The 56,170-nt window shown below is 66.7% G+C and carries 51 protein-coding genes, 1 tRNA gene, 1 pseudogene and 2 riboswitches (2 of these 55 cut by a window edge); of the genes and pseudogenes, 27 read left to right on the forward strand and 26 right to left on the reverse strand.

What is annotated here, in order from left to right; all coding sequences use genetic code 11:
• Nucleotides 1-216, reverse strand: the 5' end (the start) of a protein-coding gene (gene cbiE / locus LDL32_RS12945; protein ID WP_233067557.1) for a precorrin-6y C5,15-methyltransferase (decarboxylating) subunit CbiE. Its footprint begins 1,032 nt before the window's first position; the window shows 216 of its 1,248 coding nt (coding positions 1-216); the start codon lies at nt 214-216; its stop codon lies beyond the left edge, outside the window.
• 32 nt (nt 217-248) lie between these two features.
• On the opposite strand from cbiE, the gene LDL32_RS12950 reads away from it, so the two are divergent.
• Nucleotides 249-1,019 (forward strand): cobalt-precorrin-6A reductase, encoded by a 771-nt coding sequence (locus LDL32_RS12950; protein ID WP_233067560.1) that lies wholly within the window; start codon nt 249-251, stop codon nt 1,017-1,019.
• Here the strand turns inward: LDL32_RS12950 and cobJ are convergent.
• The 9 genes from cobJ to LDL32_RS12995 all read right to left on the reverse strand — a co-directional run bounded on the left by cobJ (nt 983) and on the right by LDL32_RS12995 (nt 10,269).
• The gene (cobJ, locus tag LDL32_RS12955) at nt 983-1,756 is read right to left on the reverse strand and encodes a precorrin-3B C(17)-methyltransferase (protein ID WP_233067564.1); all 774 of its coding nucleotides are present in this window, start codon (nt 1,754-1,756) and stop codon (nt 983-985) included. The genes LDL32_RS12950 and cobJ overlap by 37 nt on opposite strands.
• On the reverse strand, nt 1,753-2,490 hold the full coding sequence (locus tag LDL32_RS12960) for a precorrin-2 C(20)-methyltransferase (RefSeq protein WP_233067566.1): 738 nt from the start codon (nt 2,488-2,490) through the stop codon (nt 1,753-1,755). The genes cobJ and LDL32_RS12960 overlap by 4 nt, the downstream gene beginning before the upstream one ends.
• A complete protein-coding gene (locus tag LDL32_RS12965) occupies nt 2,487-3,128 on the reverse strand; it encodes a precorrin-8X methylmutase (RefSeq protein WP_233067568.1) in 642 nt (213 codons plus the stop codon). The genes LDL32_RS12960 and LDL32_RS12965 overlap by 4 nt, the downstream gene beginning before the upstream one ends.
• Nucleotides 3,125-4,360 (reverse strand): precorrin-3B synthase, encoded by a 1,236-nt coding sequence (cobG, locus tag LDL32_RS12970; protein ID WP_233067571.1) that lies wholly within the window; start codon nt 4,358-4,360, stop codon nt 3,125-3,127. Before cobG ends, LDL32_RS12965 begins: the two co-directional genes overlap by 4 nt.
• Nucleotides 4,357-7,728 carry a cobaltochelatase subunit CobN gene (gene cobN, locus LDL32_RS12975; protein ID WP_233067574.1) on the reverse strand — a complete coding sequence of 1,124 codons (3,372 nt, stop codon included), beginning with the start codon at nt 7,726-7,728 and terminating at the stop codon, nt 4,357-4,359. The genes cobG and cobN overlap by 4 nt, the downstream gene beginning before the upstream one ends.
• A gap of 108 nt (nt 7,729-7,836) precedes the next feature.
• Nucleotides 7,837-8,883, reverse strand: coding sequence for a cobalamin biosynthesis protein CobW (cobW, locus tag LDL32_RS12980; protein ID WP_233067577.1), 1,047 nt, complete (start codon nt 8,881-8,883; stop codon nt 7,837-7,839).
• 5 nt (nt 8,884-8,888) lie between these two features.
• Nucleotides 8,889-9,287: a DUF1636 domain-containing protein gene (locus LDL32_RS12985; protein WP_233067579.1), complete on the reverse strand. Its 399-nt coding sequence runs from the start codon at nt 9,285-9,287 to the stop codon at nt 8,889-8,891.
• Complete coding sequence (locus tag LDL32_RS12990) at nt 9,265-9,432, reverse strand: hypothetical protein (protein WP_233067580.1); 168 nt, start codon at nt 9,430-9,432, stop codon at nt 9,265-9,267. The genes LDL32_RS12985 and LDL32_RS12990 overlap by 23 nt, the downstream gene beginning before the upstream one ends.
• A gap of 15 nt (nt 9,433-9,447) precedes the next feature.
• Nucleotides 9,448-9,681, reverse strand: a riboswitch (cobalamin riboswitch).
• Between the two features lie 54 nt (nt 9,682-9,735).
• Nucleotides 9,736-10,269 carry a histidine phosphatase family protein gene (locus LDL32_RS12995; protein WP_233067582.1) on the reverse strand — a complete coding sequence of 178 codons (534 nt, stop codon included), beginning with the start codon at nt 10,267-10,269 and terminating at the stop codon, nt 9,736-9,738.
• A 167-nt stretch (nt 10,270-10,436) separates the two neighbouring features.
• Here LDL32_RS12995 and LDL32_RS13000 point away from each other — a divergent pair, with 167 nt between their 5' ends.
• Nucleotides 10,437-10,661: a CbtB domain-containing protein gene (locus LDL32_RS13000; RefSeq protein WP_233067584.1), complete on the forward strand. Its 225-nt coding sequence runs from the start codon at nt 10,437-10,439 to the stop codon at nt 10,659-10,661.
• A 79-nt stretch (nt 10,662-10,740) separates the two neighbouring features.
• Here LDL32_RS13000 and LDL32_RS13005 read toward each other — a convergent pair whose 3' ends face one another.
• Nucleotides 10,741-11,721 carry an MDR family oxidoreductase gene (locus tag LDL32_RS13005; RefSeq protein ID WP_233067586.1) on the reverse strand — a complete coding sequence of 327 codons (981 nt, stop codon included), beginning with the start codon at nt 11,719-11,721 and terminating at the stop codon, nt 10,741-10,743.
• Nucleotides 11,722-12,047: 326 nt separating this feature from the next.
• On the opposite strand from LDL32_RS13005, the gene LDL32_RS13010 reads away from it, so the two are divergent.
• Both LDL32_RS13010 and LDL32_RS13015 read left to right on the forward strand, forming a co-directional pair.
• Nucleotides 12,048-12,908 (forward strand): nitroreductase family protein, encoded by an 861-nt coding sequence (locus tag LDL32_RS13010; RefSeq protein ID WP_233067587.1) that lies wholly within the window; start codon nt 12,048-12,050, stop codon nt 12,906-12,908.
• A gap of 140 nt (nt 12,909-13,048) precedes the next feature.
• Nucleotides 13,049-14,140: a branched-chain amino acid aminotransferase gene (locus LDL32_RS13015; protein ID WP_233067589.1), complete on the forward strand. Its 1,092-nt coding sequence runs from the start codon at nt 13,049-13,051 to the stop codon at nt 14,138-14,140.
• Between the two features lie 151 nt (nt 14,141-14,291).
• On the opposite strand, the gene LDL32_RS13020 is transcribed toward LDL32_RS13015, so the two are convergent.
• Both LDL32_RS13020 and thiC read right to left on the reverse strand, forming a co-directional pair.
• Entirely contained in the window at nt 14,292-14,555 is a 264-nt protein-coding gene (locus tag LDL32_RS13020; protein WP_233067592.1) for a DksA/TraR family C4-type zinc finger protein, read from the reverse strand.
• Between the two features lie 218 nt (nt 14,556-14,773).
• On the reverse strand, nt 14,774-16,615 hold the full coding sequence (thiC, locus tag LDL32_RS13025; RefSeq protein WP_305069321.1) for a phosphomethylpyrimidine synthase ThiC: 1,842 nt from the start codon (nt 16,613-16,615) through the stop codon (nt 14,774-14,776).
• A gap of 101 nt (nt 16,616-16,716) precedes the next feature.
• A riboswitch (TPP riboswitch) is annotated at nt 16,717-16,863 on the reverse strand.
• Between the two features lie 188 nt (nt 16,864-17,051).
• Between thiC and LDL32_RS13030 the strand changes: the two are divergent.
• The 4 genes and pseudogenes from LDL32_RS13030 to LDL32_RS13045 all read left to right on the forward strand — a co-directional run.
• Nucleotides 17,052-17,282 (forward strand): annotated as a pseudogene (locus LDL32_RS13030) (adenine deaminase C-terminal domain-containing protein); the annotation flags it as partial.
• A gap of 23 nt (nt 17,283-17,305) precedes the next feature.
• Nucleotides 17,306-18,181: a site-specific integrase gene (locus LDL32_RS13035; protein ID WP_233067594.1), complete on the forward strand. Its 876-nt coding sequence runs from the start codon at nt 17,306-17,308 to the stop codon at nt 18,179-18,181.
• Entirely contained in the window at nt 18,174-18,875 is a 702-nt protein-coding gene (locus LDL32_RS13040) for a hypothetical protein (protein WP_233068899.1), read from the forward strand. The genes LDL32_RS13035 and LDL32_RS13040 overlap by 8 nt, the downstream gene beginning before the upstream one ends.
• Nucleotides 18,872-19,717 carry a hypothetical protein gene (locus tag LDL32_RS13045; RefSeq protein WP_233067596.1) on the forward strand — a complete coding sequence of 282 codons (846 nt, stop codon included), beginning with the start codon at nt 18,872-18,874 and terminating at the stop codon, nt 19,715-19,717. The genes LDL32_RS13040 and LDL32_RS13045 overlap by 4 nt, the downstream gene beginning before the upstream one ends.
• Here LDL32_RS13045 and LDL32_RS13050 read toward each other — a convergent pair.
• The gene (locus LDL32_RS13050) at nt 19,707-19,931 is read right to left on the reverse strand and encodes a hypothetical protein (RefSeq protein WP_233067598.1); all 225 of its coding nucleotides are present in this window, start codon (nt 19,929-19,931) and stop codon (nt 19,707-19,709) included. The two genes, LDL32_RS13045 and LDL32_RS13050, sit on opposite strands and share 11 nt — an antisense overlap.
• Before the next feature lie 388 nt (nt 19,932-20,319).
• Here LDL32_RS13050 and LDL32_RS13055 point away from each other — a divergent pair, with 388 nt between their 5' ends.
• The 5 genes from LDL32_RS13055 (at nt 20,320) to LDL32_RS13075 (ending at nt 24,755) form a co-directional block, all read left to right on the forward strand.
• Complete coding sequence (locus LDL32_RS13055; RefSeq protein ID WP_370636701.1) at nt 20,320-20,988, forward strand: TonB family protein; 669 nt, start codon at nt 20,320-20,322, stop codon at nt 20,986-20,988.
• Nucleotides 20,989-21,075: 87 nt separating this feature from the next.
• A complete protein-coding gene (locus tag LDL32_RS13060; RefSeq protein WP_233067601.1) occupies nt 21,076-22,104 on the forward strand; it encodes a MotA/TolQ/ExbB proton channel family protein in 1,029 nt (342 codons plus the stop codon).
• A gap of 2 nt (nt 22,105-22,106) precedes the next feature.
• A complete protein-coding gene (locus LDL32_RS13065) occupies nt 22,107-22,529 on the forward strand; it encodes a biopolymer transporter ExbD (protein ID WP_233067603.1) in 423 nt (140 codons plus the stop codon).
• Nucleotides 22,530-22,583: 54 nt separating this feature from the next.
• On the forward strand, nt 22,584-23,021 hold the full coding sequence (locus LDL32_RS13070; protein WP_233067605.1) for a biopolymer transporter ExbD: 438 nt from the start codon (nt 22,584-22,586) through the stop codon (nt 23,019-23,021).
• Nucleotides 23,022-23,426: 405 nt separating this feature from the next.
• Entirely contained in the window at nt 23,427-24,755 is a 1,329-nt protein-coding gene (locus LDL32_RS13075) for a nucleobase:cation symporter-2 family protein (protein WP_370636770.1), read from the forward strand.
• A 130-nt stretch (nt 24,756-24,885) separates the two neighbouring features.
• Here LDL32_RS13075 and LDL32_RS13080 read toward each other — a convergent pair whose 3' ends face one another.
• Together LDL32_RS13080 and purD are read right to left on the reverse strand one after the other, a co-directional pair.
• The gene (locus LDL32_RS13080; RefSeq protein WP_233067609.1) at nt 24,886-26,274 is read right to left on the reverse strand and encodes an MFS transporter; all 1,389 of its coding nucleotides are present in this window, start codon (nt 26,272-26,274) and stop codon (nt 24,886-24,888) included.
• A gap of 96 nt (nt 26,275-26,370) precedes the next feature.
• Complete coding sequence (gene purD / locus LDL32_RS13085; RefSeq protein ID WP_233067611.1) at nt 26,371-27,651, reverse strand: phosphoribosylamine--glycine ligase; 1,281 nt, start codon at nt 27,649-27,651, stop codon at nt 26,371-26,373.
• A gap of 67 nt (nt 27,652-27,718) precedes the next feature.
• On the opposite strand from purD, the gene xseA reads away from it, so the two are divergent.
• The 4 genes from xseA to LDL32_RS13105 all read left to right on the forward strand — a co-directional run bounded on the left by xseA (nt 27,719) and on the right by LDL32_RS13105 (nt 30,991).
• Nucleotides 27,719-29,179, forward strand: a complete 1,461-nt coding sequence (xseA, locus tag LDL32_RS13090) for an exodeoxyribonuclease VII large subunit (protein ID WP_233067613.1) — start codon at nt 27,719-27,721, stop codon at nt 29,177-29,179.
• A 20-nt stretch (nt 29,180-29,199) separates the two neighbouring features.
• Nucleotides 29,200-29,577: a hypothetical protein gene (locus LDL32_RS13095; protein WP_233067615.1), complete on the forward strand. Its 378-nt coding sequence runs from the start codon at nt 29,200-29,202 to the stop codon at nt 29,575-29,577.
• 151 nt (nt 29,578-29,728) lie between these two features.
• Nucleotides 29,729-30,136 (forward strand): DNA-binding protein, encoded by a 408-nt coding sequence (locus tag LDL32_RS13100; protein WP_370636771.1) that lies wholly within the window; start codon nt 29,729-29,731, stop codon nt 30,134-30,136.
• A 126-nt stretch (nt 30,137-30,262) separates the two neighbouring features.
• Complete coding sequence (locus tag LDL32_RS13105) at nt 30,263-30,991, forward strand: OmpH family outer membrane protein (protein WP_370636772.1); 729 nt, start codon at nt 30,263-30,265, stop codon at nt 30,989-30,991.
• Nucleotides 30,992-31,043: 52 nt separating this feature from the next.
• Here LDL32_RS13105 and ybaK read toward each other — a convergent pair whose 3' ends face one another.
• The 6 genes from ybaK to metH form a co-directional block, all read right to left on the reverse strand.
• On the reverse strand, nt 31,044-31,517 hold the full coding sequence (gene ybaK, locus LDL32_RS13110) for a Cys-tRNA(Pro) deacylase (protein WP_233067621.1): 474 nt from the start codon (nt 31,515-31,517) through the stop codon (nt 31,044-31,046).
• Complete coding sequence (locus LDL32_RS13115; protein WP_233067624.1) at nt 31,514-32,269, reverse strand: SDR family NAD(P)-dependent oxidoreductase; 756 nt, start codon at nt 32,267-32,269, stop codon at nt 31,514-31,516. The genes ybaK and LDL32_RS13115 overlap by 4 nt, the downstream gene beginning before the upstream one ends.
• Nucleotides 32,266-33,780 carry an amidophosphoribosyltransferase gene (gene purF, locus LDL32_RS13120; protein WP_233067627.1) on the reverse strand — a complete coding sequence of 505 codons (1,515 nt, stop codon included), beginning with the start codon at nt 33,778-33,780 and terminating at the stop codon, nt 32,266-32,268. Before purF ends, LDL32_RS13115 begins: the two co-directional genes overlap by 4 nt.
• A 52-nt stretch (nt 33,781-33,832) precedes the next feature.
• Nucleotides 33,833-34,399 carry a CvpA family protein gene (locus LDL32_RS13125; RefSeq protein ID WP_233067630.1) on the reverse strand — a complete coding sequence of 189 codons (567 nt, stop codon included), beginning with the start codon at nt 34,397-34,399 and terminating at the stop codon, nt 33,833-33,835.
• 157 nt (nt 34,400-34,556) lie between these two features.
• Entirely contained in the window at nt 34,557-34,961 is a 405-nt protein-coding gene (locus LDL32_RS13130; RefSeq protein ID WP_233067632.1) for a phosphoribosyl-ATP pyrophosphatase, read from the reverse strand.
• Nucleotides 34,962-35,027: 66 nt separating this feature from the next.
• Nucleotides 35,028-38,537 (reverse strand): methionine synthase, encoded by a 3,510-nt coding sequence (gene metH / locus LDL32_RS13135; RefSeq protein WP_233067635.1) that lies wholly within the window; start codon nt 38,535-38,537, stop codon nt 35,028-35,030.
• A gap of 210 nt (nt 38,538-38,747) precedes the next feature.
• On the opposite strand from metH, the gene LDL32_RS13140 reads away from it, so the two are divergent.
• The 7 genes from LDL32_RS13140 (at nt 38,748) to LDL32_RS13170 (ending at nt 50,218) form a co-directional block, all read left to right on the forward strand.
• On the forward strand, nt 38,748-39,116 hold the full coding sequence (locus LDL32_RS13140; protein WP_233067638.1) for a hypothetical protein: 369 nt from the start codon (nt 38,748-38,750) through the stop codon (nt 39,114-39,116).
• A gap of 101 nt (nt 39,117-39,217) precedes the next feature.
• Nucleotides 39,218-41,464 (forward strand): peptidase domain-containing ABC transporter, encoded by a 2,247-nt coding sequence (locus LDL32_RS13145; protein ID WP_233067640.1) that lies wholly within the window; start codon nt 39,218-39,220, stop codon nt 41,462-41,464.
• The gene (locus LDL32_RS13150; protein WP_233067643.1) at nt 41,461-42,915 is read left to right on the forward strand and encodes an HlyD family type I secretion periplasmic adaptor subunit; all 1,455 of its coding nucleotides are present in this window, start codon (nt 41,461-41,463) and stop codon (nt 42,913-42,915) included. The genes LDL32_RS13145 and LDL32_RS13150 overlap by 4 nt, the downstream gene beginning before the upstream one ends.
• Before the next feature lie 11 nt (nt 42,916-42,926).
• Nucleotides 42,927-44,708, forward strand: a complete 1,782-nt coding sequence (locus tag LDL32_RS13155; RefSeq protein WP_233067645.1) for a tetratricopeptide repeat protein — start codon at nt 42,927-42,929, stop codon at nt 44,706-44,708.
• Nucleotides 44,695-47,607, forward strand: coding sequence for a glycosyltransferase (locus LDL32_RS13160; protein WP_233067647.1), 2,913 nt, complete (start codon nt 44,695-44,697; stop codon nt 47,605-47,607). Before LDL32_RS13155 ends, LDL32_RS13160 begins: the two co-directional genes overlap by 14 nt.
• A gap of 134 nt (nt 47,608-47,741) precedes the next feature.
• Nucleotides 47,742-48,935 carry a hypothetical protein gene (locus tag LDL32_RS13165; RefSeq protein ID WP_233067649.1) on the forward strand — a complete coding sequence of 398 codons (1,194 nt, stop codon included), beginning with the start codon at nt 47,742-47,744 and terminating at the stop codon, nt 48,933-48,935.
• A 29-nt stretch (nt 48,936-48,964) separates the two neighbouring features.
• Nucleotides 48,965-50,218, forward strand: coding sequence for a glycosyltransferase (locus tag LDL32_RS13170; RefSeq protein WP_233068900.1), 1,254 nt, complete (start codon nt 48,965-48,967; stop codon nt 50,216-50,218).
• 144 nt (nt 50,219-50,362) lie between these two features.
• On the opposite strand, the gene ppa is transcribed toward LDL32_RS13170, so the two are convergent.
• A complete protein-coding gene (gene ppa / locus LDL32_RS13175; RefSeq protein ID WP_233067651.1) occupies nt 50,363-50,890 on the reverse strand; it encodes an inorganic diphosphatase in 528 nt (175 codons plus the stop codon).
• Between the two features lie 262 nt (nt 50,891-51,152).
• Between ppa and LDL32_RS13180 the strand changes: the two genes are divergently transcribed.
• The 3 genes from LDL32_RS13180 to LDL32_RS13190 all read left to right on the forward strand — a co-directional run bounded on the left by LDL32_RS13180 (nt 51,153) and on the right by LDL32_RS13190 (nt 53,610).
• A tRNA-Ile gene (locus LDL32_RS13180) sits at nt 51,153-51,226 on the forward strand.
• Between the two features lie 90 nt (nt 51,227-51,316).
• Complete coding sequence (gene ettA / locus LDL32_RS13185; RefSeq protein ID WP_233067653.1) at nt 51,317-52,996, forward strand: energy-dependent translational throttle protein EttA; 1,680 nt, start codon at nt 51,317-51,319, stop codon at nt 52,994-52,996.
• 74 nt (nt 52,997-53,070) lie between these two features.
• Nucleotides 53,071-53,610 carry a GNAT family N-acetyltransferase gene (locus LDL32_RS13190; RefSeq protein ID WP_233067654.1) on the forward strand — a complete coding sequence of 180 codons (540 nt, stop codon included), beginning with the start codon at nt 53,071-53,073 and terminating at the stop codon, nt 53,608-53,610.
• Between the two features lie 124 nt (nt 53,611-53,734).
• On the opposite strand, the gene LDL32_RS13195 is transcribed toward LDL32_RS13190, so the two are convergent.
• The 3 genes from LDL32_RS13195 to thyX form a co-directional block, all read right to left on the reverse strand.
• Nucleotides 53,735-54,352 (reverse strand): phospholipid-binding protein MlaC, encoded by a 618-nt coding sequence (locus LDL32_RS13195; RefSeq protein ID WP_233067658.1) that lies wholly within the window; start codon nt 54,350-54,352, stop codon nt 53,735-53,737.
• Nucleotides 54,353-54,370: 18 nt separating this feature from the next.
• Entirely contained in the window at nt 54,371-55,108 is a 738-nt protein-coding gene (locus LDL32_RS13200) for a VacJ family lipoprotein (RefSeq protein ID WP_233068903.1), read from the reverse strand.
• Between the two features lie 417 nt (nt 55,109-55,525).
• Nucleotides 55,526-56,170, reverse strand: the 3' portion of a protein-coding gene (thyX, locus tag LDL32_RS13205; protein WP_233067661.1) for an FAD-dependent thymidylate synthase. It continues 306 nt past the right edge of the window; 645 of the gene's 951 nt are visible here — the last part of the coding sequence; its start codon lies off the right edge, out of view; the stop codon is at nt 55,526-55,528.

Raw genomic sequence — 56,170 nt, forward strand, 5'->3', positions numbered from 1 at the left:
CGGCCTGCCCCGCCAGCCCAGCAGTCCGGCAATGCCATCCGCCAGCGGGTGCGGCCATGCCAGCGTGCGCCCCGTGACCAACGGGGCGGCAAGCGCGAGGTGCCGCGTGCCACCGACCACCAGTTCCGCCCCCGCGATCAGCGCCCGATGGGTTGCGGGCAGGGCCTCGACACCGTCTTCCCCAATGCCGATAACATGCAGCCACGGGGTGCTCATGCGGCCCCCCTGTTCCATGGTAGAGAGAAAACATGCGGGTTCTGGTTCTGGGCGGCACAACGGAGGCAAGGCAGCTTTACGGGCTGCTGGAACGCCACGCCACGCGTTTTTACACCACTGTTTCGCTGGCCGGTGTCACGCGTGCGCCCGTGCTCCCGGCGCTGGAAGTCCGCATTGGCGGCTTTGGCGGGGCGGAAGGGCTGCGTGACTGGCTGCTGGCGCACCACATCGGGGCAGTGGTGGACGCCACTCACCCTTTTGCCACGCAAATCAGCGGCAATGCGGTACACGCCTGTGCGGCAGCGCATGTGCCGCTGCTGCGCGTGGAGCGGCCCGGCTGGATCCCTGCGCCAGATGACCACTGGACCATCGTGCCCGACATGCAGGCCGCCGCCCGCGCGCTGGGTACCAGACCCCGGCGCGTCCTGCTGACGGTCGGCCGCAAGGACCTGCTGCCTTTTGCCGGTGCCGGTCTGCATGACTGGTTGCTTCGCAGTGTCGATCGTCCCGATGACAGCCTGCTGCCACCGGGCTGCCGGGTGCTGCTGGCACGTGGCCCCTTTGATGAAGCGGGTGAGGAAGCCCTGCTGCGCCAGGAGCGGATCGGGGTGATCGTGACCAAGAACTCCGGCGGCAGCGCCACATATGCCAAGCTGGCGGCGGCGCGCAGGCTGGGGGTGGCGGTGATCATGGTGGCCCGTCCCCCCGTGGCTGCCGCCCGTACCGTGGCGGATGCTGCTGGCGCCATGGCATGGCTGGACGGGCTTCACGCGCACGGGGCCGCCACGCTGCGGGCGGTATAGAGCCATTTTTCCCCGTTTGTGCGGGTAATGACATGGGTCAGCGGGCAGCCGACCAGCACCAGCGTGCTCATGTCCACCTGCCCGGCGTCGGCATGGGCGATGTCGGTCAGGATCACGCGTTCATCCGCACGGCCGATGGCGCGCGCGAAGGCGACCGGCACCGTGCCGGGCAGGATGGTGCGCAGCAGGGCAAAGGCCTCGCCCAACTGGTCCGGCCGTGCCCTTGAGCGCGGATTGTACAACGCGATGACCAGCCCCGCCCCGGCCGCGGCCGCCAGCCTGCGGTGGACGACCTCACGCGGCTTGAGGTTGTCGGACAGCGAAATGACACAGAAATCCCCCCCCAGCGGGGCCCCCAGCCGGGCTGCCGCCGCCAGCACGGCAGACAGGCCGGGAATGACCGTAACCTCCACCCCGCGCCATGCGGCGGGGCCGTGGTCAATGGCCTCGAACACCGCACTGGCCATGCCAAAAACGCCTGCATCCCCACCCGATACGACGGCCACGGTCCGGCCCGCCAGCGCCAGTTCCACCGCATGGCGCGCGCGGTCCAGTTCCACGCGGTTGTCGCTGGCGTGGCGCACCACGTCCGGCCCGGCTTCAACGCGGGCCACATAGGGGGCGTAGCCGATCAGGTCGGTGGCCTGCGCCAGGGCCGCATCGGCCTCGGGCGTGCGCTGGGCTGTATTGCCCGGGCCCAGCCCCACGACAAAAATCCGGCCCGTGCTGTCCGTCATCGCGCGCCCTCCCGCCCGGGGACGAGGATGATGGAGAAATAGGGTGCCGGCCCTGTCATGTCGGCAAGCTTCATGCTGCGCTGCTGCGGCTGGGTCGCGCGCTCGACGTAGATCGCACGTGCCTCCCGCCCCGTGGCGCGCAGTGCGCGGCGCACCTTTTCCAGGTTGCGGCCCAGCTTCATGATCACGGCGGCACTGGCATGTTCCAGCCACTGCGTCAGGGCCGCTTCATCCAGCGTGCCGGGTATGACGCACAGCACGTCATCGCCATGCACCATGGGGCGCTGTGCCGCCGACCAGCAGCCGCTCATGGCGGTAATGCCGGGCACGATGGTGCACTCAAAGCGCTCATGCAGCCGGTCGAACACGTACATGGCCGAACCGAACAGGAAGGGATCGCCCTCGCACAGCAGCGCCACGTCCGTGCCCGCCAGCAGGTGATCGGCCACCTGCCGGGCGCAGTCATCATAAAAGGCGGCCATGCGCACCAGATAGGCCGGGTCGCTGACCGCGATCTCGGTGGTGAAGGGATAGGCAAAGCGCAGGGTGGTGGCGCTGGCGGGCAGGCTGTCACCCGCAATCTCGCGTGCATGGCCGGGACGGTCATGGCGGCAGAACCAGGCAATGACCGGGCTTTCGCGCAGCAGGCGCGCGGCCTTTACGGTCATGAGTTCCGGATCACCCGGCCCCATGCCGAGTATGGACAGGCGGCCTGCCTGTTTACCCTGCGTCATTCCGCTTCACTCGCCAGCGCGTTGACGGTGGCCGCCGCCATGGCGCTGCCGCCCAGCCGCCCGCGCACGATGATGAAGGGCAGGTCGCCAAACTCCGCCAGCGCTTCCTTGGATTCGGCAGCACCGACAAAGCCCACCGGCATGCCGATCACGGCGGCGGGGCGGGGTGCGCCAGCCCGGATCATTTCCAGCAGGTGGAACAGTGCCGTCGGCGCGTTGCCGATGGCCACCACGCTGTCCTTCAGGTCACTGCCCCAAAGGTCCATCGCGGCAGCCGAGCGGGTATTGCCGATTTCTTTTGCAATGGCGGGCGTGCGCGGGTCGCGCAGGGTGCAGATGACCGGATTGTCGGCAGGCAGGCGTGCGCGGGTCACGCCGTGCGCCACCATGTTCGCGTCACACAGCACGGGCCGGCCCGCCAGCAATGCTGCGCGCGCACGGGTCACGAAATCGGGCGACATGCGGATGGATTGCGCCACATCCACCATGCCGCAGGCGTGGATGATGCGCACGACCACGCGGGCCTCGGCCTCGCTCAGGCCGCTCAGGTCGGCCTCGGCGCGGATGATGGCGAAGGACCGGGCATAGATGGCCGCGCCATCGTGGATGTAGTCGTACGGTTCCGTCTGCGGGGTCATGCCGGTCGTGTTCTCCCGTTGGGTTGGGTGGCGTCCTGTTGGGTGCGGGGCCAGCCCCGCATGATCCGCTGTATCTGTGCCAGCGAAAGCCCGCTGTCTACAGGTGTCTCGTCCGCCCGGCCATGCGGGCACAGGCTGTAGCCGTCCGTGCCCGCCACCAGTGTCAGGTCGGCAGGCGCGGGATGGGCGCATCCCTTGGTGCAGCCCGAGACATGCAGGCGCAGGTCTGGTGGCAGGTCGGGGGCAAGGTAGAGCGCATCGGCAATCACGTCGCGTGGGGCGCAGGCGCAGCCACGTGCGCCGATGCACGCCCATATCCGCAGGCGCGGATCGGCCGGGTCGGTTATCAGGCCGGGCAGGGGCGGCGGGGCGGCGCACTGTTCCATGACAAACGCGCGCCAGGGGGCAACGCGCATGTGGCCATTGCCCCTGTCCGCGCACCACCGGGCCACGCCGTCCAGCAGGTCGGCATCGATCGGGCCGGGGGGCAGGACGGCACCCATGGCGTGGCCGGGCAGGGGGCCTGCCAGCGGAGGGGGCACATGGCGGCCCTGTGGTGCGGGCCGTGTGGCATCCAGCACGCCAGCGGCTGCAAGGGCGGCATCGGCCTGTGCCGGATTGCGCAGCGGGCGGGCGGGTGCATCCAGCGCCGCCAGCGCATGGGTGAGTGCCACGACCATCTCCACGCCAGCCGCCCCGGTGCACGGCCAGCCCCGCGTCCCGCACACCACAAGCCAGCCCGCCCTGCCTGCACGCAGCACGATATCCGCCCGCAGGGTGCCGGTGGGCACGTAGCCCCCGCATTCCACCGCAATGGCGAATTTGGCGGGAAGCCCACGCAGGCTGGTGGCACCGGCAAGGGCGGCATCGAGCGCGCGGATGACATCGGGCGCATCGGGTGCGGCGTGCGGGTCGATTCCAGCCAGGGGGGAGAGCAGCAGGCTGCGCCGGGCCTCGGTCGCGGCGTCCGCGCTGGCAAGGCCCGCCTCATGCATGTCACGGGCAAAACCGTGCGCGCTGTCCGGTGTCAGGCCGCGCAGCTGCAGGTTGCCCCGGCTGGTCAGTTCGATCAGTCCGTTGCCATGGGTGCGGGCCGCGCGGGCAATGGCATGGGCCTGCCGGTCCGACAGGCGGCCAAGCGGTGGCCGCACGCGCACCAGCCAGCCATCGGCGGCTTCCATGGGGGTATGCAGGCCGGGACACCAGCCGCGCACGCTGGGGGAAGTGGTCATGGCGCGGGATCAAGCAGCATGGCAGCGCTGTTGGCGCGCGGGCGCCACAGGTCGCGCTTCAGGGCATCGGCCAGCAGGCGGCGGATGGCCGCATGGGCATCGGGGTTGGCGTCCAGCAGGAAGGCATCCATTTCCGGGTCATCCAGCACGGCGGCGAATGTCAGGTCGAACTGGCGGTCAAGGCGCGTGGGCAGGGTGGCGGCAAAGCCATGCAGGGCCTGCGTGGTACGGGCGATCTCGGCCGCACCCCGGTAGCCATGGCGGCGCATGCCCGCAAGCCATGCCGGGTTGGCCAGCCGCCCGCGCACCACGCGCGCTACTTCCTGCGCTGTGGCACGCAGGCGGGGGGCATCAGGGCGGGAGGTGTCGCCATGCACAAGGCGGGGCGCATTGCCCAGCATGGCGGCGGCGGCGGCCATGCCGCCTTCATGGGTGGCGGCCTCCACGCTTTCCAGAATGTCGGTTTCCGCATTGTCCTGCATGTGCAGCACGATGGCGGCCTGCGTCATGCGGGCGGCCAGCATGTCGGGTGCCTGCGTGCCCTCGCGCGCACCGCCATAGGTCCAGGCGGAACCGTTCAGCCATGCCGTGCCCAACTCGTCACGTGCCTGCCATGCGCCACTGGCCAGCATGTCCTCCACCCCGGTGCCATAGGTGCCGGGTGCTGCGCCAAACATGCGTGCCGTGGCGGCATGCAGCGCATCCCCTTCCAGCCCCGCCGTGCTGGCGGCCAGCGGGTTGAGGTCGGGGGATTCGGCGGTGCGCGCCGCAATGGCCTGCACCGCCTGCTCGAACAGCGCGATCTGGCCGGGAAAGGCATCACGGAACAGGCCCGACAGGCGCAGCGTCACATCCACGCGCGGGCGGTCGAGTACCGCCATGGGAATGATCTCGATGCCCGTGACCCGGCCCGATGCACCATCCCATACCGGCTTCACCCCCATCAGCAGCAGGGCCAGGGCCAGGTCCTCGCCGCCGGTGCGCAGGCTGGCCGAGCCCCACAGGTCGATCACCAGGCTGCGCAGCGGCTCACCCTGCTCCTGCAGGTGTTCCTCCAGCAGCAGGTCCGCGCTGCGCTGCGCCAGCACCAGTGCCGAGCGGGTGGGAATGGCGCGCGGGTCCATGGCATACAGGTTGCGCCCCGTGGGCAGCACGTCCGCCCGCCCGCGCGTGGGCGCACCGGCGGGCCCCGGGGGCACGAACCGTGCATCGAGTGCCGCCAGCAGCGCCTGGCCTTCCGCCTGCCCGCAGGCATGCAGCCGGGCCGGGATGTCTGCCGGGGCCTGCGCACCGCAGGAGCGGGCGATGGCATGGGCCAGTTCCGCCATGCGTGGCGGGGGACAGCCAAAGACATGCAGCCCATCGCGGATCTGCAGGTCTTTCACATCACACAGATAGGCATCGAGGCGGGCAAGGGCCTCGTCCTCGTCCGTGCCGCGGTCCACGCCGCTTTCGCCCAGCAGGCCGAGGCTGTCGGCGCGTTGCAGGATCTCGCCACGCAGGATCGCGCCGCGCCTGCGGTCCAGCCCGTCGGCTGCGGCATATTCATCAATCAGGCGTTCCAGTTCGCCCGTATCATTGCCGGTGTACCCTGCCGCCATGATGGGCGGGGTCAGGTGCCCGATGGTCACGGCCCCCAGCCTGCGGCGTGCGGCGGCTGCCTCACCGGGGTTGTTGACGATGAAGGGGTAGATGACCGGCATGCCGCCCACCAGCACCGACGGCCAGCAGGTGACTGATGGGGCAGCCGCCTTGCCCGGCAGCCATTCCAGCGTGCCATGCGTACCCAGATGCACCATGGCATCCAGTTTCAGCCCGTGCTGCAACCACAGGTAGAAGGCCACATAGGCATGGCGGGGTGGCGTGTCGGGGTCATGATAGCCGCCATGGCGGTCGGTGGTGGTGCCACGGTCGGGTTGCAGGGCCAGCAGGATGTGACCCAGCTGCACATGACGCAGGAGGAACTGGCCATCGGTGCAGGCCGGGTCATTTTCCGGTGCGCCCCAGCAGGTTTCAAGCGCGTCCTGTAATGTGGGCGGCAGGTCCGCCAGCCAGCCCCGGTATGTGGCAACGGATACGAAGGGCCGCGCCGGGGCGCGCGCCAGCGCGTGGGCCAGTTCGTCCGCCGTGGGCAGGGGCGTCCTGCCCGTATCGTAGCCCGCACCGTCCAGCAGGCGCACGATGTGCTCCAGGCTTGCAAAACTGTCCAGCCCCACCGCATGCGCCGCCTGCCCGGTGGGGGCGCCCTGTGCGCCGGGATAGTCGGACAGCACGATACCGACCCGCCGCGTGGGTGCCGGTTCATGCCCCAGCCGCGCCCAGCCCGCCGCACGCAGGCAGGTAAGGTCGATGCCCGGCGGGTAGGGCACATGGCGGGCGGGCAGGCCGGGTGTGATTTCTTCCTTGAAGGAAATGGGGAAGGCGGGAATCCGCCCGTCCAGCTCCGGCAGCACGACCTGCATGGCAAGGTCTGCCTGTGACAGGCCACGCAGGCTGTCATGCCACAGGGCATGGGCAATGCCGGGCTGCTGCACCTGTAGTACCGGCACCCCGGCAAGATCAAGCGGGGAGGCGTTATCCACCCCCGTGCGGGCGGAAAAGAAGGTGGCGTTGATGATGACATCCGGCGGCGCCGCGGCAAGGCGGTCGGCCACGATGCGCACGGACGCCGCATCCTTGAGCGAGGTGACATAAACAAGGTCCGCCCCCATGCCATGGCGGCCCAGTTTGGCCGCCAGCGCCATGATGGGGTCGATATCCGCCGCCAGCAGGTGCGCGCGGTAGAACACCACCATGGCACGCAGTGGCATGGCCGGGTCGGCTGCCTGCAGCAGTCCGGCGGCGGGCAGGGGTTCGGGGGGCGTGTTCTCGTCCGGCCCGCGTCCGGCCAGATGCGCCATCAGCCGCAGGGCGGTGGCGGTATTGGTCGCCCCGCCCGCGCGCAGCTGGGCATCGAGGCGCGCGCGCAGGGGTTCCGCCACGGTGGAAAGTTGGGCAAGGCGCGCGTCATCGCGCCCGTCGCCCGCCACAAAGGCCAGCGGAATGCGGGCATGCCGACAGGCACGGGCCAGTTCCTCCGCCCCGTAGCGCCAGTATTCCAGCCCCCCCAGCAGCCGTACCACCACGCAGCGCGACTCCATGATGGTATCGGCCACATACAGGTCGACGGACATGGGATGCAGCAGGCGCGACAGGCTGGCGGCGCGCAGGCTGGCGGCGGGCGTATCGTCCGCCGCATGCGCCGCGTTCAGGCACAGCAGGTCACTGTCCGAAAACGACAGGAACACGATATCGGCCGGGGCATGCCCCAGATCCTGCGCCTGATCGCCGTCATCCAGCGTGCGGATTTCACGTGCCAGCAGATGCATGATGCCCGCCCCGTTCCCGTGCCTTTGGAATTACAAAAGTTTTTGGCGAAGCTTTGAATGCCGCCTTTTTGAAAAAAGGCGGCACCCAGAAACTTTTGTCAGTTACATTTACGCCAGCATGCCCGCAATCGCCGCCTGGTCCAGCCCCTTCTGGCCAATCACCACAAGGTTGCCGGTGCGCGGGCCATCCTTGGGCACCGGCTGGTCAAACTGGTGGCGGAAGCGGCTGCCCACGCCCTGCACCGCCAGCCGCATGGGCTTGCCCGCTACCGTGGCGTAGCCCTTCATGCGCAGGATGTCGTGCTGTTCGGCCACGGTTTTCAACCGGGTGATGAATTCCTCCACGCCGGCCTGTTCGGCAAGCGGCAGAACGAAGCTTTCGAAATCGTCATGCTCGTGCTCGCCGCCTTCCGCATCATGGTGGGATGGGCGGGCATCAAGATCGTCCTCCGCCGCCGCGTCCAGCCCGAGCAGGATGGCGGGGTCCACCTGTCCGTCATGCGCGCGCACCACCTTGACCGCGCGCGGGATCTCGGCACGGATCGCGGCTTCAACCGCATCGGCCTGTGCGGCGGTCATGAGGTCGGTCTTGTTCAGCACCACCAGGTCGGCGCACAGAAGCTGGTCCTCGTATACTTCGGCCAGCGGGTTGTCGTGGTCGAGCGAGGGGTCGGCGGCCTGCTGGCGGGCCACTTCTTCCGGGTCATCGGCAAAGCGGCCGGCGGCCACGGCGGGGCCGTCGACCACCGTCACCACGCCATCGACCGTCATGCGCGTGCGGATGGTGGGCCAGCCGAATGCCTTGAGCAGCGGCTTGGGCAGGGCAAGGCCCGAGGTCTCGATCACGATATGGTCGGGTGGCGCCTCACGGTCCAGCAGCGCTTCCATGGTGGGCAGGAAATCATCCGCCACCGTGCAGCACAGGCAGCCATTGGTCAGTTCCACGATGTCCTCGTCACGGCAGCCTTCCACGCCGCAGGCGCGCAGCGTGTCGCCATCTATGCCCAGCGTGCCGAATTCATTGACCACGATGGCGATGCGCCGCCCTTTTGCATTGGCCAGGACATGGCGCAGCAGCGTGGTCTTGCCCGCACCCAGAAAGCCGGTGATGACGGTAACGGGCACCCGCGCACGGGCGGTGGAGGGGGAGGTCATGGCAGTCAGGCTCCGGGAAAAAGCGATGCGGGAAAGCGGCCACGCACCATGTCCGACAGGCTGGCGGGCCTGCGCGATGGCATGACGGTGCCGCTGCGTGAGGCCGCGTAGGCCGCGATATAGGTCAGCAGGTCTTCCGCCTTTTCCGGGCCGAGATTGGCCAGCAGCCAGCCCCATTTGCCAGGAGCCGCCACCACGGCGGTGCAGCCGTCATTGCAGGCGGCAAGGCAGGAAACTTCGTGAACGACAACCCCCGTGCCGGTTCCGGCCAGCGCCAGCAGGGCATCATGCAGCTGCCGCCCCTGCGGGTTGTCGGATGCGGGCAGGCCGCGCCGGCACGTAACGCATACATGCAGGTGAACCGGTTCGGGACCGGCGGGGTCAGGCTGCGGGGGAATGGTCATCTGGCTGCGTGCCCTCCGTGCGGCGGTGCTGCGTGGGCAGCAGGGTGGCGGGGTGCACGGTTGCGGCCCCGCCCGCGCAAGCCCGCGTGGCGGTGGCCCATCGCGTGCCGGGCACCCCGCCAGCCATGCGATCAGATTCGGTCATGTCCATGGCCGCCGGGATGGCGGCACATGCGATGGCAGGTCTCCTGGCTTGTGGCGGAGGGCGGACCCTCGGTTTCCGGCAGCCTTCCCGGCCCGCCCTGAAGGCTGCGGCCAGTGACAATACCAGCCCCGTGGCGGGGCGGGCCGGAAAACAGCCACCTACAGTTGCGGGGGCAGCGACGGCCTTGCCCGGGGGCGCACCGTCTTCCCTATTCTCCCCCGAGGGGGAACCATCAGCCCGGGGTCTAGACGATCGGGACCCGCACTGTCAAAGAAACCCGGCATGACGCGGCATGCCCTGCCATCATGACAGGGGCGCACCCGCAACCGCCACGCGCCACTCCGCATGGCGGGTCAGCCGCGTGGTGGTGGATGGCGCGATATCAAGCCGTGCCAGCATGGCCGCCGTGCCGCCCAGCGCCGCCACCACGATCGCGCGCACGACCGCCGCATCGGCCAGCACCCGCAGCCGTGCCGGCGTGGAAGGCAGGGCGGCAAGCCATGCCTGCATCTGGCGCAGGTGGTCCGTCCGGCTCTGGCCATCCGGCGGGGCAAAATCGGGATCGGCCACCCAGCGGGAAAGATCCGTTGGGGGCAGGTCCTTCAGCGCCCGGCCCCGCCATGCCCCCATGTCCATGCCACGCAGGGCCGCGTCCGGCCGGAACAGGGGGGACGACGCCAGGCTATCCGCCAGTGCCGGGGGCGCCAGGGTCGGTTCCGCATCCTGCCCGCGCACAAGGGCCGGTGGCACGGCCACCAGCGCATCGGGATCGGGAAGCAGGCCCTGTCGCATGCTGTCGGGCGCGGGCAGGGCGATGCAGGTCAGGATCTGGTGCATGATGATGTGGCCTGCGTGAGGGGAAAGGGTGGAACCCGCAACGGAGTGATTGACCTTTCATGCCAATTTTGGAAACATGCCGCCAGATCCGGTTGGGAAAGCAGGCGTGCGCGCCATGTTCCGTGCATACTGCCCCGGGTCGTGCGTGATCCATGGAGTTTTCCGGTATGAGCCAAGATACATCCGTCCTGTCCAGCACGGGCATTGCCGCACCGCCGGTTTCCATCCCGGTGCGTGACCTGCTGCCGTGGGGTGTGTTCGGGCTGGTCCTGGCGTCGCTGCTGATCTATTTCGTCGGTGCGGAGCAGGGGGCGACTTCCCTCATTTCCGGCCATTACGTGCATGAGTTCGTGCATGATGGCCGACACCTGCTGGGCTTCCCCTGCCACTAGGCGGACACGGCGCATCACTGGCGCTGCCGGGCGGCATTTCCATGCGGGAATGCCGCTTTCTGCTGTCAGGACCCCTGTTTCAGCCGATATTGATGACCGTCCGCCCCCGGACGTGACCGGCCAGGATGCGCGGGGCGATGGTCGTGGCATCGGCCAGGGACGCATCATGCAGCATGCTGTCCAGCCGGGTCGGGTCGATGTCACGCTCAAGCCGTGCCCATGCCGCCATGCGACGCGGGCGCGGGCACATGACACTGTCGATTCCCTGCAGGCGTACATTGCGCAGGATGAAGGGGGCTACGGTCAGCGGCAGGTTCATGCCCCCCGCCAGCCCGCAGGCGGCCACCGTGCCCCCATGCCTGATGGAGGCGCACATGGTGGCCAGTGCCTCGCCCCCCACCACGTCGATTCCCCCGGCCCAGCGCGCCGTCTCCAGCGCCTTGCCCGTAAGGCCGAGCGTATCACGCGGCACGATCTCGGCCGCGCCCAGGCTGGTCAGGTAGGCATGTAGCTGCGGCCTGCCCGTTACGGCCACGACTTCGTAGCCCAGCTGCGCAAGCAGCATGATGGCCATGCCCCCCACGCCGCCCCCCGCGCCGCTGACGATGACCGGCCCGCTGGCCGGTGTCAGCCCACCGTCCTCCAGCGCCATCACGCACAGCATGGCGGTAAAGCCCGCCGTGCCGATTCCCATGGCCTGCCGCGCGGACAGGCCACCGGGCCGGGGCAGCAGCCACCGCCCCGGCAGGCGCGCCATGGCCGCAAGGCCGCCCCAGTGGTTTTCACCCAGTCCCCAGCCGGTGGCGATGACCTGGTCGCCGGGCTGGTAGACGGGATCATCCGACCGCACCACCTGCCCCGCCAGGTCGATGCCCGGCACCATGGGGAAGTGCCGCACCACGGGCGTGCCCCGGGTCATGGCCAGTGCGTCCTTGTAATTCAGGCTGGAATGGCTGACCGCCACCGTCACGTCACCTTCGGGCAGGGCCTGCGGGTCGACCTGTTCCAGCCGGGTGGTCACGACGCCATCGGCACGGTTGATCATGAGGGCCTCGAACATGCTGGCGTATTCCTTTGACCATGAAGGGGATGGTGCGCACGGGCCGTCCGTGATGTGATTTCATGCGTTATTTAGGTGTATTTTCCTATAGTTGGCTGGCCCATTTCGCATGAACGTGAAGGCGGAAAACGCAAAGAACCGTGATTGCAAAATGAATTTTCAAAAGACCACCCGGTCTGTTCCCTGAAACCCCGGCACTGGCCAAGGGTGGCCTGCCTCCCGCAAAAATGTGCAGGGCTGGTGTGATGTTTGCCCTGCTTCCCGCGATGGGAGCGGTGTGGTGTGCTGCCTGCTCCGCCACCACTGCACAGGCAGGAGGCATGCCGATGTCCGATGGTCCCGTTTCTTCCGTTTCCGCCCTGTCATCCATGAATACCCTGTGGCAGGCGCGTTATGGCACCCGGCCACCCCAGCCGCCTCTGCCCGAAAGTCCGGTGGCGCGCTGCCTCATGGCGCATCGTTCCATACGCGCCTTCAGCCCGGCGGCACTCCCCGATGGTGTGCTGGAAGCGGCGGTGGCGGCGGCGCAGTCGGCCTCCAGCTCATCGAACATGCAGGCCTGGAGCGTAATTGCCGTCCACGACGGGCAGCGGCGCGCGCGGATTGCGGAACTGGCGGGCGGGCAGGCGTTCATCGCGCAGGCGCCGCTGTTCCTGGCGTGGGTGGCCGACCTGTCGCGGCTGGAGCAGGTGGGCCGTACCCATGACCGTGCGCTGCCGGGACTGGAGTGCCTGGACACGTTCCTGGCCGCGGTGATGGATGCGGCGCTGGCGGCCCAGAACGCCGCCGCCGCCTTTGAATCCTACGGGCTGGGGATCGTGTATGTGGGCGGGGTGCGCAACCAGCCCGAAGCCATTGCCGCCGAACTGGGCCTGCCGCCGGGCACGTTTGCGGTAACCGGCATGAGCGTTGGCTACCCTGATCGCAATCATCCCACCACCATCAAGCCGCGCCTGCCGCAGCATGTCGTCCTACACCGCGAGCGGTATGATACGGCCGTGCCTGCCGCGGCCGATCTTGCGGCCTATGACGAGCGCCTGCGCATGGCGCGTGCCAGCCAGAACCAGCCCGCGCGCAGCTGGAGCGAGGCCATGCTGGCGCGGCTGGGCGATGTTGCGGCCCTGCACGGGCGCGAGCGCCTGCCCGAAGCCCTGCGGGCCATGGGCTTCAGGCTGGATCAGGCATGAAATGCGGACATGCCATGTCCGCACGGGGTTGACCGGCGGAATGTTCTGGTGAACTTCTGCTGGGACTGCCCGCGGCTGAGGCGGGCAGGCGCGCGCTCCCAGGATCGCGCCAGCGCCATGATGAAAGAGAAACAACGGCTATGGACAGCGCCACTTCCCTTCCCTTCACGCTTTCTCCCAATGCTTCGCCGGTCTCGACACAGCAGCGGGCGCAGATTCTGGCCAATCCCGGTTTCGGGCGTGTCTTTACCGATAACATGGTCGTTATCCGCTATCAGGAAGGCAGGGGATGGCATGATGCGCGCGTGCAGCCCTTTGCACCGCTTACGCTCAACCCGGCATCCGCCGTGCTGCACTACGCGCAGGAAATTTTCGAGGGGATGAAAGCCTACCGCACGGCGGAAGGTGGCATCACCCTGTTCCGCCCCCATGCCAATGCCGCGCGTTTCAACAGATCGGCCGACCGTCTGGCCATGCCCGAACTGCCCGAGGACGTGTTTGTCGAGGCGGTGCGCCAGCTTGTGCGCGTGGACCAGGCATGGGTGCCGGGCAGGCCGGATGAAAGCCTGTACATCCGTCCCTTCATGATTGCGAGCGAGACCTTCCTCGGCGTCAAGCCCGCGTCGGAATACCTGTTCATGGTCATTGCCTCCCCCGTGGGCGCCTATTTTGGCGAGGAGGCGGTCAGCGTGTGGGTGTCCGGTTTCTGTCGCGCGGCCCCCGGTGGCACGGGAGAGGCCAAGTGCGGCGGCAACTACGCCGCAAGCCTGCTGGCCCAGCAGGAAGCCAAGGGCCACGGCTGCGCTCAGGTTCTGTTCCTTGACGCGGTGGAACGCCGCTGGGTTGAGGAAATGGGCGGCATGAACGTGTTCTTCGTGTTTGATGACGGGTCCATCGCCACCCCGCCGCTGACCGGCACCATCCTGCGCGGCATCACCCGCGATTCGCTGCTGACCCTCGCCCGCGCGCAGGGGCTGACGGTGCGGGAGGAACCCTACGCCATCGACCAGCTTTATGCGGATGCCGCGTCCGGTCGCCTGCGTGAAGTCTTCGCCTGCGGCACGGCGGCGGTGGTCTCGCCCATCGGGCGCTTCCGCGGCACCAATGGGGATGCGGTGATCGGGGATGGCACGGGCATCGGCCCCGTGACGGCAAGGCTGCGTCAGGCCCTGATCGGAATCCAGCGCGGCACGGCGCCCGACCCGCATGGCTGGGTGGAAAAGGTGATCTGATTCTCCCCCGCGTGATCGCGGCCCGTCACCGTGGCCCGATCACGTACTGGCGGCCGGCACGCGGCCCGTCCCGTATTTCCGGACCGGGCAGAGGCGCTGCCGGGCATTCGTGAACCGGCATGCCGGCGGGCGCATCCCGTGCGGCAGGGTGCTAGCGAAGCTGGCTGTCCTTGCTGCCCCGGCGGTTGATGCCGGAAAAGACCGGTTTCCTGTCCCGTTCCGACTGGCAGTCAATACACAGCTTGACGCCTGGCATGGCTTTCTGCCGGGCCGGGGGAATGTCTTCCCCACATTCGCGACACTGGGTTTCGCTGTCACCCGTGGGAATATGGGCCCGCGCCCGTTTGACGGCATCTGCTATCGTATCGTCGATCTGGTCCTGTACGGCTCCATCGGGAGCCCAACCGGTGGCCATGCGTGTTCTCCTGAAATGAAAACACGCAGTATATCGCGTGGCGCCTGTCCATACAAAAGGGTTCATTGCCGACAGGACCGGAATTCATGGCCGGTCCGCAATGGTCCCCATGGCGCAATACAGGTCTGACAGGGGAAGAGCGGGCCCTGGAACGGTTGCCGGCCCGGTACCCGTGCAGCAGGCGGGGCGCCTGCCGCACGGGCGGATCGCGGTGGCCGTCATTCCGCCGGTGTTGCCGCCTCCTCGACGGGTACGTAAAGCTGGTTGCCGCTGTTGCGGAATTCTTCCTTTTTCTGTTTCAGCCCGGCCAGCCGCTGCGCGTCGGCCTTCAGGTCGTGGCTTATGCGCATGGAGCAGAATTTCGGCCCGCACATGGAACAGAAATGCGCGTTCTTGTGCGCTTCCCGTGGCAGGGTCTCATCGTGATAGGTGCATGCGGTATCCGGGTCGAGTGACAGTTTGAACTGGTCATTCCACCGGAAGTCGAAGCGCGCGCGGCTGATCGCGTCATCGCGGATGCGTGCTGCCGGATGCCCCTTGGCCAGATCGGCGGCATGGGCCGCGATGCGGTAGGTCACCACACCCACCTTCACGTCATTGCGGTCGGGCAGGCCCAGATGTTCCTTTGGCGTGACATAACAGAGCATGGCGGTGCCGAACCAGCCGATCATGGCAGCGCCAATGCCTGACGTAATGTGGTCGTAACCCGGTGCGATATCGGTCGTGAGCGGGCCAAGCGTGTAGAAGGGCGCTTCGCCACATTCACGCAGCTGCTTTTCCACATTGACCTTGATCTTGTGCATGGGCACATGGCCCGGCCCCTCGATCATGACCTGACAGCCTCTGGCCCATGCGATCTTTGTCAGTTCGCCCAGCGTTTCCAGTTCCGCGAATTGCGCCGCGTCATTCGCATCGGCAATGGAGCCGGGGCGCAGCCCGTCACCCAGCGAGAACGAGACATCATAGCGGCGCATGATGTCGCATATCTCCGCAAAATGTTCATACAGGAAGCTCTCGCGGTGATGGTGCAGGCACCACCCTGCCATGATCGAGCCGCCGCGCGAGACGATGCCGGTCACACGGTCGACCGTAAGCGGCACGTGGTGCAGCCGCACCCCGGCATGGATGGTGAAGTAATCCACCCCCTGTTCCGCCTGTTCGACCAGCGTATCGCGGAAGATCTCCCATGTCAGGTCTTCCGGCACGCCGCCGACCTTTTCCAGCGCCTGGTACAGCGGCACCGTGCCGATGGGCACCGGGGCGTTGCGCAGAATCCAGTCGCGGATGTTGTGGATGTTGCGTCCGGTGGACAGGTCCATCACCGTATCCGCGCCCCAGCGGATGGCCCAGACCATCTTCTCCACTTCCTCCGCCACCGATGAGGTCACGGCGGAATTGCCGATATTGGCGTTGACCTTCACCAGGAAGTTGCGCCCGATCACCATCGGTTCCAGTTCGGGGTGGTTGATGTTGGCGGGCAGGATGGCGCGGCCCGCCGCAATTTCGGACCGTACGAATTCAGGGGTGACGAATTCGGGTATGTCCGCCCCGAAATCCTCGCCATCGGCACGGCGGGCCGCCGCATCTTCGGCCGCAGTGGCGCGGCCCAGGTTCTCGCGGTGGGCGGCGTAGACCATTTCCTCGGTAATGATGCCCGCACGGGCAAATTCATACTGCGTGACCATCTGCCCCGGCCTGCCTTCATGCACCGTATGGGGGGCAGGGCAGGCAGGGACCAGATGCTCGCCTCTGGCAAAGCCGTTATCCTCCGGCCGGACGGTGCGTGGGGTGACGGCGGGCAGGCCGCGCGCCGCGATCCATGGCGCGCGGACAGGTTCCAGCCCGTGGCGTACGTCAATGCGCGCGGCAGGGTCGGTATAGGGGCCGGATGTGTCGTACACCCGCACCGGGGGTTCGCTGGCGCTGGGTTCAAGTGCGATTTCACGAAAAGGCACACGGATATGCGCGTGCCCTTCGGGTGTGGACCAGACCTTGGTGGACCCCATGATGGGGCCGGTGGTGACATGGTCGGGAGATGAAGGCGAAGCAACGGTGGTCATGGCAATGCTCCTCGCGTCCACTCCGACAGGGGGTGTGGGGGAGAAAACCGGGCGCCACGTTGCTTGCGTGTTCACCTGCGGGCGCCATGCCGCAGCCTTGTGCCGATTGTCTGCACCAGTCCCTCCGCCGGTATGAGCCGGATCAGGTTCCCCGGAACGCACGATGCGCCCGGCAGGGTCTCCGCGCGCATGGTTGGTCCATGCCAGCGGTCTCTCAGCCCCTTGACGGGACTCCCCTTGGTCATTTCAGGATCAGCAAACGCACGGTCCCTGTCAATACGCATGTGAGGGTGGCCGGACCGGGCGTGAAAAAGAATTCGTGTGCCGCCTTGCCTGTCGCCGGGTTGTGATAGACTGATGCATGGCATCAGCAACGGCACGAAAGCGCGATAGCATGGCAGGCAGCACGATTTCCGCGCGGATTGCACGGGGTGGCGGGCGGATGGTGGCCGACATGCCGCTGCCGGTGGCGGGGCTGATGAGTGACGCCCCGTTCGAGACCGTGCGCGACCGGCCTGATGTCCTGCGTGCCGCTGCCCGCGCGCTGGGCTGCGTGCCGGGCGAACCCTTCCTGCAGCTTGCCTTCCTGCCACTGCCGGTCACTGCGCATCTCAGGATCACGGATTTCGGCATGGTGGATGTCAACCGCATGGCGCTGGCCCGATAACAGGTGACGTGCAGGAATATCCCATGACGACAACCGCTGATCTTGCGCCGCCCCCCGCGCCGGGGGCCGTGGCCACGCTGCGCGCCTACCGCGCGGACTGGATGCACTTTACCCGCTGGTGCGCGGCGCATGCCCATGCCCCCATTCCCGCAACGCCGGAGGTGGTGGCGGCCTACCTGTGCAGCCTTGGGGAATTCGCGCCGGCCACCATCCGCCGCCGTCTTGCCGCGATTGGCAAGATGCACCGCTTCAACACCATGCCATGGGACGTGACGGATGCCCGCATCCGCGCGGCCCTTGCCCGGATGGTCGACCCGTCCCGCAGGGCCGCGCCACCGCCCGCCGTGGTGACGCCGGACATGCTGCGCACCATGGTGGAACGGTGTGGCGATGGCGTGCGCGGCCTGCGCGACCGGTGCCTGCTGCTGTTCGGTTTTGCCGGCGCCCTGCGCCGTTCGGAACTGGTGGGACTGCAGGTGGAGGACGTCGGCTTAACCCGCACGGCGCTGGTGCTGGCCATTGGGGAGGGGGAGGAAAACCAGCCGGTCAGCCTGCCCCTGCCAGCCGACCCGTTCCTGTGCCCGGCGGCCGCCTTCAGCGCATGGCAGCAGGTCGCGCATCGCCAGACCGGCCCGCTGTTCCGCGCCATTTCCAAGGGGGAGCGGGTGGGCGGGCGTGCGCTGACCCCCTATGCGGTGACCCGCATCCTGCAGCGCCGGGCGCTGATGGCTGAAGTCCCGCCCGATGTGGTGGCCCGGCTGAGTGCCCATGCACTGCGTGCGGGCTACATCGTGGAGTCGTTGCGGCAGGGGATGGAGACCACGGCCCTGTGCCAGCATACCCGCTACCGTGACCCGCGCGCCCTGCGCCCATATGAACGCCTGCTTGCCGATGACTGAAAACCTGCGTCTGCCCTGGGCTGAACTGCCCCCCACCAGGCAAGGCGGGGATGCCCCCGCCGATACCACCCGCCGCCCACCCGGCAGGCGGGGGCGGCGGCCACTTTCGTCATGGCCGAAACCCGCCGGGCCCGCGCCATGGCAATGGTGGCACCTGCTGGTGCACGGGCCGGATGCGGCCATGGATGCCTTCGGGGCGGAAGTGGCGGGCCCTGGCGTCATTCCATGGCCGTTCGATGCCGAACGGGTGGAGGAAGACATGTTCGCGCTCGCCATTGGCCACGACGGCCCCGCACGCGGGCGCGCCGGGATGTCCGTGGAAGGCTGCCGCATCCTTGCGCGCCAGTTCCGTGCCGCGGCCGAAGCGCGCCATGCCCGGATGACCCTGCGCCCGGCCGGTGCGTGCCCGCTGGACTTCCACCGCCTGATGCCCGTGCCCCGGCACATCCTGGCCCTGGGCGCCACGCACCCTGATGCACGGGCGTGGCTGCAGCGGCACTGGGGCATTGCCGAAGCCCCCCGGCAGGTCAGCCACCTGCCCGGCCGCAGGGCGGGGCGCAGGCTGCCACGTGGGCATCGGGCCATGGTCTACGGTTTCTTCACCCGTGGGGGGAACCCCGTGCCGGTGGTGCGCCGGGCGGAGGAGCATTACCCCCTGCTGGCCTTCCGCCTGACGGAACGGTCGCTGGCATGACGGGCCAGTTCACGCTGTTTGACGGCACGGTGCCCGATGGTGAACCGGTTGTCCGGCTTGCCCTCTATCATGGCGGGCTGTCACACCTGCTGCATCTGGTTCACGCGCGGGAAATTGACCTGGCCCGGCTGGATATTGTCACCCTGATCGACCAACTGGCCGAAGCCGCGCGGGCCAGGACAGCCCTGCCGCTGGGGTTGAAGGCGCAATGGGCGGTCATGGCGTCCGGACTGCTTCTGCTGCGATCGCGCCTGATGCTGCCAGCCGATGACCCCCGCCAGCAGCAGGCCACGCAGGAGGCGGCGGACCTGCGTACACGCCTGCTTGCGGCGGAGGCGGCAGCGGCCCTTGCAGGCTGGCTTGCCGCGCGGGCGCAGCTGGGGCGCGATGTGCACGGTTTTGGCGGCGCGCTGGCCCCTGAAAGTGACGAATCGGCCCAGTGGGAAGTGGACCGGATCGAATTCCTGTGGGGCTGTCTTGCGGTGTTTGACGGCAACTGGGGCGCCATGCCGGTGGAAACCCCCTTCTATGCCCCGGTGCAGCTGGACCTGTTTTCCGTGGAGGATGCGCGCACGCGCGTGCGGACCTGCCTGGAACGTGCGCGGCACACCCCGGTGCCGCTGGACTGGATGCTGCCCGAATGCATGCGTGATGGGGCCGTGGGCGGCCTGTCGCCGGGGCAGCGCCGTTCGGCCTGGAGCAGCACGTTCACCGCCTGCCTGGAAATGGTGAAGCAGGGCGAGGCCGTGGCCGACCAGTCCGGCCCGGACATGCTGCCACGCTTCAGCGGGATCATGGCAGGGGACGGAGGGGAAACCGAATCTGTTCTTCTCAAGAAATAAGGGAAAATCCGGCCGTCGTTTCGGCTTGTGTCTTGCACGTTCCTGCATTGATGTCAGAAATGACAATATTGCGTGGAAATAAGCCTTTTGCAGGCGAAGGACCGAATTTTTCCTTATTTTTTTTAACACTTTGCTTGACTGGGATTTTTTTTTGATCAAGCTGGCGGTAACGGTTTTTCACTGGTCTGCCGGATGGGGGAAGGGGCGGTTTCATCGCGCCGGTTCTTCCCGTTGATCATGGTCTGGCAGGCGGGACACTTCATAATAAGGCTATTTCAGGCAGATCAGGGTTGATTTCGAGTTGGTAATAATGTTTATGGATAAATTGTGATGAATGAGTGGTTTGGCCCATTGGGGCAGGGTGCATGCAGTGTCTGTGCATCGGCATATGCACTGCCTGAGGCTACGGCCATCATGCTTTTCCGTTCCGCCGGAAAAGGGGGTGGCCACGTTTCGCGGCTGAACCGGGGAGAACAAGGCGGATCGCATCAGTCGTTTCGTAGAAATCTGGTCATACTCCCGCAGTAAATTTGGTGAAATCAGAACATCCAGAATAAATTTTCCAATAATTCCTTCCTAAACTATGCCGTTCTGAGTGAGGTATGGGTATGACGTATGCGGAACAGAGTGATAACACACTACAAAAGGTAATAGTTTTCGTCCTGGTCCTGGTATTTGAAGGGCTGCTGGTTCTGGCGCTCCTGTATGGGCTTGGCTCCGCGCCTGACGCCCCGCAGGAACCGCCCAAGCCGCCTGTCGAAGTGCACATGATCAAGGAGCCGCCACCGCCACCGCCACCGCCGCCGCCGCCACCGCCGCCGCCGGAAATTACGCAGCCGCCGCCGCCGTATATTCCGCCGCCGAAGATCCAGGTGCCGACACCGCCGCCGCCGATGAAGGTGACGCACACGAAGCCGCCCAAGGCCATGCCGCCCGCCAAGGCGACCCCGCCGGCCGATGCGCCCGTGTCCAACGCGCCGCCCGTGCCTGATCACATGGCCGGAACGTCGCCGCTGAACCACGTGGTGCCGGAATATCCGGAGGAAATGTCGGAAGAAGGCCGCGAGGGCGTCGTGTCCGTGGCATGTGACGTGGAGCCGAGCGGTGTCACCAGCAACTGCCAGGTGGTGAACGTCAAGGGCGGTCAGGCTTTTGCCGGCGCCGCGCTGAAGGCGGTCCGTCGCTCACGCTATGCGCCGGCAGTCAAAAATGGTGTGCCCGTCAAGGAGTTCCACCATCTCTATACGATCACGTTCAGTCTGAATGACTGAGCCTGAGTATCAAGGTCAGGCACGGCGGGGGCCGGCAGCACCCCGCCGCCTCGGAAAAAACATCCTGCTCCAGAGGATTTTGGTTAAATGATCAGACTGCATCGTAAACACACTCTTGTTGCCTCGGCTGCTTTCGCTGCCATGCTGTGCGCGGCTTCCCCGCTCGCCGCGCTGGCACAGGATGCCGCCCCGGCCGCTAGCGATGCGGCCACGGCGCCTGCGGTTTCCGCACCGTCGACCGATGGCAGCGGCGCCCCCGCCACCCCGGCCCCCGGTGCCGATGCCCCGGCCGCGCAGGCCCCGGCAGATGCAGCCCCGGCTGCTCCTGCCCCCGCACCCGCTCCCGCAGCGGATGCAGCCCCCCCGGCCGACGCACCGCCCAAGGCACCTGAAGGCAACCCCTATGGCCTGGGCGCACTGTGGGCCAATGGTGACTTCATTGCCCGTGGCGTCCTGCTGATCATGGTCTTCATGTCGCTTGGCACATGGTACATCATGATCACCAAGTTCTTCGAGCAGGCCCGCGTCATGGCGGCTGCCAAGCAGGTGATGAGCGATTTCTGGACCAAGGGGTCCATCAAGGAAGGTGCCGCCGCACTGCCCGCGAACTCCCCCTTCCGCTACATTGCGGATACCGGTGTGAAGGCTGCCGAGCACCACGAAGGCACGATGCAGGAATCCATCGACCTGCATTCCTGGACCACCATGTCCATCCAGCGTTCGGTTGACGTGATCCAGACCAAGCTGCAGGGCGGCCTTGCCTTCCTCGGCACCGTGGGTTCCACCTCTCCGTTCGTGGGTCTGTTCGGCACGGTCTGGGGTATCTACCACGCGCTGACCGCCATCGGCATCGCGGGCCAGGTCTCGATCGACAAGGTTGCGGGTCCGGTTGGTGAATCGCTGATCATGACGGCCATCGGCCTGGGCACCGCGGTGCCGGCGGTGCTGGGCTACAACCTGCTGGTCCGCCGCAACAAGGGTGCGATCGACAAGGTGCGCAACTTCGCGGCTGACGTGCAGTCGATCCTCATGGGTGGTTATCGTCACGGCGCCGAGATCGTGGTGCATGCCGACAACTCCCCGACTACAACGACTATCGATAACCGGGTGGGCTGATCATGGGCATGCAAGTTGGAGGTGGCGGCGATGAAGACGAGGTGGTGTCGGCCATCAACACCACACCGCTTGTCGACGTCATGCTGGTGCTGCTGATCATCTTCCTGATCACCATCCCCGTCGCGACACATACCATCAAGGTCAACCTTCCGATGGATGCCAACCAGCCGACCCGCACGATGATGAACAACATCGTCATCGCGGTGACGCCAACCGGGCAGGCCTACTGGAACGAGACCCCCCTGAACAGCTATGCCGACCTGGAGTCCCACCTGGAGCACGTGGCTGCGGAAAACCCGCAGCCCCAGATCCAGATCCGTGGTGACCAGACGGCAAAGTACGAAGGGGTGGGCAAGGTGATCGCGGCCTGTCAGCAGGCGGGTATCGTCCACATTGATTTCATTACCGAACAGCCGCACGGCTGATATCCATTCCCGGCCGGGGCGCATGCCCCGGCCAATTTCGGGAGAGTAGACGCCATGGGCATGAATGTCGGCTCAGACAGCACCACAGAGGACGAAGGTATTGTCGATATCAATACCACGCCCCTGATTGACGTCATGCTGGTGCTGTTGATCATGCTGATCATCACCATTCCGCTCCAGACGCATTCAGTTTCCATCGACCTGCCGCAGGGCAATCCGCCGCCTTCCACCGCCCCTGATCCGGTTGTGGACACGGTGGCGATCGATTTTGACAACACCATCACCTGGAATGGCGAACCCGTTGCCGGTGATGCGGATCTGCAGGCCCGATTCAGGGATGCGGCGGCCCAGCCCGTCCAGCCGGAAATGCATATCCATCCTGACCGCCTGGCCAGCTACAAGGTTGTGGCCAAGGTTCTGGCGGATGCACAGCGCCTGGGTGTAAGCAAGCTCGGGATCATGGGCAGCGATCAGTTCATGGATGCGCAGTAACGCCATTCCCGTCCTGATGATCATATGAACAGGTCAGAATAGCGGCCCTTCCTTCCGGAAGGGCCGTTTTTCATATCAGTTGCCTAGTTGCCTAGTTGCGCAGGCGTCCCGTCCGGCATGGCCGGGACGTCTGCGCCACCCCGGGGGTGTCCGGGCCGAGCGCCCGGGCCCGATGGTATGTGGCACATACCCCGCAGCAGGCCCGGATCGCATGCAGGGGCCGGACCATCGCACCGGCACATCCCTGCGCGGCGGCGGCGTGGCGGGATGTCCGGTACCGGGTTACCGCCATGTGTTCCGCGGGTGCGCGCCCATGGTGGAATGGCATGTGCTCCTGCGCCGCCACAATCCGCCCGTATGGAGAAATGGAGCGTGACAGCAGAGACAGCCCATCGCGTGGACGAGATGCTGCCCACGGGCATGATGTTCGCTTTTGGCCTGCAGCATGCGCTGGTCATGTATGCAGGTACGGTCGCGGTACCGCTTGTCTTCGCGGCGGCGATGCACCTGTCCGCCGCGCAGATGATTGTGGTGATCAACTGCGGGCTGATGACATCCGGTATCGCCACCATCGTGCAGAGCGTGGGAATAGGGAAATTCGGCTCCCGCCTGCCCATCGTGCAGGGGTCATCGTTCGCCATGCTCGCCTCCATGCTGCTCATCGGGCAGGTTTATGGAATACAGGCGGTTTTTGGCGCGGTGATCGGCGCGGGGCTGGGCATGGTGCTGCTGGCGCCGGTCATGGCGCGGCTCATGCGCTTTTTCCCGCCGGTGGTGATCGCCTGCCTCATCACAACCATTGGCCTGACCCTGATTCCGGTGGCGGGACGCTGGATCGGGGGCGGCATGCCGGGGGCGCCCGGTTTCGGCAGTCCGGTCAACCTGCTGCTCGCCTTTGCAACCATTCTCATGACTGTGGCCGTGCAGGCATGGGGCAGGGGATTCATGGCCAGTATCAGCGTGCTGGTGGGGCTTGTGGCGGGCAGCCTCCTTGCGGCGCTGTGTGGGCTGGGGCATTACGCCATGGTGGCGCAGGCCCCGTGGTTTGCGGTGGGCACGCCCTTTGCCTTCGGCCCGCCGGAATTTCACATCATGCCCGTCGCCATCATGCTGCTGAGCATGGTCATCATCGTGGCGGAAACCACAGGCAACTGCCTGGCCGTTGGCCGGATGGTTGGTGTGCCGGTAACGGATGCCACCATTGCCCGTGCCCTGCGCGCCGATGGCCTGTCAACCATGCTGGGGGGCGTGTTCAACAGCTTCCCCTACAATGCGTTTGCCCAGAATACCGGGCTGATCGCCATAACCGATATCCGCAGCCGCTTCGTGGTGGCCGCGGCGGGGGGCATCATGATCGGGCTGGGCCTGTTTCCCAAGCTTGGCGCGCTGATCGCGGCGCTGCCGCCACCCGTGCTGGGCGGTTGCGGGCTGGTCATGTTCGGCATGACAACGGTGGGCGGCATACGCGAACTGCTGCATGTACGCTTCGAGGGTACGCGCAACGGCCTGATTGCCGCCGTATCCCTCGGGCTGGGGGTGTTGCCCATGGCGTGCCCGGACCTGTTTGCCCATCTGGGCGGGCTGTGGCGGCTGCTGTTGGGTAACGGGGTGCTGCTGTGCGTCCTGTCGGGTGTAATGCTCAACCTGCTGGTGGGAGACCGCGCGCCAGCCGTGGCGGATGCCGGCCCCATGCCACCGCCGCCTGAAGGCAGGCGGGTTGATAAGAAAAGATAAAAGCTTTCGGATGTCACTTTTTTGAAAGAAGGCGACATTTCCAGACGCTTCTTGAAAGCAACCTAGCCAAAAACTTCTTCATGACCTGCGGAAGTTTCAGTGGCGGTTTTTCTGAAACCGCCCCCTGCCTTCAGGCGGCGGGTGTGCGTGCGCCCAGCAGCCGGGCCGCGCTGCACAGCATGCCGATAAAGGCGACAATGGCGCCAAAGCCAAGGCAGCTACGCTCCGCATCATGTGCCAGCAGGCCAAAGGCCATGGCCACGAACATCGCCCCCGTGGCCTGCCCGCACTGTCGTGCGATCTGGACCATGCCCGATGCGCTGCCCGAGCGGCCCGGCGGCGCCGTGACCATCATGATGCGGTTGTTGGGCGGCTGGAACACCCCGAACCCCATGCCCGCCAGCGTGATGCGCCATGCGATATCGAACCAGCCGGGGCTGGCCGGGAGTAAATACAGGGCCACGAACCCCATGGATGTCATGAACAGCCCCACGGAGGACAGGATGGCGGCAGGCACCCGGTCCGACAGGCGGCTGATCAGCGGGGAAACCGCCATGATGCCGACGGGCCATGGTGTCATGAGCAGTCCCACGATTGACGGGGGGTAGTGGAACATGGACTGCAGCGTGAACGGGAACGAGATCATGAACAGGTTCGAGGCGACAAAGGCCACGAACCCGACCAGCGTGCCACTGCGGAAGGCACTGATGCGCAGCATGTCGATGGGGAACATGGGATGCGCCTGCCCGCGCTGGCGACGCACGAGCAGCCAGCCCGCCACAAGCCCGGTAGCCAGGAGCAGCATGACCTGCGCGGCGGCTGCATGATGGGCTACGGCGTCACCCGCCATGATCAGCGCGCCAAAGGCCAGTACGTTCAGCAGCGCGCTCGCCCCGTCAAACGAACCCGGACTGACCGGGGTACGCGGGAGCGAGACCAGCGCCAGCACAAGCGCCGTCAGCCCGAGCGGGATGTTGATGAGGAACAGCCACGGCCAGTTTGCAAATGACAGGATGATGGAGGCCACCGTGGGCCCGCCCCCCACGCCCAGCGCCACCATCACGCCATTGAGCGCAATGCCGCGCCCGATGATGGCATGCGGATAGATGAACCGGATCAGCGCGATGCTGACACTCATGATGCACGCGCCCCCCACGCCCTGCACCGCGCGTGCCAGCGCAAGGGCCAGCAGGCTGTGCGACAGCGCGCAGAACAGTGACGCCACGGTCAGCAGCGCCAGCCCGATCTGGCACAGCCGCGCAAACCCGATGCGCGTGCCAAGGGCGGCCATGGGCAGCAGAGAGACCACGCTGGCAAGCTGGTAGGCATTGACAATCCACACCGCCGAGGCGGCCGAGACATGCAGGTCCCCCGCTATGGTGGGCAGCGCCACGTTGGCAATGGCGTAATCAAGCAGCGCCAGCAGCACCGACAGCGCCACGGCCGTCACCGCGCGCACCCGTGCGGCGCCATGCAGGCCTTCGCCTTCGATCAGGACAGGTTTGGGCTGGGGGGGCATGGGCAGCGGCTTTTCAGGCGATGGTACAGGATATTCCGGACACACAACGATAGGCAGGGCGCGTCCATGCGGCAACACGGTGGCCCTGCCCGGCGGTCAGTCCAGGGCGTCCAGCGCGCGCTGGCCGATATCGTGGCGATAGACACCATCGGGCCAGTCGATCATGGTCACGGCTTCATATGCGCGCGCCCGGGCGGTGGCCAGCGTGTCGGCCGCCGCGCAGACGGCCAGCACGCGCCCGCCGGCGGCAACAAGATTGCCCGCGCCGTCCAGTTTCGTGCCCGCCTGGAACACCTGCACGCCCGGCACGGTTCCGGCTTGCGCCAGGTTGCCAATGATCCCGCCGGTCACCGGCCTGCCGGGGTAGCCGCGCGCCGCCATCACCACACTTATGGAGGACTGGCTGGAAAAGCGGATGTCGGTATCGGCCAGATCGCCTGCCGCCACGGCGGCCAGGGCCGCCAGCAGGTCGCTTTCCAGCCGGATCAGCAGGGCCTGTGCCTCCGGGTCGCCAAGGCGGACATTGTATTCGATCAGCTGCGGGCCGGAGCGGGTCAGCATGAGTCCCGCAAAGATGATGCCGGTAAAGGGCGTGCCACGCCGCGTCATTTCACGCAGCATGGGGCGCACCAGCAGGTCAAGGGCGGCTTCCTGCGCCGCGCGGTCAAAGCCGGTGGGCGGCGAGACCGCGCCCATGCCGCCGGTGTTGGGGCCGGTGTCGCCATCGCCAATGCGCTTGTGGTCCTGTGCCGCGCCGATCAGCACGGCGGTCTCCCCCGCGCAGAAGGCGAAGAGCGAGACCTCGTCCCCTACCAGGCAGTCCTCTATCACCACGCTGTGGCCTGCCTGTCCCAGCGTGTGGCCTGTCATCATGTCGGTAATGGCCTGCTCGGCCTCGGCAATGCTCTGGGCCACGACCACGCCCTTGCCTGCGGCAAGCCCGTCGGCCTTGACCACGACCGGCGCGCCGTGGCGGCGTACATAATCCAGTGCCGGGGCCGCCGTATCGAAGCGCTCCCACCGCGCGGTGGGAATGCCGGCTGCGTCACAGACTTCCTTGGTAAAGGTCTTGCTGCCTTCCAGCGCCGCCGCCGCCTGCGTGGGGCCTGCGCAGGCAATGCCCGCGGCCGCGCAGGCATCGGCAATGCCCGCCACCAGCGGGGCTTCGGGGCCGGGCACCACCAGGTCGATGCGCTCACGCTGCGCCAGCGCGATCAGGCCCGCCACGTCATCCGCCTTGACCGCGCAGTTGGTGCCCAGGGCCGCGGTGCCGGGATTGCCCGGCGTAATGAACAGGGCATCTAGTAATGGCGACCGTGCAATGGCAGCGGCCATGGCATGTTCACGTCCGCCTGATCCAACCAGCAGCACCCGCATCACTCTGTTTCTCCCGTTTTTCATATCCGCCCTTTCGGGGTGGCCGTCTCTATCATATCTTGGGCGGATGGATGAACAGTTTCCCGACTCCGGTCGCATCACGCGCGGCAATACGCCCGAATTCTCGGTTGCCGAGATTTCGGGCGCGATCCGCCGCACGCTGGAAGGCACGTTCGGCCGCATCCGCGTGCGGGGCGAGATTACGGAATTCAAGCGCTACCCGTCCGGGCATCTCTATTTTTCGCTCAAGGATGAGGGGGGCAAGCTGTCCTCTGTCGTGTGGCGCGGCACGGTCTCCCGGCTGGGGCTGAAGCCGGAGAACGGGGTGGAGGTCATCGCCACGGGCAAGATCTCGTCCTATGGGGAGCGCTCGTCCTACCAGATGGTGATCGACCGGCTGGAATACGCGGGCGAGGGCGCCCTGCTGGCCCGGATCGAACGCCTGCGCATCCGTCTGGCGGAGGAGGGCATGTTTGATGCGGCGCGCAAGCGCGCGCTGCCTTTCCTGCCGCGCGTGATCGGGGTGGTCACATCGGCGCAGGGTGCCGTGCTGCATGATATCCGCACCACCATCGCCCGCCGCTTCCCCCACCCCGTGCTGGTCTGGCCGGTGCCGGTGCAGGGCGAGGGAGCCGCTGACCGGATCGCGCAGGCCATCGCCGGGTTCGACATGATCGAGGGAGACGGCCCGCTGCCCCGCCCCGATGTGCTGATCGTGGCGCGCGGCGGCGGGTCGCTGGAAGACCTGATGGCCTTCAACGATGAAGGCGTGCTGCGCGCCGTGGCGGCATGCCGCATTCCGGTCATTTCCGCCGTGGGGCACGAGACGGATACCACGCTGATCGATTTCGTGTCCGACTGCCGGGCCCCCACGCCGACTGCCGCCGCCGAAATGGCTTTGCCGGTCCGTGCGGAACTGGAAGCGGGGCTGGCCCAGCGCGATGCGCGGCTGCGTGGCGGGCTCGCGCGCTGCCTGCAACTGGCGCGCGCACGTCTGGACCGTGCGGCGGCAGGACTGCCAGACCTGCCCGGCGTGATGGAAAACGCGCGCAGACGGCTTGATGATCTGGGCTACCGGCTGGATCTGGCGCTGCCCGCGCGCGTACAGTTCCTGCGTGGCCGGCTGCAGAATGCGTCCGACCGGCTGCCGGCGCCCCATATGCTTCTTGCGCTGCGCCGGGCGGATCTTGCGCGCGTCGGCACGGCCAGCCAGCAGGCCATGGGCGCGCTGCTGCAGCGCAGGGCGGCGGCGCTGGGCCGGCTGCGCGTCCCCCCCGCCGTACTGGTGTCGCAGCTGGGTGCCAGTACCAGCCGTCTGGCGGGGGCGGGCGGGCGGCTGGACTCGCTCTCCCCACAGGCCGTACTGGAACGGGGCTACGTGCTGGTGACCGACAGCGCGGGCAGGCCGCTGGCGCATGCGGCCCAGGCCCGTGAGGCGGCGGACGTGGTGCTGACCTTTGCCGATGGCAGGGTCGCGGCCCGCACGCTGGGCGAAGCGCCACCCACGCAGGGGCATCTGGATCTGTAATGCACGGACAGGCAGGATACATGAACATACGCACACGACTCTGCGCCACCGGCGTGGCCCTGCTGCTGGCCGGATGCGCGGCCCGGCCCGCGCCGCATGCGCCGACACCCCGCGCCGCCGCGCAGGCCACGACACCGGGCCGTATCCCGCCACAGGATTTCGCCCCCGGCCTGACGGGGGAGGAAACCGCCCCCTCGGGCATCGTGCTGACGAATGACCCGTCCGCCCCGCTGGATACCCCCCTGTGCGGCCATGCCGCGCGTGAGGCCAATGCCCTTGGCGCCATGGTCCATCCGGACATGACGCCCGCCACCAGCACCTGCGCCGCCAGCGCCTGCTTCGAACCGCAGACCGGCACCTACATCGCCGATGACGGCAGCCGCCGGGTCTGCCGTTAGCCCCTGTTCCCCTGCATGGGTCATATACCTGACACGGGCAGGCGGAAGCCATATTCCGATTGACTTGCCGCGCGGCGATGGTGGACCCTCTGACCCCATGAACCTTCCCCCCCCATCCGGCACGGCAGGTGATCCGCAGGCGACGGTGCACATGTTCCCCCTCAAGCGCATGCTGTCCCTGCGCGAGGCGGCGGAGCACCTGGGCATTACCCTGCTGCGGCTGCGTTCCCTGCGCCTTGTGGGGGCGGGGCCCCATGCCGCCATGCGCAACAAGGGCGGGGTGATGTTCCGCATCGAGGATCTGGATGAGTATGTGGACAGCCTTTACCGCCGCGCCAGCATCTCGCACACCGAGCAGGCGCGCCACCGCAACGAATGGCGCGGCCGTATTGCCGCCGTGCCGGAAGACGCGCGCACGGGCCTGACCGATTCCTTCATGCAGATCGTGACGCGTGACGAACTGCTGGAAAAAGGGGCCAGCCGGGGGTTCCGCCTGCTGTTCCTGGGGGGGCTGTGTCTCATTTTCCTTTCCCACACGCCGCTTATCTGGCGGTTGTAGGGCGGGCAGGGGCGCATTTCGTGGCAAATGCGCTTTTTTTGCCTGTGCGGGTATGTTCTTTCGCCATACGATCCGCTACGCAGAAACCACGATAGCGGAACAATAATGGATCGTATAATGACAGGTATGCGCAGCAGCATTATGGCCCGTACAGGTAAGGTGGGCCTGCGGGGCGCACTTTGCGGGCTGGCACTTGCCCTCAGTCCGGCCCTTGCCATGGCGCAGGATGCCGGTGGCGGACAGCCTCAGCAGAACCCCATCCTGCCCATGCCGCCCGTGCCGGAATTCAAGCCGCTGCCCGCGGGCACGCACCCGGCCGCACCTGTTATCGGCATTTTCAACACGCAGCAGATCATGGCGCAGTCCACTGCCGTGCAGAAGCTGCAGACCGAGCTGGGTACCCGCCGCGAAGCACTGGTGAAGGACGTGCGGGCGGAGGATGGCCAGCTGCAGGCACTGCGCCAGTCCATCATCAAGGCAGGCAAGGCCCCCACGCCGGAGCAGCAGCAGGACCTGCAGAAGCGCGTGATGGCCGACCGTACGAAATTCGGCAACCGTAACCGCATCCTGGAAGAAGACGCGCAGGTCGCGCTGAACCAGGTCCAGCGTGAAATGCAGCAGATCGTCAGCGCCATTGCCGCCGCACGCGGCATGACGCTGGTGCTGCAGGCCGGTACCGCCGCCCTGCATGACAACAGCCTTGATATCAGCGACCAGGTGGTCACCTACCTGAACCAGGCGCTGCCCAGCGTGTACCTGCCCGGTCCGACGGAAGACCCCGAGGACATTGCCAAGAGCGGCAAATACCCCGTCATGCCGTTCCAGCCTGCCGATAACGGCGGCGGCGGCGAGTAAAACGTCATGCCATGCCGGCCCCGCCCTTTCCGGTGGGCCGGCATGAATCCGCTCAGGCCAGCAGGTCCGCCGTAAGTGCGCCGGTAGCGGCCACGGCATCAGATGCGGACAGACGCACCAGATAGCCCCGTTTCCCCCCGTTTATGATGACATAGGGCTGGACCATGGCTTCCTGCGCCAGGGCAGTGCGTACGCGCTTGCGCTGGCCAAAGGGACTGATCCCGCCCACACGGAAGCCCGTGGTGCGTTCCGCATCGGGTGGTGGCATCATCTCGGCTGACTTGCCGCCAAAGGCAGCCGCCACCTTTTTCATGCTGATCGTTGCCGCCACCGGCACCACCACGCAGGCAGGCCTGCGGTCCACCAGCACCATCAGCGTCTTGAACACGCGATCAGGGTTTTCCCCGATGGAGGCCGCGGCATGGTTGCCTGTCTGCCCGGCGGCGGGATCATACGCATATTCAATGACGCTGAAGGCGATTGCGGCCTTTTCCAGCGCTGCGGTGGCGGGTGTTGCCCTGCTCATGTCCCGGCTCCCTGCATGGGTGTGGTATCGGCATCCCCGCATGTTTCCTGTGGCCGGGGGCCAGGCAGGCACAGCCGCACGATCCGGGGGGCAATGGCCTCGGGCGTGGGCAGGCTGTCCATGTCCAGCGCGGGCATGGCCAGCCTGCGCAGGCGGGTGGCCACCATGCCGGGTTCAAACAGGTTGATGCGCAGCGGACTGTGTGCGGGCAGTTCGCGCACCCATGTGCGCACAATGGCGTCCTGCGCCGCGCGGGTGGCGGCAACCAGCCCCCAGAAGGGTTCCGGCGCGGTGGCATGGCGGTCGGTCAGGAAGACCGCCCGCCCTTCGGGTGCGCGTTCCAGCAGGGGGGCGAGTGTGCGGATCAGGCGCCATGTCGTGGTAGGACCGGCATGCAGCGCCCGTTCCCAGTCCTGCGGCTGCAGGTGGGTCAGGGGGGACAGCACGCCCAGTTTACCCGCGCAGTGCACCATGCAGTCCAGCCGGCCTTCCCGTGCGGCAATGGAGGGACCCAGCGTATCGAGTGCCGCCCCATCGTTCAGGTCCAGCGGCAGCAGGATGGCACTACTGCCGGTATGCTGGCGGATCAGGTCATCGGTCTGTTCCAGCCCGCCCTGCGTGCGGGCGGTGACAATGCAGCGCGCGCCTGCCTGTGCCAGCGCCACGGCCACCGCGCGGCCGATGCCACGGCTGGCGCCGGTGACAAGGGCCACGCGCCCCGCAAGTGGCGCGCCCGCGGGCCGGGCGGTCATGCCGGTTCGGGGTGGTGTTCGGCCTCGTAGTCAACCAGTTCGATCGGGTAGTCGCCGGTAAAGCAGGCGTCACAGTAGCGGTTGCACGCGTCCTTGCGGTCCTTGTAGCCCAGCGCGCGGTACAGCCCGTCGAATGAGATGAAGGCCAGGCTGTCGACGCCGATCAGCTTGGCCATTTCTTCCAGATTGTGCTGGGCGGCAAGCAGCTGGCTGCGCTCGGGTGTATCAATACCGTAGAAGCATGAATGCGTGGTGGGCGGGGAGGAGATGCGCATATGCACCTCCTTCGCACCGGCGGCGCGCACCATGTCCACGATCTTGCGCGATGTGGTGCCGCGCACGATGGAATCATCCACCAGTACCACGCGCTTGCCATCCAGCACGGGCCGGTTGGTGGAATGCTTCATCTTGACGCCCAGATTGCGGATCTGGTCGGTCGGTTCGATGAAGGTGCGGCCCACATAGTGGTTGCGGATGATGCCCAGTTCAAACGGGATGCCGCTTTCGGCGGCGAAGCCCATGGCGGATGGCACGCCCGAATCGGGCACGGGCACGATCACGTCGGCTTCCACCGCACTTTCGCGCGCCAGTTCCACGCCAATCTGCTTGCGGGTGTCATACACCGCCTTGCCGTCCATCACGGAATCGGGGCGGGCGAAGTAGATGTATTCGAATACGCAGAAGCGTGACTGCTTGCTGTCGAACGGCTTGAGCGAGCGGATGCCATCATCGTTGATGATCACGATCTCACCCGGTTCGACATCACGCACGAACTCCGCGCCCACGATGTCAAGCGCGCAGGTCTCGCTGGCCAGGACCCAGGACCCTTCGGTGCCGTCTTCCTCACGGATACGGCCGAGGATGAGCGGGCGCACGCCCAGCGGGTCCCGCACGCCGATCAGCGCTTCCCGCGACAGGACGATCAGCGAATAGGCGCCCAGCACCTGCTTGAGCGCGTCGATCAGCCGGTCCACCACGTTGGAATAGAGCGAGATGGCGATCAGGTGGATGAACACCTCGCTATCGGTGGTGGACTGGAAGATGCAGCCGCGCCGCACCAGCGCCTTGCGCAGCGTCTCGGCATTGGTCAGGTTGCCGTTATGGGCCACGGCCAGCCCACCGAATTCGAAATCGGCAAAAAGTGGCTGCACGTTGCGGATCAGCGTCGCACCCGTGGTGGCGTAGCGGTTATGGCCCACGGCGCAGTGGCCGGGCAGGGTGGCCATGACGCGGGAATCCCCGAAGACGTCGCCTACCAGTCCCAGCCCCTTGTGGGTATGGAAGCGCTGACCATCGTAGGACACGATGCCAGATGCCTCCTGCCCGCGATGCTGGAGCGCATGCAGGCCGAGTGCCGTCAGGGCGGATGCGTCCTTGATGTTCCAGACGCCGAATACCCCGCATTCCTCATGCGGCTTGTCATCATCATGCCGCCACTGGGCGGCGATATCATCACGCTCGTGCTGGGTTGTGGGCGTACCGGAAACAGCATGGAAGGCGGTGCGGGACATGGTCAGCGATCTTTCCTTGACGGACGGAGGGCGGCAGCTACCGGCAAAAGGCTCAGATGGGCGCGTCATGCCGCGTCCCGGCGGGTTGCGCAAGATGCGCGGGAAAGTTATCCGGCCCATAGGCGTTCAGATACGTCACACTGTTGCCGATAAGGGGCATGACCCGGCTTGATTGCATGACATCGGGCCATTCGGCCGCGGGTACGAGGGCCGTAACGCCCGCGTAGAGGATGACAAGGCAGACATAGCCACGCACCAGCCCGAACACCAGGCCCAGCATACGGTCTATCCCGGACAGGATCGAACCCTGCACCGCTCGCCCCGAAAGATGGGCAGTCGTGGTGAAAATGACAAGAAGGGCCAGGAAAAGGACGGCAAAGGAAACGAGTGCCGCCAGCGTATGGTTGCTGATCCATTGCGTGGCGTACGGCATGAGCGCGCCATACCAGGCCACCGCCAGTATGATGGCCATGACCCACGCGGCAAGCCCCAGTACTTCGCGTGAGAACCCGCGCAGCATGCCCACCAGTGCCGACAGGGCGACAATGGCCATGGCTGCTATGTCAATCCAGTTCATGCGTGCCAGACCGTGGGGTGCCGACAGGCATGTAACAGGCATGGACCCGGTCCATCGATTGCGACATTCCCTGCTGTTCCGCCTGCGGCCAGCTTATGCCACCGGCGCGGCGCAGCGCATAGGCCAAAAAACGGCTCGCCACCATTTGGTGGCCATCCGCCTTGCCGCCACCCGCGCGGGGCACGGGCCGGGCAGCCTGTCAGGGCAGCTTGGTGGTGCGGATTTTCCATGACCGCTTGCGTGCCGTGGCAGGGGCTGCGCGGCGGCGCGTCATGTTCAGGCTCAGCAGCAGGTTGCCCATGCGGGTACGGCGGTCAAGCTCGGTCCAGACATCTTCGGCATCAATGCCCTGTTCGGCCCAGATCCGCAGCAGTTCGGCCAGCACGTCGGCGCTGTGTGCCACCAGTCCTTCATGGTCCTGTGCAATCAGGTCCATTACGCACTCTTCCGCCGCACAGGTAAAGGCCCGCCCGGCGGCGTGGTGATCATTACCCGGTTCCACCCCGGGCGCACGCGCCACCAGCCGCGACCGGAGCGGGTCAAGGGCTGTGGTGGCAGTCAGCGCATCGGCCGCTTCTGCCGGCGTGGGGGGGGAGCGGGACATGTCCTGATGATGGCCATCATTTCGCGTCCCGGTCAACCGGCCCCGCCGGGTGGCTGCCGCCCGTCCTCAGATCGAGAAATACTTGGCGTGCGGGTTGAGGATGACCAGCGCGGAAGTCGACTGCTCGGGGTGCAGCTGGAATCCGTCGGTCAGCGAGACGCCAATCCTTTCCGCGTCCAGCAGCTTCAGGATCGGTTCCTGCTCCTCCAGCCGGGGGCAGGCGGGGTAGCCGAAGGAATAGCGCGAGCCGCGATAGCCCTGCTGGAGCAGTCTGGCCATGTCGCGGTCGTCTTCGGCGGCGAAGCCCATCTCGGCGCGGATGCGCTTGTGGGTGTATTCCGCCATGGCTTCCGCCATCTCCACCGACAGGCCATGCAGGTAGAGGTAGTCCTTGTAGCGGTCGGCCTCGAACCATTCGCGCGCCTTGTCCGATGCATCCTGCCCGACGGTGACCACCTGCAGGCCGATCACGTCACGCTGTGCATCATCGATGTCGCGCACGAAGTCGGCAATGCAGGCCCCGTCGGCGCGGGGCTGGCGGGGCAGGGTGAAGCGGGCGACCTCGTTCGTGCCGTCCTCGCCAAACAGCACCAGGTCATTGCCTTCGCCCGCCGCCTTCCAGTAGCCGTAGCTGGCGCGGGGGTGCAGGATGTCCTGTTCCGCGCACAGCGCCAGCATGTGGCGCAGTACCGGACGCAGTTCCTTGCGTGCCCAGACCATGAAATCATCCAGCGAGCGGCCCTGCTTGCGGAAGCCCCACTGGAACTGGTACAGCGAACGTTCATTGAGGAACGGCAGCACCGCCTCCGGCGTCGCCTCCAGCACGCGCGGACCCCAGAAGGGCGGGACCAGCACGGGCTCGCCCGCTGTCAGCTTTTCACGCCGCGCACGGGCGGCGGCCACGTCAACCGGGCCGAAGCCACGGGTTTCGGCGGCTTCGATATCCTGCGTGCGGCTGGCGCGCGTGGCCTTGCCCGCACGGCGCGACTGGATGGCGGCAAGGTAGGTGTCGAATTCACCCTGCACCACCTTGTCCATCAGCGACAGGCCATCGAACGCGTCACGCGCATAGGCCACCCGCCCGCCTTCGCCATAGGCCGCGGTGCAGTCCTCCTCCACATAGTTGCGGGTCAGCGCGGCGCCACCCAGCATGACCGGCACATCAAGGCCCTGCCGCTGCATTTCCTCAAGGTTTTCGCGCATGATGACGGTGGACTTGACCAGCAGGCCCGACATGCCGATGGCATCCGCCTTATGCTCGCGCGCGGCCGCGATCATGTCCGCCACCGGCACCTTGATGCCAAGGTTGATGACCTGATAGCCGTTATTGGTCAGGATGATATCGACCAGGTTCTTGCCGATGTCATGCACGTCGCCCTTCACGGTGGCCAGCACCATGGTGCCACGGGCCTGTCCTTCGGTGCGTTCCATGTAGGGTTCGAGCCACGCCACGGCGGCCTTCATCGTCTCGGCGGACTGGAGCACGAAGGGCAGCTGCATCTTGCCCGAACCGAACAGTTCCCCCACCACCTTCATGCCATCGAGCAGCACGGTGTTGATGATGTCCAGCGGGGGCATGTCGCGCATGGCTTCGGCAAGGTCGTCTTCCAGCCCCTTGCGGTCGCCATCGACAATACGGTCCTTCAGGCGTTCGGGGGCGGTCTCGGCCCGCGCCTTCTTTACCGCGTCGGCGGCCTTGCGGTCGGCAAAGATTTCCAGCATGCGCTGCAGCGGGTCATAGCCCTCGGCGCGGCGGTCGAAGATCAGGTCCTCGGCCACCTTCACTTCCTCGGCCGCGATCAGGTGCAGCGGGCGGATCTTGGACACATGCACGATCGCCGCCGTCATGCCCGCGCGCACCGCGTGGTCAAGGAAGACCGAGTTCAGCACCGCGCGCGCCGCCGGGTTCAGCCCGAACGAGATGTTGGACAGCCCCAGCACAATCTGGATATCGGGGAAGCGCTCGCGGATCAGGCGGATGCCCTCCAGCGTCCATTCCCCCAGCTTGCGGTCATCTTCCGTGCCGGTGCCGATGGTGAAGGTCAGCGGATCGATCATCAGGTCGGACTGCGGCAGGCCGTGCTTTTCACATGCGAATTCGACCAGCCTTGTCGCGATGCGCAGCTTGTCTTCCGCCGTCTTGGCCATGCCGACTTCATCAATGGTCAGCGCAATGACGGAAGCGCCGAACTTGCGCGCCAGCAGCATGCGCTCGGTGGCGATGGCCTCCCCGTCCTCGAAGTTGATGGAGTTGATGATCGGCTTGCCGCCATGCAGCTTCAGCGCCGCCTCGATCACCGGGGTTTCGGTGGAATCGATGACCAGCGGCGCGTTGACCGAGGATGTGAAGCGGGTCACGACCGCGTTCATTTCGCGCATTTCGTCACGACCGACGAAGGCCGTGCAGATATCGAGCGCGTTCGATCCTTCAGCCGCCTGCTCGCGGCCCAGCGCCACGCAGCCATCCCAGTCGCCGGCTTCCTGCAGCTGCCGCCATTTTTTCGACCCGTTGGCGTTGCAGCGCTCACCAATCGAGAAATAGCTGTTCTCCTGCCGCAGCGGCACCTGTGAATACAGGCTGGCGACGGACGGGATCCATACCGGTCTGCGCGGCACGGGGGCGGGGCGGATGCGGCCCGTGCCCTCGGCGCGCTTCCGCAGCATCTGGTCGAGCGCCTGCGTATGCGGCGTGGAGGTGCCGCAGCACCCGCCGATCAGGTTCAGACCGTCCTCGGTAATGAAACGCTCGACCCAGCTTGCCATCTCGGCGGGCGTCAGCGGGTAATGCGTGGTGCCATTGACCAGTTCGGGCAGGCCGGCATTGGGCTGGACCGAGAGCAGGCCGGGCCAGTTTTCGGACAGCCAGCGCACATGCTCGGCCATTTCCTGCGGGCCGGTGGCGCAGTTCAGGCCCATCAGCGGCACGTCCAGCGCGTTGATGACGGTGGCTGCGGCGGCAATGTCGGGGCCGACCAGCAGCGTGCCCGTCGTCTCGACCGTGACCTGCACGAAAATGGGGGTGTCCACGCCCATCTCGGCGCGGGCGATCTTGGCGCCATTGACGGCGGCCTTGATCTGCAGCGTGTCCTGGCACGTCTCGATCAGGAAGCAGTCCACGCCCCCTTCGATCAGGCCCCGGCACTGTTCGGCCAGGCCCGCCTCGAGCGTGTCGTAATCAATGTTGCCCAGCGAGGGCAGCTTGGTCCCCGGCCCGATGGAGCCGACAACATAGCGGTGGCGGCCATCGGCAAAGGTCTCGGCAGCCTCGCGCGCCAGATGGCCTGCGGTGCGGTTGATTTCCCGCGCGCGATCGGCCAGCCCGAATTCGGCAAGCGTTATGGGCGAGCCGCCAAAGCTGTTGGTTTCCACCATGTCGGCCCCGGCCTCGAAATACCCGCGGTGGATTTCACGTACCAGTTCGGGGCGCGAGAGGTTCAGGATTTCGGTGCAGTTTTCCTGCCCCCAGTAATCGCGCTCGACCTCCAGGTCCAGAAGCTGCACGCGCGAACCCATGCCGCCGTCACACAGCAGGACCTGATCGCGAAGGGCATCGAGAAGATGGGGACGAGTGGTCATTGTTATCCTGAAATCTGCTGACAGGGGAACATGATACCCCACGGGGTTCACGTCATGTATCCGGAGCTGATATGTCCGGACCGGTGCCGCCTTGCCGGAGCATGGCTGGCGTTCTTTATTCCCTTAACTTTCGCGCTGTGTCCAGTGGCTGTATCCCATGCTGGAAATACGCGCCCGATCTGCGCCATGGGCGCGGGAATGGAGAATGCCATGAGTCATGACCAGCGTATCATGCTGGAATTTGTCACCCTGCCCCACGTGGCGCCGCCGCGTGGCGATACGCTGCTGGTGGTGGGGGCGGGGGTGGATGTTCCCGCCGCGGGCTGGGCGGGGGTGATTGTCGTGCCACCGTCCACCGCCTTTGCCGCCATGGGGCATGGGACCGGCTGCGCGTGCTGCACGGGGCGGGGCGGGGGTGTGGCCGCCGTGCTGGCCGATGCCTTCCGCAGGCGGGCCACCGGCGCGCTGCCGTGGTTCGGGCGCGTGGCCGTAGTTTCCCCGCCCGGGCAGGAGGACGCATGGCGCGCGAGCCTTGGGGCGGACGTGCTGGTCACGGCCCGTTTCGCGGTGCGGCCGTGACGGGGCAGGCCGGCTGAAAAGCCTGCCCTGTTAAGGAACCCTTTGCTTTCTGTCCCTACGCTCGGTGGCGTCAGGTAACATATGCAAAGCAAAGGGATGCCGTGGGCCATCCAGACCAATCAGCGGACCCGGCGGACAGCGGGCCGCACGCGGGTCGCCCCGCACCGGAACTGATCCGCCTGCAGGCGGTGCTGCGCGCGGCCCGTTTTCATGGCATCGACCTTGATATCCGTGATTTTGCCGGTGAACCGGGTGAGACCACGCCCACCATTCCCGCCCTTGCGCGCTGGGTGGAGGAAAGCGGTGGCACCACGCAGGGCATGCGCCTGCAATGGCGCGAACTCGTCCGCCTGCGTGACGTGCCGCCGGTGGCGCTGATGTTCGCCGATGGCTCGGCGGGGCTGATGGTGGGGGCGGATGACACCAATGGCGTGATCTGGCTGGTTGACCCCTTCGCCAGCCCCGACATCCCGCCCGTGGCGGTGGATGAACTGCGCCTGGACGCCGTCTGGACGGGCGATGTGCTGCTGGTGCGCGGCCGGCATGACCAGGGCCGGACGGAAGAGCGCATCGACTTTGCCTGGCTGCGGCAGCTGGTGCTGGGGGAACGGGTGCTGCTGCGCGACGTGATCATCGCGTCCATGGTCATGAGCGTGCTGGCCATCTTCCCGCCGCTTATTGTCATGCAGGTGATCGACCGGGTGGTGAATTTCCATTCCATGTCCACCCTTGTTTCCCTGACCGGGCTGGTGGCGGTCATGGCGTTTTACGAGATCCTGCTCAGCTATGCCCGGCGCGAGATCACGCTGGTGCTGACCACGCGGCTGGATACGCGCATCTCGCTTGCCATCTTCGACCGCCTGCTGGCCCTGCCGCTGGAATTCTTCGAGCGCGAGCAGGCAGGCAACGTGATCGGGCGCGTCAGCGCCATCTACAAGGTGCGGCAGTTCATGACCGGGCGGCTGCTCGGCACGTTTCTTGACCTGTTCACCCTGCTTGTGGTGCTGCCCTTCCTGTTCTGGCTCAGCGGGGTGCTGGCGTGGCTGACGGTGGTGGCGGCGGCCCTGATCGGGCTGGTGATCCTGCTGGCCATGCCTGCCATGGGCCGGCTCATGGGCCGGCAGGTCCGCGCCGAGATGGCGCGTGGCGCTGCACTGTATGAAACGGTGGCCGGCATCCGCACGGTCAAGACGCTGGCGCTGGAGCCGGTGCGCCGTGAGATATGGGACGGGAAAACCGCCGATGTCGTGACCGCGTCGCTGGATTCGGGGCGGATGGGCAACTGGGTGGCCACCGCCGTCATGCCGCTGGACCTGTTCATCAATCGCGGCATCATCCTGATCGGGGCGTATCTGGCCATTACCTCCACCTCCTCGGGCATGGAGGCGGGGGCGCTCATGGCGTTCATGATGCTGGGCAACCGTGTCGCGGCCCCGCTGGTCAGCATGGCCCGGCTGATCGACGATCTCAACGAAGTGCGTACCGCGCTGGCCGAAGCAGGCTCCGTGCTCAACCGCCCGACCGAAACGCGCGCGCTGACCACCGGCCTGCGTCCGCCCATCCATGGCGCGCTGTCGTTTTCGGATGTGGGCTTCACCTATCCCGGCGCGTCCACGCCCGCCCTGTCGGATGTCACCTTCAGTATCCCCGCCGGCACCATGCTGGGGCTGGTCGGGCGCAGCGGGTCGGGCAAGTCCACCATCACCCGGCTGCTGCAGGGGGTCAGCCGCAGCTATACCGGCCAGCTGCGGCTGGACGGGATCGACCTGCGCGAAATCAACCTGACCTACCTGCGCCGCTCCTGCGGGGTGGTGCTTCAGGACAACTTCCTGTTCCGGGGCACCATCCGCGACAACATCATTGCCGGTCGCCCCGGCCTGACGCTGGAGGACGTGGTGCGCGCGGCCCGCATGGCGGGCGCGGAGGAGTTCATCGAACGCATGCCCGCGGGCTACGATACCTGGATCGAGGAAGGCTCCACCAACATCTCCGGCGGCCAGCGCCAGCGTCTTGCCATTGCGCGCGCGGTGATTTCCGACCCGAAGCTCATGATCCTTGATGAAGCGACCTCCGCCCTCGACCCGGAAAGCGAGGCCGTGGTCAACGCCAACCTGCGCCATCTGGCGCAGGGGCGCACGATGGTCATTGTTTCGCACCGGCTGGCCTCGCTGGTGGCGTGCCACAGGATATGCGTGATGGATCAGGGGCGGGTGGCCGATATCGGCACGCATGACGAACTGCTGGCGCGCTGCGCCATCTACCGCACGCTGTGGCGGCAGCAGAACCGGCATATGGAGGAAGATGACGGCATCCCGCCCCCGGATCAGGCGCGGGAGGACGCGGCATGAACGGGCGTGACCTTGTCCCGCCCACCCCGGCGGATGATGACGGGGAAGGCGCGCGTGGCATCCTGTCGGTGCTGCCGCCGCCGGAGGCGGACATGCCAACCGACCTGCCGCCCGCGCTGCTGGCGTTCTATTCCCCCAGTGCCGCCCTGGTCGGCCTGCCGCCATCCGATGCGGCACGCTATGTGATCTGGCTGGTCGCGGCGCTTGCGGGCATGGGGCTTGCGGTCATGACGTTCTTCCCGCTTGACCGGGTGGTGAGCGTGAATGGCAGGCTCACGCCCTTTGATGACACGATGGTCCTCCAGCCGCTGGAGACCTCGATCATCCGCTCGATCGACGTGCATGAGGGCGATACCGTGCATAAGGGCCAGGTGCTGGCCCGGCTGGACCCGACCATGACGGATGCGGACGTGACCAACCTGCGCCGGCAGGTCATGGCCTACCGTGCCGAGGTCGCCCGCCGTACGGCGGAAGCGGCGGGCCGGTCCTACGCCGCCGACATGAATGACCCCGCTTCCGTGCAGGAAGCGGCGGCCTACCTGCGCCGGCAGGCGGAATACAATGCCCAGATGTCCAATTACGACCGGCAGGTGGCCGGGCTGGAAAGTGAACTGCAGGGCTATGAGGCCAGCGCCGCCATGTATGCCGCCCGTGCCCGCGTGGCGCGCGACGTGCAGGACATGCGCGTACGCCTGCAGCATGAGCAGGTAGGCAGCCGCCTGTCCACGCTGGCCGCGCAGGACACGCTCATGGAGGTCACGCGCTCGCAGGTTTCCGCCCGCCATGCGGCCGACAGCACCCGTGCCCGGCTGGACGCCATGAAGGCCCAGCGCGATGGCTACGCCAGCAACTGGCATGCCACGGTTTACCAGGATCTTGCGCTGGCCCAGCACCGGCTGGCCGAGGCCGACGGCAGCTACAGCAAGGCCATGCTGCATCATGAACTGATCATCATGCGCGCCGACCGTGACGCCATCGTGCTGAGCATCGCCCACCTGTCCGCCGGTTCGGTCATCCAGGCCGCAAGCCCGCTGCTGACCCTGGTGCCGGCAGACAGCCATCTGGATATGGAGGCCACGCTGCGCGGGGTGGATGCGGGCTACGTGCGGGCGGGGGACCATGCCCTGCTCAAATTCGCGGCCTTTCCCTACACCCAGTACGGCGGGGCGGAGGCCACGGTGCGCTTCATCAGCCCCGATTCATTTACCGATGCGGGCGGCAGGCCGGGGGGCGGTGCCCAGCAGGGTGGTGACGCGGGGGATTCGATAAACGCGTATTACCGTGTGCGCCTGTCGATCGACCGTTACAGCCTGCATGGGGTGCCCGCCTTTTTCCATCCCCAGCCCGGCATGCCGGTGGAGGCCGACATTCATGTCGGGCGGCGGACCATGATGCAGTACCTGCTCAACCGCCTGATCCCCGCCGTGACCAACGGCATGCGTGAACCCTGAGATCCATGCCCATGCGCAAGCTTCTGTCCGGCCTGCTGGATGGCATGACGCCTGCCGGCCGCTTCCGCCGCGCCTGCCGCCTGCTGGAGCATGAAGGCCGCTCGGCACAGGGCTTTGCCCGTCTTGGTGACCTGGCCCGGCAGGGCATGGTGGCGGCGCAGTATCAGGTGGCGCGTGCCTATCTGGATGGCAGTGGCGTACCCCGCAGCCCCGTCGAGGGCGTGCACTGGATGCACCGCGCCGCCAGCGCGGACCATGCGGAAGCGTGCTTCTCCCTCGCCCTCATGCTGCTGGTCGACCCGCCGGAGCGCAGGGGGGCCGATGGACTGCTGCCCACTGCGTGGCCCGACGGAATAGGGCAGTGGCCCGATCCGGTCGCCGCAACCGGCTGGGCCGGGCGCGCGGCACGGGCCGGACTGCCGGACGCGCAGGCCCTGTATGGCTACCTTCTGGCCACCGGGCCGGACACCGTGCGCGACCCGGAGGCCGCCAGGCTGTGGTCCGCGCGTGCGGCGCAGTCCGGCTGCCCGCAGGGTGATCTGGCGCTGGCGGTAACCCACCTGTCCGCGCCTGACCAGGATCCGGGCAGCGACCCCGATGCCGTGGCCGCCCTGCTGCGCGCGGCAGAAGGCGGCCTGCCCACCGCGCAGTACATGCTGGGGCTGCTGAACGAGCGTGGCTGGGGCATGCCCGTGGACAGCGCGCAGGCCGAACAATGGTACGCGCGCGCGGCTGCCGGCGGCGTACGCCCGGCACAGGCCCGTTATGGCGTCATGCTGCTGCGTGGCAGGGGGAGGGATGGCACGCGCGCTGTCATGGCGGCGGAGACATGGCTGCGCCGTGCCGCCCTTGCGGGGGACCGGGAGGCAGCGGCCCTGCTGGGTGACCTGCATGCACGCGGTGAAGCGGCCCTGCCCGGTGACCATGAGGCCGTGACCTGGTACCGCATGGCGGCGGAGCAGGATCATGCGGTCGCGTGCCGCATGCTGGCCATGCTGCATGTACAGGGGCGCGGTGTCGCCGCCGATCCCGCCCTGGCGCGTCACTGGCTGGAACGGGCGGCGACACTGGGTGATGCGGCGGCCATGACCGACCTTGCAGCCACCCTGCTGCATCATGGGCAAGCGCCCCATGCCGGTCCTGTGCCGGACAGTACCGTCATTGATTTCCGCCCCATGGCGGAGGCGGGCGATCCGGTCGCGGCCTTCAATCTGGCCGTCAGCCTGCATGCGGGCGTGGGCTGCACCGCCGACCGGGCGCAGGCGGCGGTCTGGATGGAGCGCGCGGCCCGCGCGGGCGTGGTCAATGCCGAATACTGGTACGGGCGCATGCTGCTCAATGGTGATGGCGTGGCGGATGACCCCGTACAGGCGCGCCACTGGCTGGAACGCGCCGCCGACCATGGCCTGCCCGAAGCGTGCATCGCGGCGGCCCAGGTACGGCTGGAGGGTTTTGGCGGCCCGCGTGACCATGCGGGCGCGCTGGCCTTCTATCATCGCGCCGCAAGTGCGGGCCGGGGGGAGGCCATGTTCTCCCTTGGGGCGATGTATGGCGGTGGCCACGATATCGCGCCCGATCCCGCGCTGGCGCTGCACTGGTTCACGCAGGGGGCGCAGGCGGGCAATGCGCTGTCGCAGCTCATGCTGGGGCGTTATCTTGCGCGCGGTCTGGCAGGTCCTGCGGACCCGGCACGGGCCCGGCACTGGTTCATGCAGGCCGCGGGGCAGGGGCTGGCGGCGGCGCGCAACGAACTGGACCAGATGGCGCGGACGGACGGCAATGCCACGGCCTGAGCCATGGTCCCCCCCGCCGGGGGATGGTGTCTATCCCGTCACCTGCATGCGCCATGCACGCCATCTGGCGCAGCAGGGCCAGCCCATGCTTGCGCTGGCATGGATGGAACGCGCGGCCCGGCAGGCGCCCGATGACATGCGCGTATGCTTCGCGCTGGCGGCGGCCCGGCTGGGCGCGGGCGATGGGGCGGGGGCGGCGCAGGCCGTGGAGCGCGTCCTGGCAGGACAGGAATTCGGTGCGGGCCTGCGCCTGCTGGTTCTGGCGTGCTGCATGGCGCGCGCATGGCCCCGGGCGACTGCGGCGCTGGAGCGTTTCCTGACCGGCTACGGGTTCGACCCGGCCCTGTCCGTGGCTGCCGGCCTGGCCTGCCGGCACGCGGGCCACCCCGGCTGGTGCGCGCTGGATGGGAACGGCACGCTGCACTGGGGTGGCCTGCCCACGGGGTGCGTGCCCGAATTACTGCTGGACGGGCGGCCCCTTGCTCCGCCTGACACGAATGGCTGCACCATGACGCTGCCCCGGCACGGGGTACAGGACATCATTGTGCGGCATGAAGGACAGTTCCTGCTGGGTGGCAGGCCGGAGCGGATGGCGCTCGACCGCGTGGCCGGCGCCGTACTACCTGATGACCGGAGGCTGGCGGGCTGGGCCTGCATGCCCGCACGGCCCGATCAGGCACCCGTGCTGTATCTGTGCGATGCCGATGGCAGACGCCCATTGCCCATATACCGCACGGAGGGTCCGGAGCACGGTAATCCCGCCGGTCCCGTCATGCCGGTATGGGGGTGGAGTGTGGAATGGGATGAAATTGCGCCACATGGCCATGTGCGCGTGACCCTTGCCTGCGGGCAGGATCTGACCGGTTCCCCCCTGCCGGTGCGCCTGCCGCGCGCACGGCGGGTCTTTCCCGCCCCACGCATGCGGGACAGGGCGCCTGCGCGCGTGCCGCCCCGTGCCGGGCAGTGCCGGATCGTGGTGCCGGTCTATGCCGACCGGGTCCGCACGCTCGCCTGCCTGCACAGTGTGCGCACGACGCTGCCCGCACCGGGCAGGGGGGGAGCCGCTGTCGAGATCATGGTGGTGGATGACGCAACGCCCGATCCCGCCCTTGCCACGGCACTCGACGCGCTGGCCCGGCAGGGGCGGATCACCCTGCGGCGGCATGACGCCAACAGGGGTTATCCCGCCGCCGTCAATACCGCACTATGCGATGCGGATGGCATGGATGTCGTGCTGCTCAACAGCGATACGCTGGTCGCCCCCGGCTGGCTGGAGGAAATGCTGGGCGTGGCCTATGCGCGTGCCGATACGGGCACGGTCTCGCCGCTGTCCAACGATGCCTCGATCCTGACATGGCCCGACCCGTCCCGTCCCGCCACCCTGCCCCGGGGGATGGCGGACGTGCGCGATATCATGGCCGCCAGCCTGCGTGCCAATGGCGGGCAGGATGTGGAGATTCCCACCGCGCATGGCTTCTGCATGCTCATCCGGCATGACTGCCTGCGCCAGACCGGCCTGTTCCGGCCCGACCTGTATGGCCGGGGATATGGGGAGGAAAATGATTTTTCCATGCGTGCCCGACTGGCGCGCTGGCGGCACCGGGCGGCGGTGGGGGTATTTGTCGGGCATGTGGGCGGCGTATCCTTCGGGGGGGCACGCACGGCCCTCCAGCAGCGGAACCTGTGGGTGCTGAACCGGCTGTTTCCCGGTTATGACGCGCTGGTGCGGGCCCATGTCGCGGCCGATCCGCTGGCGCCTGCCCGCCTGCGGCTGTCGCTGCTGGTCTGGCATCGTGCCATGCGGCAGGCCGGCCATGGCGGCGCGGTGCTTCTGGTCACGCATGATGGCGCGGGCGGTGTGGCCCGTGTGGTGGCGGAGCGTGCCCGACAGTGGCAGGCGGCGGGGCTGCTGCCGGTGGTGCTGGAGCCTGATGGCGGCGGGTTCCGGCTGCGTGACGGCAGGGCGGACGGCACATGCCCCCCGCTGCGTTTTTCGTGGCCCGGACAGGGGAGCGTGCTCCTTGCCTTCCTGCGTGTGCTGGGGGTGGAGCAGGTCGAGATCCATCATCATATGGGCCATGGCACGCGGGCGCGTGACCTGTGCCGGATGCTGGGGGTGCCCTACGTGGTGCACGTGCATGATTATGCCGGGATATGCCCGCGCGTGACGCTGGTCGGGCCCACGGGGCGCTATTGTGGTGAGTCGGGTCCCGCCGCATGCCGGGCATGTGTCCACGCCCTCGGCTCCCTGGTGGGGGAGACGGATGTGGACCATCTGCGGCGCGGGACGGGGCACGAACTGGCCGGGGCGCGGCGCGTGATCGTGCCTTCGGCCGACGTGGCGGCCCGGCTGGCGCGTTACTTCCCCCATGTCGCCTGTCAGGTCGAGGCGCTGGAAGATGACAGCCCTACCTGGTCGCTGCGCCGGTTCGCCGCCAGCCAGCCCACCCCGCCAGCCCCCGGCCTGCCACCGCCCACCGGGCGGTGCCGCGTGGTGGTGGCGGGCGGAATCGGGCCGGAAAAGGGATATGACGTGCTGCTTGCCGCCGCGCGTGATGCGCATGCGCGCGACCTTGCGCTGGAATTCATCGTGGTGGGGCATACGTCGGATGACGCGGCGCTGCTGCGGACCGGGCGGGTCTTCATTACCGGGCGGTACGATGCGGCGGAAGCGCTGGGCCTGCTGCGTGGCAGTGGCGGACATCTGGGCTTTGTGCCCTCCGTCTGCCCCGAGACATGGTGCTTTACCCTTACCCTGCTGTGGCGCGCGGGCCTGCGCAGCGTGGCGTTCGACCTTGGCGCCGTGGCCGCGCGCATCCATGCCACGGGACGGGGTGCATGTGTGCCGCCGGGGCTGCCCGTTCACCAATTGAATACGTTTTTGCTGTCTTATGCCTGAGGCGCGCGGGCGGCATGTGTCCGTGCAAGCGTGTTCCTGATGACCCCGGAAAGGCTTCCCGTCTTGACCCCTGTCACCCCTGTCACCCCTGTCGGCCCGTCTGTCCCGCTGCCCTCCTGCATGGGAGCGGGATGATGACGCAAACCGAACCGACCCCTGATCCCCGCACGCAGGTCCAGACGGGCGGCCTGCAGGCCACGGCCCGGCTCATGCGGCTGGAAGCGGGCACGTACTGCATCTTTCATGCATCCGGCCCCGCGCGGGGCGCGTACGGGCCGCTGTCGGGCATGCGGATCAGCCCGCCGCCCGGCATGGCGGGGGTGCAGGTGAGTACATTCGACACCGATGGCTGGATTGGAGGCCATGATGGCGCGGCACTGGTGCGTGTGCCGCCGCCCGGCGGGGCCGTTCTGGTCACGACCTACCGCGCGACGGAGGGCTGCGAACTGCCGGGACTGCAGGTGGTCCGGCTGGCGGGGACGGCACCGCGCGTGGCGCCAGCAGCAACAGCAGCCCCCGCGCATGCGGAAGCGGGCAGCATGGTCGCCCATATCCAGCGCCGCGGCGATGTAAAGGTGCCGCTGGGTGCATGGATGGGCCAGGAAGGCAGTGGCCAGTGGCTGGAGGGGTTTGTGATCGGCCCCGCCAGTGGCATGGCTATGGCCGATCTGGAATATCAGGCCATACTGGGGCAGGACTGGTTCTCGCCATGGGTTGAGGGCGGTCAGTACTGTGGCAGCCGGGGCATGGCGCTGCCGCTGCTGGGCCTGCGGGTCCGGCTGAAGGACATGGCGGCCCGGAACTTTACCTGTCGTGTCGAAGCCAGTTTTACCGATGGTACCCGCATGGGCCCGGTGGAGGATGAGCCGCTCATGGCGCCCTCGCAGGCCCCGCTGGAAGCCTTCCGCATTGAAATACGGCCCCGCGCCGACATGATGCCACCCCCCATGCCCGATCGGGCGGCGGAGGACAGCCTGCTGGCCGCCTGCACCGATGCTGATATCCAGCCCGTGGTGACGGAACGGCCGCGACGGGGCAGACGGGGGCGCCCGCAACGCCCCCCCGTGGCCGACGTGCAGGAAGCCCCCCCGCAGGCGGCAGGAAATGCGACGCGCGCACCAGGGCACAGGGCGCCAGGGGACAGGACGACAGAAAGCAAAACGGCAGGGAACGGCAAGACAGGAGACGCAACGGCATTGGAAACCGATGCCACCCCGTCCGTGCCATGGTGGCACCGCAGGCCGGACCGTGCGGCTGGCGATGCCACGCCCGCGCCGGGCCGCCGTGGCAAGGCCCCACGCCGGTCCCGCGCGCGGACGGATGCGTGAACACGATGGGGCAGGGTTGGCGCGCGGGCATGAAATACCTGTTCGTGCATCAGAACTTTCCCGCCCAGTTCGTGCACCTGCTGCGTGACCTGCGCGCACGTGGTGGCAACGAGATCGTCTTCATAAGCGAATCGGGGCACGGGCGGATGGAGGGCGTAAGGCGCGTCCTGTACCGCATGCCGCCGCCCGCGCGGGTGGACGGGCCCGCCCCGGTGGCGGAACTGGCGCGCGGCATGCAGCGCGCGGCCGAGGTGGCGCGCGCCGCGCGTACCCTGCGCGGGCTGGGTTACGTGCCTGACATCATCATCGGCCATCATGGCTGGGGCGAGATGCTGGATCTGGCCGATGTCTACCCAGGCGTGCCGATGCTGGGCTATTATGAATTCTTCTATCACCCCACCGGGCTGGATGTGGGTTTCGACCCCGAATTCGCCTCGCAGGCCGATGTGGCCCCACTGGTCCGCGCACGCAATACCCTCAACCTGCTGGCCCTTGCCGGGCCCGGCTGGGGGCATACGCCAACCTGCTTCCAGCGCGACACCTATCCCGACTGGGCACGCATGCGCATGACCTGCCTTCCCGAAGGGGTGGATCTGGTCCGCTGCGCACCTGACCCGCAGGCACGCAGGCGCATCTTTACGCTGGGGGACATCACGATACGGCCGGGCGAAAAGCTGGTCACCTACGTTGCGCGTGATCTTGAACCCTATCGCGGCTTCCATGTGTTCATGCGCGCGCTGCCCCGTATCCTTGCCGGGCGGCCGGATGCGCGCGTGGTCATGGTGGGGGGGGACGGTGTCAGTTATGGCGGGCGTGCGCCGGGTGGGGGGACGTGGCGGCAGCACATGCTGGCGGAACTGGGCAGCCTGATCGACCCTGCTCGTGTCCATTTTGCCGGCAGGGTGGAATATGACGGCTTCCGCCGCCTGCTCCAGCGTTCGGATGCGCATGTCTACCTGACATATCCGTTCGTGGTGTCATGGTCGCTGCGTGAAGCCATGGCGTGTGGCTGCGCCATTGTGGGAAGCCGGACCCCGCCGGTGGAGGAATTCCTGCACGATGGCACAACGGCACGGCTGGTCCCGTTCCTTGAGCCCCGGCGGATTGCCGATGGCGTGCTGGAACTGCTGGAGGACGGGCGGCTGGCCCGCAGGCTGCGCGCCGGTGTGCGCGGGCAGGCGGAACGCACGCTGGACATGGGCGACTACATGGCGCGCTATCATGCCCTGATCGGCCAGCTTGTGGCGGGCCGGGGCGAGACGGCCCTGCCGGGCGCGGCCTGACAGCCCGGCCGGTCAGGGCAGGGGCCGTTCGTTCAGGCAGGATTCAAAAAAGGCCACCCTTTTTGGAAAAAGGTGGCCCCAGGACGTCAGCTATTATTGTTTTTCATGTCAGTGAGCTGTTCCGGAACAGCTTCCCGGCATGGTTTACTTGCCAGCCACGGCCTTGATGGATTCAGCAATGATCTCGCCCGCGACCTTCTTGTCGGCCCAGCCGGATACCTTGACCCACTTGCCCTTTTCCAGGTCCTTGTAGCGGGTGAAGAAGTGCTCGATCTCCTTCAGGACGATCTCGGGCAGGTCCTCGAGGGTTTCCACCTTGGAATAGTAGGGGTGCACCTTGTCGTGGGGGACGCAGATGATCTTCTCATCCTGTCCGCTCTCGTCTTCCATCCGCAGCACGCCGATGGGGCGGGCGCGCACGACAACGCCGGGCACCACGGCGGCGGGCATCAGCACCAGCGCGTCGGTCGGGTCGCCATCAGCGGCCAGCGTGTTGGGAATGAAGCCATAGGCAGCGGGATAGACCATGGGCGTGAACAGGATGCGGTCCACCACCAGGGCGCCGCTGTCCTTGTCGATCTCGTACTTGACGCCTGAACCCTGCGGAATTTCGATCACGACGTTGATGTCGTTGGGTACGTCCTTGCCGGGGGAAATCTTCGATACGTCCATTGCTGTTCAGGCCTCCTGCTGCCTGTGTGTGCGTTAAGGGCCACCCCGAAGCAGGGCGGCGTGATCTAACGGGGGATGACGGTATATCTCCCCCCGTTTCCTGTGCAAGTCATGTTCCGCGGTCGGGCGGGCAACCATGAGCCAGATCATGAACCTGTTTTTTTTATGGCGATGGCGACCCGGAAACGGAAAAAATTACGCGGAAAACGGCACGTTGATCTTGCCAAATCCCTCCACATGCGCGAGATCAGGGGCTGCCTGCGCGCCCGTAGCTCAATTGGTTAGAGCGGGCCGCTCATAACGGCTTGGTTGCGGGTTCAAGTCCTGCCGGGCGCAGGCTCTGCCGCATGCGGACCGCATGCCCGCGCCCGACCGTGCCGTGCGGGCGTCTTGCCATCTTTCCTCAGTTATCAGGAGCCGACCATCATGGCCGCCACGCAATATGTCTATGTGATGAAGGACCTGACCAAGGCGTATCCGGGTGGGCGTGAGGTCTTCAAGGGCATCACCCTGTCCTTCCTGCCGGGTGTGAAGATCGGCGTGCTGGGCGTGAACGGCGCGGGCAAGTCCACCCTGCTCAAGATCATGGCGGGCGTGGAAAAGGAATTCGGCGGCGAGGCATGGGCGGCCGAAGGCGCACGCGTGGGCTACCTGGAACAGGAACCCAAGCTGGATGAAAGCCTGACGGTTGGCGAGAACGTGGCGCTGGGCTTTGGCGAACTGAAAAAGGCCGTGGACCGCTTCAACGAGATCTCGATGAAGTTCGCCGAGCCCATGTCCGATGATGAGATGAACACCCTGCTGGCCGAACAGGCCGAACTGCAGGAAGTGATCGATGCGGGCGATGGCTGGGAACTGGACCGCAAGCTCGAGATCGCACTCGAAGCCCTGCGCTGCCCGCCTGCCGACAGCCCGGTCGATAAACTGTCCGGTGGTGAGCGCCGCCGCGTGGCGCTGTGCCGCCTGCTGCTGGAAAAGCCCGACCTGCTGCTGCTCGATGAACCGACCAACCACCTTGATGCCGAAAGTGTATCATGGCTGGAAAAGACGCTGCGTGACTACGAAGGCACCGTGATGGTCATTACCCATGACCGTTACTTCCTCGATAACGTCACCAACTGGATTCTCGAACTCGAGCGCGGCCGTGGCTATCCGTTTGAGGGCAACTACTCCTCCTGGCTGACCCAGAAGCGCAAGCGGCTGGCGCAGGAAGAGAAGGAAGAAAGTGCCCGCCAGCGCGCCCTTGCCGCCGAGCAGGAATGGATCGGTTCCTCCCCCAAGGCGCGACAGGCCAAGAGCAAGTCCCGTATTGCACGGTATGAGGAAATGCTGGCCCAGAATAACGAGAAGGGCGGTGGCGTGGCCGATATCGTCATCCCGCCCGGTCCCCGCCTTGGCGGTACGGTGATCGAGGCCGAGGACCTGCGCAAGGGCTTTGGCAACCGCCTGCTGATCGATGACCTGAACTTCAAGCTGCCGCCGGGTGGCATCGTTGGCGTGATCGGGCCGAACGGTGCGGGCAAGTCCACCCTGTTCAAGATGATCATGGGGCAGGAAACGCCTGATAGCGGCAAGCTGACCATTGGTGAGACGGTAAAGCTGGGCTACGTGGACCAGTCGCGCTTCAGCCTGGATGACGACAAGACCGTGTGGGAGGAAATCTCCGGCGGGACGGATGTCATCTATCTGGGCAAGCGGGCCGTGCCGTCGCGCGCTTACGTGGGTGCCTTCAACTTCAAGGGGCCGGACCAGCAGAAGAAGGTGGGCGTGCTGTCAGGTGGTGAGCGCAACCGCGTACACCTGGCCAAGATGCTGCGGCAGGAAAGCAATGTCATCCTGCTCGATGAGCCGACCAACGATCTTGATGTCGATACCCTGCGCGCGCTGGAGGAGGCCCTGGCCGAATTCGCGGGCTGCGCGGTCATCATCAGCCATGACCGCTGGTTCCTTGACCGTCTGGCAACCCATATCCTTGCCTTTGAAGGCGACAGCCATGTCGAGTGGTTCGAGGGTAACTTCCAGGCGTATGAGGAAGACAAGCGCCGCCGCCTGGGCCCGGATGCGACCGAGCCGAGCCGGATCAAGTACCGCCCCATCGAACGCTGATTCCATTTGCCATCCGTAATCTTATCTGCCTCAATGACGGTCAGGTCTTTACTCCTGCCGTTATGGAGGCAGTCATGGGGTGCAGGAACAGCATACAGACGGCCCGGCTGAGGCTTGATCCCGTTTCATGGACCGATCTGGAAGATGTGGTCAGGCTCAAGGCCAGTGCCGGTGTGACCGGGCGGCTGGCAGGGGGCGTGTGCAATCGTGCCCTGAGCGAACAGGACATGATGACCGACCTCATGACATGGGGGCGGGAGGGTGTCGGCATGTTCGCCGTCCGCCATCAGGGTCATTTCATCGGCCTTGCGGGCGTGCAGCCATCCACCACCACGCCGGACCGTCACGAAATGCAGTTCGCCATCCTGCCGCAGGCCCGCGATACCGCCCTGTCGCGTGAGGCGACCACCATGGCGCTGGCCTTCGCGCATGCGGGGGGCGTGGAGCATGTCATTGCCTATGCAAGGGCGGAGGATATCGTGGCCCGGCAGGTCTTTGGCGGCGCAGGCATGCGTGTGTGCGACATCCCGACACCGCAGGACGGGCACGGGCGCGCGGACATCCTGCTCTATCACAGCACCCGCCCCCGCATGGATGGGGCGCGCATGCACTGAATGAAGGATGCGTGCCGGCGCAGGCCGTTACAGACATAAAAAAAGCCGGTAGCAGTACCGGCTTTCCGGTTATCCGTGCTGTCCTGCCACCATTGCGGGGTGCATGCGGCCCGTCTGGCCGGGCCTAGTGATGGTTGGCGATCTGCTTGTCCAGCGCATGCAGCAGCCCGTCCACATTGCCACCATTGCGCGCGATGAAGGAGCTGTAATCCTGCCGCTGGGTCAGGCGCAGGCTGGCGCCTTCGCCTACCACATCCACCACCTTGGGGCTGCCGCTTGCTGTGCTGATGATCCACTGCGTATCGGCACCGGGCTGGCCGGGGCGGTTGATGACGGTGGAAACCGCAGTGTCATCGCCCGAGGGGGCACTGGAACCCACCACGAAGGTCACGCCACGGTAGTCGCCGATCTTGTCGGTAATGGCGTTGACCAGCACCTGGTGGAACAGCTTGAGGTAGCGGTCCTGCTGATCGGGGGTGGCGGTGCGCCAGTAGCGGCCCAGGCAGTAGCGGCCGATGGCGTCCACATCCACGTACTGGCCCAGAAGCGGCAGGATATCGGCCTTCTTCTTTTCCAGCGGGATGTCGCTGTTGACAATGGCAACCAGCTTGTTGCCAAACATGGTGACAAAGGAGCGGGCCTGCGCGCCGGCATCAACCGCCCATGCTGAAGCAACAGGCATGGCGGCGGACGTTGCTGCCAGCAGAGCCAGTGCGTGGCGACGGGGGATGGATGACTGCATCGCTTTGTCCCTTTTTTATTATCTGGTGTGGTACCAGTCGGGCACGGTGGCCCGATGGTCGTTCTTTATGGCTTCCGCCATCGCCTTGCGCTGCTGCTGGTAGGCACTGCGGATGGTGGCGTAGGGATCAAGCGAATCCTTCATGACCTGGTCCAGCGCGTCGACATTGGTCGCCATGCCGTTGATGGTGCCCATGATGTTATAGGCCCAGTTGAAGGTTAACAGCCCATAACCACGGGGCACGTAGTTCCATGGAGACAGGCCCACATCGATGCCATAGCCCACCCCGTCACGGAAGGAGGACGGGCCGAGCACCGGCAGGAACAGGTAGGGGCCGGAGGGAACGCCCCATGTGGCGAGCGTCAGCCCGGCATCGTTGTCGTGATGCTTGTAGCCCGCGTAATTGGCCACGTCGATCAGGCCGCCAATGCCCGCCGTCATGTTGATGCACCAGCGCACGAAGGCATCGCCCGCACGGCGGGGACGACCGGCGCCCACGTCGTTGAAGAACACCACCGGTTCGTTCATGGTCTGGTACAGGCTGCCGAACGAATTGCGCAGCGGGCGCGGCACGGCCCAGATATAGGCCTTGGCCACCGGGCGCAGGGTGTATTTGTTGGCCCACATGGTCAGGCCGAAGGCCTTGCGGTTCAGCTTTTCGTACTTGTCGTTGGCTTCCTTGTATTCAGCCAGCGCATCGGGGTCCTTTGGCGGCGGGGCCGCGCACGAGGCAAGCCCGAGCAGTCCAAGTGCCACCCCCGCGACGCGAAGCGCCGAACGACGTGGGGACGGGAACGGGCGGGACGACCAAGAATTCGATCCTGTCTCTGCGCGCATACTCGTTTCCGCTTCCCTCTGTCTTCGCTTGCCCGCCATGGCATGGCGGGGTGGCCCAATGCGTTTGCAAGAATCCTGAACCGGGCAATGACGCCCCTTTCCAGCGTCACTCTCTAGCATGGGATGGCTGTTGTGCAATCCGCTTGCCCGGCCAGAGGGAAAGATTGTGCCTGCCCTGCACGGGGCACATGGGCGCGAACCCGCGCCCACGGGGCCTGTCGGCGCATGATGATGGCAGAATTGCCGCGTTGAGTGTGATGTAAAATCCACACGTCCCAAACGTCACGGCACGGGGAGGGTGGCGTCAGATCACGGTTTGTTGAAGCGGAGCGGCCTTCAGCCCATCAGCCGGGGTGCGATCTGGGGAAAGGTATCGGCCAGTTCGCGTATTTCCCGTTTTGACAGCCCTTCCGCCGCCGCATCGACCGGCTCGCCCCCCATGGCCGCGCGCAGCACGCGCAGCGCCGGGCCGGACAGCAGCACGGCGTCACGCATGTAGTCGGTAAAGGCCTCAAATGTCAGCGGGGCCCATTTTTCCACGATCTGCAGGATGGCGTCGGCATAGGCGCGGATTTCGTACTGGGCGTGGCTGTCCGCGCGCAGGCGCAGGAAGTGCAGCAGGTTCCACAGGTTAATCTGCCAGTAGAACTGGGTCATGATGTTGACCGGCAGGTTCATGCGCGCAAGCTCGCGCGCGATGGCGGGGCGGTCCGGGTCACGCCTTTCGCCATGCTCGTCCTCGTTGAGCAGGTCGAGGTAATGGTCGTAGCAGCGCGAAGCGTCGTCACGCAGGATGTCGAGCACCTGCTGCGCCTGCCCGGGTGGCAGGGTGTCGGCGCGGCCCTGCTTGTTGTTCGTGGACTGGGCGGCGATGTCCTCGGGGCGGGGGAAATAGAATTCCTTCTCCAGCACCGAATAGCGTGCCGAATATTCATTGATGCTGGCGGTGCGGTGGCGGAACCACTGGCGGGTGACGAAAAT

Origin of the sequence: Komagataeibacter sp. FNDCF1 (assembly GCF_021295335.1) — a bacterium.
Classification (GTDB): Bacteria; Pseudomonadota; Alphaproteobacteria; order Acetobacterales; family Acetobacteraceae; genus Komagataeibacter.

Excerpts from the sequence above, each read along its gene's own strand:
- LDL32_RS12985 (WP_233067579.1), bottom strand. The coding sequence starts at position 9,287 with ATGACCATTCCCCCGCAGCCTGACCCCGCCGGTCCCGAACCGGTTCAC.
- LDL32_RS12965 (WP_233067568.1), bottom strand. The coding sequence starts at position 3,128 with ATGACCCCGCAGACGGAACCGTACGACTACATCCACGATGGCGCGGCC.
- LDL32_RS13080 (WP_233067609.1), bottom strand. The coding sequence starts at position 26,274 with ATGCCCCCCCAGCCCAAACCTGTCCTGATCGAAGGCGAAGGCCTGCAT.
- LDL32_RS13020 (WP_233067592.1), bottom strand. The coding sequence starts at position 14,555 with ATGGCCACCGGTTGGGCTCCCGATGGAGCCGTACAGGACCAGATCGAC.
- LDL32_RS13055 (WP_370636701.1), top strand. The coding sequence starts at position 20,320 with ATGGGTATGACGTATGCGGAACAGAGTGATAACACACTACAAAAGGTA.
- metH (WP_233067635.1), bottom strand. The coding sequence starts at position 38,537 with ATGACCACTCGTCCCCATCTTCTCGATGCCCTTCGCGATCAGGTCCTG.
- ettA (WP_233067653.1), top strand. The coding sequence starts at position 51,317 with ATGGCCGCCACGCAATATGTCTATGTGATGAAGGACCTGACCAAGGCG.
- LDL32_RS13115 (WP_233067624.1), bottom strand. The coding sequence starts at position 32,269 with ATGACCGCCCGGCCCGCGGGCGCGCCACTTGCGGGGCGCGTGGCCCTT.
- LDL32_RS13165 (WP_233067649.1), top strand. The coding sequence starts at position 47,742 with ATGACGCAAACCGAACCGACCCCTGATCCCCGCACGCAGGTCCAGACG.
- LDL32_RS13170 (WP_233068900.1), top strand. The coding sequence starts at position 48,965 with ATGAAATACCTGTTCGTGCATCAGAACTTTCCCGCCCAGTTCGTGCAC.
- LDL32_RS13160 (WP_233067647.1), top strand. The coding sequence starts at position 44,695 with ATGCCACGGCCTGAGCCATGGTCCCCCCCGCCGGGGGATGGTGTCTAT.
- LDL32_RS13100 (WP_370636771.1), top strand. The coding sequence starts at position 29,729 with ATGTTCCCCCTCAAGCGCATGCTGTCCCTGCGCGAGGCGGCGGAGCAC.
- LDL32_RS13060 (WP_233067601.1), top strand. The coding sequence starts at position 21,076 with ATGATCAGACTGCATCGTAAACACACTCTTGTTGCCTCGGCTGCTTTC.
- LDL32_RS13040 (WP_233068899.1), top strand. The coding sequence starts at position 18,174 with ATGACTGAAAACCTGCGTCTGCCCTGGGCTGAACTGCCCCCCACCAGG.
- LDL32_RS13130 (WP_233067632.1), bottom strand. The coding sequence starts at position 34,961 with ATGTCCCGCTCCCCCCCCACGCCGGCAGAAGCGGCCGATGCGCTGACT.
- LDL32_RS13075 (WP_370636770.1), top strand. The coding sequence starts at position 23,427 with ATGCTGCCCACGGGCATGATGTTCGCTTTTGGCCTGCAGCATGCGCTG.
- LDL32_RS13190 (WP_233067654.1), top strand. The coding sequence starts at position 53,071 with ATGGGGTGCAGGAACAGCATACAGACGGCCCGGCTGAGGCTTGATCCC.
- LDL32_RS13070 (WP_233067605.1), top strand. The coding sequence starts at position 22,584 with ATGGGCATGAATGTCGGCTCAGACAGCACCACAGAGGACGAAGGTATT.
- cobN (WP_233067574.1), bottom strand. The coding sequence starts at position 7,728 with ATGCATCTGCTGGCACGTGAAATCCGCACGCTGGATGACGGCGATCAG.
- ppa (WP_233067651.1), bottom strand. The coding sequence starts at position 50,890 with ATGGACGTATCGAAGATTTCCCCCGGCAAGGACGTACCCAACGACATC.
- LDL32_RS12950 (WP_233067560.1), top strand. The coding sequence starts at position 249 with ATGCGGGTTCTGGTTCTGGGCGGCACAACGGAGGCAAGGCAGCTTTAC.
- thiC (WP_305069321.1), bottom strand. The coding sequence starts at position 16,615 with ATGACCACCGTTGCTTCGCCTTCATCTCCCGACCATGTCACCACCGGC.
- cobW (WP_233067577.1), bottom strand. The coding sequence starts at position 8,883 with ATGACCTCCCCCTCCACCGCCCGTGCGCGGGTGCCCGTTACCGTCATC.
- LDL32_RS13050 (WP_233067598.1), bottom strand. The coding sequence starts at position 19,931 with ATGAAACCGCCCCTTCCCCCATCCGGCAGACCAGTGAAAAACCGTTAC.
- LDL32_RS13000 (WP_233067584.1), top strand. The coding sequence starts at position 10,437 with ATGAGCCAAGATACATCCGTCCTGTCCAGCACGGGCATTGCCGCACCG.
- LDL32_RS13035 (WP_233067594.1), top strand. The coding sequence starts at position 17,306 with ATGACGACAACCGCTGATCTTGCGCCGCCCCCCGCGCCGGGGGCCGTG.
- cobJ (WP_233067564.1), bottom strand. The coding sequence starts at position 1,756 with ATGACGGACAGCACGGGCCGGATTTTTGTCGTGGGGCTGGGCCCGGGC.
- LDL32_RS13095 (WP_233067615.1), top strand. The coding sequence starts at position 29,200 with ATGAACATACGCACACGACTCTGCGCCACCGGCGTGGCCCTGCTGCTG.
- cobG (WP_233067571.1), bottom strand. The coding sequence starts at position 4,360 with ATGACCACTTCCCCCAGCGTGCGCGGCTGGTGTCCCGGCCTGCATACC.
- xseA (WP_233067613.1), top strand. The coding sequence starts at position 27,719 with ATGGATGAACAGTTTCCCGACTCCGGTCGCATCACGCGCGGCAATACG.
- purF (WP_233067627.1), bottom strand. The coding sequence starts at position 33,780 with ATGTCCCGCACCGCCTTCCATGCTGTTTCCGGTACGCCCACAACCCAG.
- LDL32_RS13015 (WP_233067589.1), top strand. The coding sequence starts at position 13,049 with ATGGACAGCGCCACTTCCCTTCCCTTCACGCTTTCTCCCAATGCTTCG.
- LDL32_RS13195 (WP_233067658.1), bottom strand. The coding sequence starts at position 54,352 with ATGCAGTCATCCATCCCCCGTCGCCACGCACTGGCTCTGCTGGCAGCA.
- ybaK (WP_233067621.1), bottom strand. The coding sequence starts at position 31,517 with ATGAGCAGGGCAACACCCGCCACCGCAGCGCTGGAAAAGGCCGCAATC.
- LDL32_RS13005 (WP_233067586.1), bottom strand. The coding sequence starts at position 11,721 with ATGTTCGAGGCCCTCATGATCAACCGTGCCGATGGCGTCGTGACCACC.
- LDL32_RS13010 (WP_233067587.1), top strand. The coding sequence starts at position 12,048 with ATGTCCGATGGTCCCGTTTCTTCCGTTTCCGCCCTGTCATCCATGAAT.
- LDL32_RS13045 (WP_233067596.1), top strand. The coding sequence starts at position 18,872 with ATGACGGGCCAGTTCACGCTGTTTGACGGCACGGTGCCCGATGGTGAA.
- purD (WP_233067611.1), bottom strand. The coding sequence starts at position 27,651 with ATGCGGGTGCTGCTGGTTGGATCAGGCGGACGTGAACATGCCATGGCC.
- LDL32_RS13065 (WP_233067603.1), top strand. The coding sequence starts at position 22,107 with ATGGGCATGCAAGTTGGAGGTGGCGGCGATGAAGACGAGGTGGTGTCG.
- LDL32_RS13125 (WP_233067630.1), bottom strand. The coding sequence starts at position 34,399 with ATGCCTGTTACATGCCTGTCGGCACCCCACGGTCTGGCACGCATGAAC.
- LDL32_RS13105 (WP_370636772.1), top strand. The coding sequence starts at position 30,263 with ATGCGCAGCAGCATTATGGCCCGTACAGGTAAGGTGGGCCTGCGGGGC.
- LDL32_RS12990 (WP_233067580.1), bottom strand. The coding sequence starts at position 9,432 with ATGACCGAATCTGATCGCATGGCTGGCGGGGTGCCCGGCACGCGATGG.
- LDL32_RS12960 (WP_233067566.1), bottom strand. The coding sequence starts at position 2,490 with ATGACGCAGGGTAAACAGGCAGGCCGCCTGTCCATACTCGGCATGGGG.
- LDL32_RS13150 (WP_233067643.1), top strand. The coding sequence starts at position 41,461 with ATGAACGGGCGTGACCTTGTCCCGCCCACCCCGGCGGATGATGACGGG.
- LDL32_RS13140 (WP_233067638.1), top strand. The coding sequence starts at position 38,748 with ATGAGTCATGACCAGCGTATCATGCTGGAATTTGTCACCCTGCCCCAC.
- LDL32_RS13155 (WP_233067645.1), top strand. The coding sequence starts at position 42,927 with ATGCGCAAGCTTCTGTCCGGCCTGCTGGATGGCATGACGCCTGCCGGC.
- LDL32_RS12995 (WP_233067582.1), bottom strand. The coding sequence starts at position 10,269 with ATGCACCAGATCCTGACCTGCATCGCCCTGCCCGCGCCCGACAGCATG.